At 42.5% G+C, this 57,671-nt stretch carries 57 protein-coding genes and 1 tRNA gene (2 of these 58 running past the window's edge); 18 read left to right on the top strand and 40 right to left on the bottom strand.

Annotated elements, in window-relative coordinates; all coding sequences use genetic code 11:
- The 6 genes from serC to AC1DRQ_RS01420 all read right to left on the bottom strand — a co-directional run.
- Positions 1-50: the start of a 3-phosphoserine/phosphohydroxythreonine transaminase gene (serC, locus tag AC1DRQ_RS01445; RefSeq protein ID WP_477421867.1), read on the bottom strand. 1,018 nt of this gene lie to the left of the window's left edge; the window shows 50 of its 1,068 coding nt (coding positions 1-50); the start codon lies at positions 48-50; its stop codon lies off the left edge, out of view.
- 184 nt (positions 51-234) lie between these two features.
- Positions 235-903 carry a ribulose-phosphate 3-epimerase gene (gene rpe / locus AC1DRQ_RS01440; protein WP_477421866.1) on the bottom strand — a complete coding sequence of 223 codons (669 nt, stop codon included), beginning with the start codon at positions 901-903 and terminating at the stop codon, positions 235-237.
- 105 nt (positions 904-1,008) lie between these two features.
- On the bottom strand, positions 1,009-1,281 hold the full coding sequence (locus AC1DRQ_RS01435; RefSeq protein WP_429391909.1) for a hypothetical protein: 273 nt from the start codon (positions 1,279-1,281) through the stop codon (positions 1,009-1,011).
- Between the two features lie 169 nt (positions 1,282-1,450).
- Positions 1,451-3,586, bottom strand: coding sequence for a polyribonucleotide nucleotidyltransferase (gene pnp / locus AC1DRQ_RS01430; protein ID WP_477421865.1), 2,136 nt, complete (start codon positions 3,584-3,586; stop codon positions 1,451-1,453).
- Positions 3,587-3,711: 125 nt separating this feature from the next.
- Positions 3,712-3,990, bottom strand: coding sequence for a 30S ribosomal protein S15 (gene rpsO, locus AC1DRQ_RS01425; protein ID WP_112571906.1), 279 nt, complete (start codon positions 3,988-3,990; stop codon positions 3,712-3,714).
- Between the two features lie 108 nt (positions 3,991-4,098).
- Entirely contained in the window at positions 4,099-5,901 is a 1,803-nt protein-coding gene (locus tag AC1DRQ_RS01420; protein WP_477421864.1) for a M61 family metallopeptidase, read from the bottom strand.
- A gap of 133 nt (positions 5,902-6,034) precedes the next feature.
- Here AC1DRQ_RS01420 and AC1DRQ_RS01415 point away from each other — a divergent pair, with 133 nt between their 5' ends.
- Positions 6,035-6,454, top strand: coding sequence for an acyl-CoA thioesterase (locus tag AC1DRQ_RS01415; protein WP_477421863.1), 420 nt, complete (start codon positions 6,035-6,037; stop codon positions 6,452-6,454).
- Between the two features lie 47 nt (positions 6,455-6,501).
- Here the strand turns inward: AC1DRQ_RS01415 and AC1DRQ_RS01410 are convergent, their stop codons facing one another.
- The 4 genes from AC1DRQ_RS01410 to AC1DRQ_RS01395 all read right to left on the bottom strand — a co-directional run bounded on the left by AC1DRQ_RS01410 (position 6,502) and on the right by AC1DRQ_RS01395 (position 10,544).
- Positions 6,502-7,401: a DUF2971 domain-containing protein gene (locus tag AC1DRQ_RS01410; RefSeq protein ID WP_477421862.1), complete on the bottom strand. Its 900-nt coding sequence runs from the start codon at positions 7,399-7,401 to the stop codon at positions 6,502-6,504.
- Between the two features lie 61 nt (positions 7,402-7,462).
- The gene (locus tag AC1DRQ_RS01405) at positions 7,463-8,575 is read right to left on the bottom strand and encodes a hypothetical protein (protein WP_477421861.1); all 1,113 of its coding nucleotides are present in this window, start codon (positions 8,573-8,575) and stop codon (positions 7,463-7,465) included.
- Positions 8,575-9,210 (bottom strand): ABC transporter ATP-binding protein, encoded by a 636-nt coding sequence (locus AC1DRQ_RS01400; protein WP_477421860.1) that lies wholly within the window; start codon positions 9,208-9,210, stop codon positions 8,575-8,577. The genes AC1DRQ_RS01405 and AC1DRQ_RS01400 overlap by 1 nt, the downstream gene beginning before the upstream one ends.
- Before the next feature lie 353 nt (positions 9,211-9,563).
- Entirely contained in the window at positions 9,564-10,544 is a 981-nt protein-coding gene (locus tag AC1DRQ_RS01395) for a D-alanine--D-alanine ligase (RefSeq protein WP_477421859.1), read from the bottom strand.
- 251 nt (positions 10,545-10,795) lie between these two features.
- Here AC1DRQ_RS01395 and AC1DRQ_RS01390 point away from each other — a divergent pair, with 251 nt between their 5' ends.
- The 8 genes from AC1DRQ_RS01390 (at position 10,796) to AC1DRQ_RS01355 (ending at position 16,785) form a co-directional block, all read left to right on the top strand.
- Positions 10,796-11,587: a PASTA domain-containing protein gene (locus AC1DRQ_RS01390; RefSeq protein WP_477421858.1), complete on the top strand. Its 792-nt coding sequence runs from the start codon at positions 10,796-10,798 to the stop codon at positions 11,585-11,587.
- On the top strand, positions 11,571-11,873 hold the full coding sequence (locus AC1DRQ_RS01385) for a rhodanese-like domain-containing protein (protein ID WP_477421857.1): 303 nt from the start codon (positions 11,571-11,573) through the stop codon (positions 11,871-11,873). The genes AC1DRQ_RS01390 and AC1DRQ_RS01385 overlap by 17 nt, the downstream gene beginning before the upstream one ends.
- A 21-nt stretch (positions 11,874-11,894) precedes the next feature.
- Complete coding sequence (mltG, locus tag AC1DRQ_RS01380; RefSeq protein WP_477421856.1) at positions 11,895-12,950, top strand: endolytic transglycosylase MltG; 1,056 nt, start codon at positions 11,895-11,897, stop codon at positions 12,948-12,950.
- Complete coding sequence (locus tag AC1DRQ_RS01375) at positions 12,950-13,357, top strand: acyl-CoA thioesterase (RefSeq protein WP_477421855.1); 408 nt, start codon at positions 12,950-12,952, stop codon at positions 13,355-13,357. Before mltG ends, AC1DRQ_RS01375 begins: the two co-directional genes overlap by 1 nt.
- Positions 13,358-13,367: 10 nt before the next feature.
- Positions 13,368-14,360 (top strand): YihY/virulence factor BrkB family protein, encoded by a 993-nt coding sequence (locus tag AC1DRQ_RS01370; protein ID WP_477421854.1) that lies wholly within the window; start codon positions 13,368-13,370, stop codon positions 14,358-14,360.
- A 98-nt stretch (positions 14,361-14,458) separates the two neighbouring features.
- Positions 14,459-14,545 (top strand) — tRNA-Ser (locus AC1DRQ_RS01365).
- 250 nt (positions 14,546-14,795) lie between these two features.
- On the top strand, positions 14,796-16,100 hold the full coding sequence (locus AC1DRQ_RS01360) for a site-specific integrase (RefSeq protein WP_477421853.1): 1,305 nt from the start codon (positions 14,796-14,798) through the stop codon (positions 16,098-16,100).
- A 139-nt stretch (positions 16,101-16,239) separates the two neighbouring features.
- The gene (locus AC1DRQ_RS01355) at positions 16,240-16,785 is read left to right on the top strand and encodes an ORF6N domain-containing protein (RefSeq protein ID WP_477421852.1); all 546 of its coding nucleotides are present in this window, start codon (positions 16,240-16,242) and stop codon (positions 16,783-16,785) included.
- Between the two features lie 173 nt (positions 16,786-16,958).
- On the opposite strand, the gene AC1DRQ_RS01350 is transcribed toward AC1DRQ_RS01355, so the two are convergent.
- The 5 genes from AC1DRQ_RS01350 to AC1DRQ_RS01330 all read right to left on the bottom strand — a co-directional run bounded on the left by AC1DRQ_RS01350 (position 16,959) and on the right by AC1DRQ_RS01330 (position 20,655).
- Complete coding sequence (locus AC1DRQ_RS01350; RefSeq protein WP_429401483.1) at positions 16,959-17,345, bottom strand: oxidoreductase; 387 nt, start codon at positions 17,343-17,345, stop codon at positions 16,959-16,961.
- A gap of 36 nt (positions 17,346-17,381) precedes the next feature.
- Positions 17,382-18,275 carry an NmrA family NAD(P)-binding protein gene (locus AC1DRQ_RS01345; RefSeq protein WP_477421851.1) on the bottom strand — a complete coding sequence of 298 codons (894 nt, stop codon included), beginning with the start codon at positions 18,273-18,275 and terminating at the stop codon, positions 17,382-17,384.
- 285 nt (positions 18,276-18,560) lie between these two features.
- The gene (locus AC1DRQ_RS01340; RefSeq protein WP_477421850.1) at positions 18,561-18,878 is read right to left on the bottom strand and encodes an SRPBCC family protein; all 318 of its coding nucleotides are present in this window, start codon (positions 18,876-18,878) and stop codon (positions 18,561-18,563) included.
- A gap of 81 nt (positions 18,879-18,959) precedes the next feature.
- The gene (locus tag AC1DRQ_RS01335; RefSeq protein ID WP_477421849.1) at positions 18,960-19,709 is read right to left on the bottom strand and encodes a pirin family protein; all 750 of its coding nucleotides are present in this window, start codon (positions 19,707-19,709) and stop codon (positions 18,960-18,962) included.
- A 1-nt stretch (position 19,710) separates the two neighbouring features.
- Entirely contained in the window at positions 19,711-20,655 is a 945-nt protein-coding gene (locus AC1DRQ_RS01330) for an NADP-dependent oxidoreductase (RefSeq protein WP_477421848.1), read from the bottom strand.
- A gap of 146 nt (positions 20,656-20,801) precedes the next feature.
- Here AC1DRQ_RS01330 and AC1DRQ_RS01325 point away from each other — a divergent pair, with 146 nt between their 5' ends.
- Entirely contained in the window at positions 20,802-21,161 is a 360-nt protein-coding gene (locus AC1DRQ_RS01325) for a hypothetical protein (protein WP_429401493.1), read from the top strand.
- Between the two features lie 33 nt (positions 21,162-21,194).
- Here the strand turns inward: AC1DRQ_RS01325 and AC1DRQ_RS01320 are convergent, their stop codons facing one another.
- From AC1DRQ_RS01320 to AC1DRQ_RS01300, 5 genes are all read right to left on the bottom strand, one after another.
- The gene (locus tag AC1DRQ_RS01320; protein ID WP_429401495.1) at positions 21,195-21,917 is read right to left on the bottom strand and encodes a helix-turn-helix domain-containing protein; all 723 of its coding nucleotides are present in this window, start codon (positions 21,915-21,917) and stop codon (positions 21,195-21,197) included.
- A gap of 348 nt (positions 21,918-22,265) precedes the next feature.
- Positions 22,266-24,248, bottom strand: a complete 1,983-nt coding sequence (gene mobC / locus AC1DRQ_RS01315) for a conjugal transfer protein MobC (RefSeq protein WP_477421847.1) — start codon at positions 24,246-24,248, stop codon at positions 22,266-22,268.
- Between the two features lie 188 nt (positions 24,249-24,436).
- A complete protein-coding gene (locus tag AC1DRQ_RS01310) occupies positions 24,437-25,735 on the bottom strand; it encodes a relaxase/mobilization nuclease domain-containing protein (RefSeq protein WP_477421846.1) in 1,299 nt (432 codons plus the stop codon).
- On the bottom strand, positions 25,723-26,130 hold the full coding sequence (locus AC1DRQ_RS01305; protein WP_477421845.1) for a plasmid mobilization protein: 408 nt from the start codon (positions 26,128-26,130) through the stop codon (positions 25,723-25,725). The genes AC1DRQ_RS01310 and AC1DRQ_RS01305 overlap by 13 nt, the downstream gene beginning before the upstream one ends.
- A gap of 197 nt (positions 26,131-26,327) precedes the next feature.
- A complete protein-coding gene (locus tag AC1DRQ_RS01300; protein ID WP_477421844.1) occupies positions 26,328-27,260 on the bottom strand; it encodes a toprim domain-containing protein in 933 nt (310 codons plus the stop codon).
- A gap of 140 nt (positions 27,261-27,400) precedes the next feature.
- Here AC1DRQ_RS01300 and AC1DRQ_RS01295 point away from each other — a divergent pair, with 140 nt between their 5' ends.
- Positions 27,401-27,688 carry a hypothetical protein gene (locus AC1DRQ_RS01295; protein WP_477421843.1) on the top strand — a complete coding sequence of 96 codons (288 nt, stop codon included), beginning with the start codon at positions 27,401-27,403 and terminating at the stop codon, positions 27,686-27,688.
- Positions 27,689-28,119: 431 nt separating this feature from the next.
- Here AC1DRQ_RS01295 and AC1DRQ_RS01290 read toward each other — a convergent pair whose 3' ends face one another.
- Positions 28,120-28,524 carry a GlcG/HbpS family heme-binding protein gene (locus tag AC1DRQ_RS01290; protein WP_477421842.1) on the bottom strand — a complete coding sequence of 135 codons (405 nt, stop codon included), beginning with the start codon at positions 28,522-28,524 and terminating at the stop codon, positions 28,120-28,122.
- A gap of 649 nt (positions 28,525-29,173) precedes the next feature.
- Between AC1DRQ_RS01290 and AC1DRQ_RS01285 the strand changes: the two genes are divergently transcribed.
- The 7 genes from AC1DRQ_RS01285 (at position 29,174) to AC1DRQ_RS01255 (ending at position 38,070) form a co-directional block, all read left to right on the top strand.
- Positions 29,174-29,719, top strand: a complete 546-nt coding sequence (locus tag AC1DRQ_RS01285) for an aldo/keto reductase (RefSeq protein ID WP_477421841.1) — start codon at positions 29,174-29,176, stop codon at positions 29,717-29,719.
- 230 nt (positions 29,720-29,949) lie between these two features.
- Positions 29,950-30,744 (top strand): SDR family NAD(P)-dependent oxidoreductase, encoded by a 795-nt coding sequence (locus tag AC1DRQ_RS01280; RefSeq protein WP_477421840.1) that lies wholly within the window; start codon positions 29,950-29,952, stop codon positions 30,742-30,744.
- A 227-nt stretch (positions 30,745-30,971) separates the two neighbouring features.
- Positions 30,972-31,655 (top strand): putative quinol monooxygenase, encoded by a 684-nt coding sequence (locus AC1DRQ_RS01275; protein ID WP_477421839.1) that lies wholly within the window; start codon positions 30,972-30,974, stop codon positions 31,653-31,655.
- 56 nt (positions 31,656-31,711) lie between these two features.
- Positions 31,712-32,521, top strand: coding sequence for a DJ-1/PfpI/YhbO family deglycase/protease (locus AC1DRQ_RS01270; RefSeq protein WP_477421838.1), 810 nt, complete (start codon positions 31,712-31,714; stop codon positions 32,519-32,521).
- 229 nt (positions 32,522-32,750) lie between these two features.
- Positions 32,751-34,646, top strand: a complete 1,896-nt coding sequence (locus AC1DRQ_RS01265) for a tetratricopeptide repeat-containing sensor histidine kinase (RefSeq protein ID WP_477421837.1) — start codon at positions 32,751-32,753, stop codon at positions 34,644-34,646.
- Between the two features lie 22 nt (positions 34,647-34,668).
- Entirely contained in the window at positions 34,669-36,642 is a 1,974-nt protein-coding gene (locus AC1DRQ_RS01260) for a sigma 54-interacting transcriptional regulator (protein WP_477421836.1), read from the top strand.
- A gap of 507 nt (positions 36,643-37,149) precedes the next feature.
- Complete coding sequence (locus tag AC1DRQ_RS01255) at positions 37,150-38,070, top strand: LysR family transcriptional regulator (RefSeq protein WP_477421835.1); 921 nt, start codon at positions 37,150-37,152, stop codon at positions 38,068-38,070.
- A 446-nt stretch (positions 38,071-38,516) separates the two neighbouring features.
- On the opposite strand, the gene AC1DRQ_RS01250 is transcribed toward AC1DRQ_RS01255, so the two are convergent.
- The 19 genes from AC1DRQ_RS01250 to tssR all read right to left on the bottom strand — a co-directional run.
- Positions 38,517-38,816, bottom strand: a complete 300-nt coding sequence (locus tag AC1DRQ_RS01250) for a putative quinol monooxygenase (RefSeq protein ID WP_477421834.1) — start codon at positions 38,814-38,816, stop codon at positions 38,517-38,519.
- A gap of 57 nt (positions 38,817-38,873) precedes the next feature.
- Positions 38,874-39,554 (bottom strand): type 1 glutamine amidotransferase domain-containing protein, encoded by a 681-nt coding sequence (locus AC1DRQ_RS01245; protein ID WP_477421833.1) that lies wholly within the window; start codon positions 39,552-39,554, stop codon positions 38,874-38,876.
- A 238-nt stretch (positions 39,555-39,792) separates the two neighbouring features.
- The gene (locus AC1DRQ_RS01240) at positions 39,793-40,806 is read right to left on the bottom strand and encodes a proline iminopeptidase-family hydrolase (RefSeq protein WP_477421832.1); all 1,014 of its coding nucleotides are present in this window, start codon (positions 40,804-40,806) and stop codon (positions 39,793-39,795) included.
- Between the two features lie 79 nt (positions 40,807-40,885).
- Positions 40,886-41,404, bottom strand: coding sequence for a hypothetical protein (locus AC1DRQ_RS01235; RefSeq protein WP_477421831.1), 519 nt, complete (start codon positions 41,402-41,404; stop codon positions 40,886-40,888).
- 11 nt (positions 41,405-41,415) lie between these two features.
- Positions 41,416-41,712: a hypothetical protein gene (locus tag AC1DRQ_RS01230; protein ID WP_477421830.1), complete on the bottom strand. Its 297-nt coding sequence runs from the start codon at positions 41,710-41,712 to the stop codon at positions 41,416-41,418.
- A 319-nt stretch (positions 41,713-42,031) separates the two neighbouring features.
- A complete protein-coding gene (locus tag AC1DRQ_RS01225) occupies positions 42,032-42,556 on the bottom strand; it encodes a hypothetical protein (RefSeq protein WP_477421829.1) in 525 nt (174 codons plus the stop codon).
- A 30-nt stretch (positions 42,557-42,586) separates the two neighbouring features.
- Positions 42,587-43,768 carry a Hint domain-containing protein gene (locus AC1DRQ_RS01220; RefSeq protein ID WP_477421828.1) on the bottom strand — a complete coding sequence of 394 codons (1,182 nt, stop codon included), beginning with the start codon at positions 43,766-43,768 and terminating at the stop codon, positions 42,587-42,589.
- A gap of 5 nt (positions 43,769-43,773) precedes the next feature.
- The gene (locus AC1DRQ_RS01215) at positions 43,774-44,577 is read right to left on the bottom strand and encodes a hypothetical protein (RefSeq protein ID WP_477421827.1); all 804 of its coding nucleotides are present in this window, start codon (positions 44,575-44,577) and stop codon (positions 43,774-43,776) included.
- 4 nt (positions 44,578-44,581) lie between these two features.
- Positions 44,582-46,381: a type VI secretion system Vgr family protein gene (locus AC1DRQ_RS01210; RefSeq protein WP_477421826.1), complete on the bottom strand. Its 1,800-nt coding sequence runs from the start codon at positions 46,379-46,381 to the stop codon at positions 44,582-44,584.
- Between the two features lie 780 nt (positions 46,382-47,161).
- Positions 47,162-48,313, bottom strand: coding sequence for a hypothetical protein (locus AC1DRQ_RS01205; protein WP_477421825.1), 1,152 nt, complete (start codon positions 48,311-48,313; stop codon positions 47,162-47,164).
- A 20-nt stretch (positions 48,314-48,333) separates the two neighbouring features.
- Positions 48,334-49,227, bottom strand: coding sequence for a TssN family type VI secretion system protein (locus AC1DRQ_RS01200; protein WP_477421824.1), 894 nt, complete (start codon positions 49,225-49,227; stop codon positions 48,334-48,336).
- A 51-nt stretch (positions 49,228-49,278) separates the two neighbouring features.
- Complete coding sequence (locus AC1DRQ_RS01195; RefSeq protein ID WP_477421823.1) at positions 49,279-50,217, bottom strand: type VI secretion system baseplate subunit TssG; 939 nt, start codon at positions 50,215-50,217, stop codon at positions 49,279-49,281.
- Between the two features lie 13 nt (positions 50,218-50,230).
- Complete coding sequence (locus AC1DRQ_RS01190) at positions 50,231-52,090, bottom strand: type VI secretion system baseplate subunit TssF (protein ID WP_477421822.1); 1,860 nt, start codon at positions 52,088-52,090, stop codon at positions 50,231-50,233.
- A gap of 52 nt (positions 52,091-52,142) precedes the next feature.
- Complete coding sequence (locus AC1DRQ_RS01185; protein WP_477421821.1) at positions 52,143-52,568, bottom strand: GPW/gp25 family protein; 426 nt, start codon at positions 52,566-52,568, stop codon at positions 52,143-52,145.
- Positions 52,569-52,660: 92 nt separating this feature from the next.
- On the bottom strand, positions 52,661-53,053 hold the full coding sequence (tssD, locus tag AC1DRQ_RS01180; RefSeq protein WP_477421820.1) for a type VI secretion system tube protein TssD: 393 nt from the start codon (positions 53,051-53,053) through the stop codon (positions 52,661-52,663).
- A gap of 123 nt (positions 53,054-53,176) precedes the next feature.
- Positions 53,177-54,568: a DUF5458 family protein gene (locus tag AC1DRQ_RS01175; protein ID WP_477421819.1), complete on the bottom strand. Its 1,392-nt coding sequence runs from the start codon at positions 54,566-54,568 to the stop codon at positions 53,177-53,179.
- A gap of 38 nt (positions 54,569-54,606) precedes the next feature.
- Complete coding sequence (locus AC1DRQ_RS01170) at positions 54,607-55,053, bottom strand: hypothetical protein (protein ID WP_477421818.1); 447 nt, start codon at positions 55,051-55,053, stop codon at positions 54,607-54,609.
- Between the two features lie 29 nt (positions 55,054-55,082).
- Complete coding sequence (locus AC1DRQ_RS01165) at positions 55,083-57,545, bottom strand: ATP-dependent Clp protease ATP-binding subunit (protein ID WP_477421817.1); 2,463 nt, start codon at positions 57,543-57,545, stop codon at positions 55,083-55,085.
- A gap of 12 nt (positions 57,546-57,557) precedes the next feature.
- Positions 57,558-57,671, bottom strand: partial view of a type VI secretion system protein TssR domain-containing protein gene (gene tssR / locus AC1DRQ_RS01160; RefSeq protein WP_477421815.1) — the 3' end only. It continues 2,223 nt past the right edge of the window; only the last 114 of its 2,337 coding nucleotides appear in the window; its start codon lies off the right edge, out of view — the gene reads right to left on this strand; the stop codon is at positions 57,558-57,560.

The following is a 57,671-nucleotide window of genomic DNA, read 5'->3' as shown; positions in this document are numbered from 1 at the left end:
AAAACTTCGTGAGGTAAAATGCCTGGTCCGGCACCAAAATTATGTTTCATATAGTTAACAAATTGTAGGTTCTGAATACACGATTAGGAACTTCGTATTTAGTTGGGCCGAAGTTAATTAATTTGACAAAATATATAGAGTTTATTTACATTTTTTGAAAAAATATACAATTAATCAACAAAAGGCCCTTTGATTGCAAATTTGTAATTAATCCTATTAGGTTAATAGAATTTATTACGATTGTAATAACTTTTCGGGGTATTTAAGATTGGATATGGCACCCAGTTGGTTGGCCGACGAAAACACCGAATTACCCGCGACCAGCACATTTGCACCGGCTTCAACTAATTTTTCAATATTACTCTGGTCAACTCCACCATCAACTTCAATCAGCAGGCCAGGATTTTTTTGCTGGCTTAACGCTTTAAGATCTTTCAGTTTTTTGTAGGTGTTGGGAATAAATTTCTGTCCGCCAAATCCAGGATTTACCGACATGATTAAAACCATATCCAGGTCGGCAATAATATCTTCGAGCAATGCAACAGGTGTATGCGGGTTAAGGGCCACTCCTGCCCTGCAGCCCAGCTCCTTAATGGCTTGTATTGTACGGTGTAAATGCGGGCAGGCCTCATAATGTACGGTGATACTATCGGCTCCAGCGTCTTTAAAAGCTTTTAAATAACGGTCGGGGTCAACAATCATTAAATGTACATCAAGCGGCTTGGTTGCGTGTTTTTTAGTGGCATTTACAACCGGGAAACCAAAGGATATATTAGGTACAAACATACCATCCATAATATCAACATGCACCCAATCCGCATCACTTATATTGATCATTTCCAGATCGCGTTGCAGGTTGGCAAAATCGGCAGCTAAAATTGATGGTGCTATTAAATGATTCATATGCAAATATATAAAACCCCCGGGCCAACTGGAGGAGGAGTTATTAATTTAGTGTAAACTTTTTTGGGATGAAGCAAAGTCCCACCGCGCGTCATTACGTGGTACTTAATCGCAATTAAGCAAAAGGTCATAATACTTTTTCATGAGTATGGTATCATAATTTACCAAAGAGCTATAGGCCTCTGATACCAGTTCATTTAAAATTGATGATCCAAGTTGTCCGCCTCCATTGGGAATGGAGTCATAATATACTATTAGTTCTTTAACCCTAATAATCTCATATAATAACAGCTGGACCAAATCGGTTCGTGCCCCCGACTGTATTCCATGCGGATTATTGCTGAGAAAATCTAAAGGATCATTAGTAGCAGAAGTCATGTTTTTTTCAAGCAGGATCGGACTTTACGGTTTTATTGACTATCTATTAACTATTATAAAGTTTAAACAAGTAAGTTTTGTTTTGATTTTTCAAAAAAAAACTCAGAACAAAACAGGCTAAATAGCAAAACCCTCTTATCGAGGGTTTTGCAAATAAAAATTCAATAAATTAATTTTCAGCTTTTGGTGACTCCGGCCTTGGCAATAATGCTTTGCGGGAAAGTTTAAGCTTTCCTTGTTTATCAACATCAAGCAGTTTTACTCTTACCTCATCGCCTACTTCAAATATACCGTCCATTTTTTCAATTCTGCGGTGATCAATTTCAGATATGTGCAGTAAGCCATCTTTACCAGGCATGATCTCAACAAATGCACCAAACGGCATAATTGATTTCACTTTACCTTYGTAAATTTCGCCAACTTCAGGTTTTGAAGCGATAGCGCGGATACGTGACAAGGCCTGATCAATAGATGCTTTGTTATCAGCAAATATTTGAACAATACCCTGGTTGTCTTTTTCTTCGATAGAAATGGTTGCACCTGTTTCGCGTTGCATTTCCTGGATAATTTTACCGCCGGGTCCGATAACTGCACCAATAAATTCTTTATCAATTTTGATGGTAACAATACGCGGAGCATGTGGTTTGTAATCAACACGCGGAGCAGTAAGTGTTTTAGCCATTTCACCAAGAATGTGTAAACGACCATCTTTAGCCTGGTTTAAAGCGTTGGTTAACACTTCGTACGAAAGACCATTGATCTTTAAATCCATCTGTACGGCAACTATACCATTGGCAGTACCTGTAACTTTAAAGTCCATATCACCCAGGTGATCTTCATCGCCCAGGATGTCAGAAAGGATAGCATATTTAGTACCCATTTCGTTGGTGATCAATCCCATCGCGATACCTGATACCGGCGATTTGATCTTAATACCTGCATCCATCAGCGCCAATGTACCAGCACAAACTGTAGCCATTGATGACGAACCGTTTGATTCAAGGATATCAGAAACTATACGGATAGTGTATGGGTTTTCATCCTCAGATGGTAATACTTGTTTTAATGAACGCATGGCCAGGTTACCGTGACCAATTTCGCGGCGACCAGCACCCCTGTTTGGACGAACCTCGCCGGTTGAGAAACCTGGGAAGTTATAGTGCAACAGGAATTTTTGATAACCATTAATGAACGCGCCATCAATCATTTGCTCATCATCCTTAGCACCTAAAGTAACGGTGGTTAATGATTGTGTTTCGCCACGGGTAAATACAGCCGAACCGTGAGCAGATGGTAAATAACCAACTTCGCTCCATATTGGACGGATCTGTGTAGTTGTACGACCGTCTAAACGTTTACCTTCGTCTAATACCAGGTTACGGATAGCATCGTACTCCACATCGTGGTAGTATTTTTTAGCAAGGAATTTAGTAACGTCATCAATCTCGCCTAAGGTTTCGATATAAGCGTCACGAACTTCTTTAAATTTAACCGAACGCTCGTCTTTTGCTGATGCAGAAGAAGCGATAGCGTAAACCTGATCATAAGTTGCAGCGTAGATAGCTTTTTTCAGCTCTTCGTTACTGTTTTCATGGCTGTAAACGCGTTTTTGGGTTTTGCCAACTTCAACGGTTAGTTCTTTTTGAGCTAAACACTGTAGTTTAATAGCGGTGTGTGCAAATTTAATAGCTTCAACAAGCTCAGCTTCCTGAATTTCTTTTGATTCGCCTTCAACCATGTTAATGTCATGCTCGCTACCGGCAACAATAAACTCTAAAGTAGCTTTTTCTAACTGGCTTAAAGTTGGGTTGATAACTAACTGACCATCAACTTTAGCTACACGAACTTCAGAAATAGGACCGTTAAAAGGGATATCAGAAACAGACAAAGCCGCTGATGCTGCCAAACCGGCAAGGCAATCAGGCATAATATCTTTATCTGCAGATATTAAGGAAATCATCACCTGGGTATCAGCATGATAATCTTCAGGGAACATTGGGCGTAAAGCACGGTCAACCAAACGCGAAATTAAAACCTCATAGTCTGATAAACGTGCTTCGCGGCGTAAAAAACCACCCGGGATACGACCGGTGGCAGCGTATTTTTCCTGATAATCAACAGAAAGGGGTAAAAAATCAACTCCCTCTTTCGCCTCGGGCGATGATACTACAGTAGCCAGTAACATGGTATCACCCATTTTAATTACTACAGAGCCATCAGCTTGTTTGGCCAGTTTACCGGTTTCGATCTCAATGGTGCGGCCGTCACCTAAATCAATAACCTTTTTAATTACGTTTAAACTCATCTTTTTTTGTTTGTGATGCACTTTTCATCTTTCGGAGCGCATCGGTTTTATGTGTGTGAATATTGTTTCAAAGTAAAAAAGCCATCCTCTTAATCAGGATGGCTTTTAAATAAAAAAGGAGAGAATTACTTAATGATATCCCTTAGCTGTAGCGCTTTGATGATAGCACGGTATCTTTCAATGTCTTTTTTGTATAAGTAAGCCAATAATGCACGGCGTTTACCTACTAATTTTTGAAGTGATAACTGGGTCGAAAAATCATGTTTGTTTTTTTTCAGGTGACCAGTTAAATGTGCAATACGGGTTGTAAATAAAGCTACCTGTCCTTCTGCAGAACCTGTGTCTGTAGCTGATTTACCGTGTTTTGCAAAGATCTCTGCCTTTGCTTCTTTACCTAAATACATTACTTGAATAATATTAAAGCGTGAATGATTAATTATTTGAGGTGCAAAGATACAGTTAGTGTTTCATATTTGCAAGGGATTTAGCAAGTTGAATTAGCGGATATTTACTTAATTACCTACCCAGCTTTTATAAATAGCCGCCTGCAAAGAGTCGGGCTTGGGCAGCGGACTTATCTTAAAGGTTTTCTCTTTTTTAGTACCTAATACAATAGCAACATCTTGCTTTACCAATCCTTTTTGCACTGTAAGCTTCAGGGTATCGCCGTTATTTTTTGATTCAAATGAGTGATAAAGTAGCTGTTGTGTTGCAGGACTACCGTCTATAGTCAATATGATAGTCCCTCCTCTTATATTTTTGTTCCAGGCCGGCGAATTGGGTTCAACCGTAACTATTTTCAATGTATCTCGCTGCTGCCTTACGTTAATACCAATCCAGGAGTTAAGGGTCCTGGTTGCATTGGTATCTATGGACAGGCCGCCGTAAGCAAAGTATTTTGGATAATCGGGTGGTTTAACGGTCGAAGCATATTCAAACAATTCAGGAAGTGGTATGCCGGCCATCTTTTCGCACCCGTTCCTAAACTCCTGCTCTGTAAAACCACGTTTTAACTGTTTATAGTATTTAAAATAAAGCAGGCGCATTACATCATCAAGCGTTTTTTTATTTTTGGTAGCATGACGTATGCTAAAATCAAGCATTAATCCAAGTATCGGCCCCTTATCATAATAAGAGATGGTTTTATTAATATCTTCATTTACAAGCCCGTTTGGCCCATCGTTCCAGGTATTGTAGCTGGCCTGCGTGGCCGACTGGAAAAAATGTCCGGGCTTATTTTCATAGTTTTGAATATTGTTGCTGAAATCTCCCAGCATATCTTCATTACTCATTAAACCGGCACGCCTAACTATCAGGTATTCATAATAAACTGTAAATCCTTCAGATACCCAAAGCATATTAGTATGGTTTTCTTTTGAATAATCAAAAGGGCCCAGTTCAATTGGTCTTATGCGCTTTACGTTATAATGGTGAAAATACTCATGCGCAATAAAATTGTACAGCTTTTTCCTGGCCTCCGGCGAATTAAAACCTTCGCCGCCGCTAAAGCTCAATGAGGTAGAATTTAAATGTTCAATTCCGCCGCCGCCTGCTCCTATTGATAAAAATGTGTAATGGGTATAAGGTATTTCGCCAATAATGTTGCTGCCTGTTTCCACAATCTTTTTCAGATCATCCATGAACGCCTGCCGGTCAAAAGCCGGAAGCTGATAGCCAATAAAATTATGCGGCTTATTTTTCACGGTAAACGGAGGCAGTACCTCCAAATTACCCATCAGAAAGGGGCTATCATATAATATATCAAAATCATCGGCTTTGTACACATGGTATTTGCCTGGGATGGTATCAAGCCCGGTTGCTACCCTATCGGTCCATTTGCTGTATGGCTTCATTGCAATAGTAACCGGGTGCTGCAGTTCCTGATCAAGGTACATGAACAAACCTCCGGGTGTGATGTATCCCCTTGTTTCATCAAGGTACACATTACCCACAAAGGCAATTGTAGCCTTAACATCGTATGAAACTTTTACTATACCTGTGTTATTGCGGTAAACACGCCAAACGTTTTTAGATGGTTTTTCCCACTTTAGCCCGGTACCTTTAGCATCAGTAACATTGAAATTTTGAACAGCACCTGCAAAATCAAGCAGTTGGTAATAACCAGGTGTCCAGGCGCACATTTTAAAGTCGAGTGTTTTCCCCGGGGCCTTGCTTGTTAGCTCCACATGGTAAAAATGGTCAGCCGCTTTTTCCATAGAAACGGCATATTGCATATTTACCTGTTTCTGCTGTGCCTGTACAGCAAAATGTAATGATAAAAAAGCAAGCGGCAATAGTTTACGCAGTATTTTCATTGTAGTGATGAAAGTTTGTTCCGAAGATAAAAAAACCGAATAGATAAATAGAGATTGGTAAAGCAGATTATAAAAAAATAGCTACTCATTGATCAACCACACACTTAATAAACCAACTCGCTATCTTTGCCACATGAATACTCCTGTATATTCCACCTTCGAAACCGAATTTCGTGTACGCCCTGATGATATTGATATGTTTCAGCATGTGCATAACAGTAAATATTTTGATTATGTACTGGCAGCCCGGTATGATCAGATGGAACGCTGCTATGGGATGGCCATGGAAAAATTCATGGAGCGTGGCTTTGGATGGGTAGTAAGCACGGCTCATGTCCATTACAAACGCGCCTTAACTATGGGCGACTATTTCATCGTAAAAACAGGTATCGAAACCATTGACAGCAAAGGCTGCCGGGTAAAATTCAGCATCACTAACAAGGCCACCAATAAAATTTGCTGCGATGGCTGGTTTGATTACACCATGATAGATATGGCTACAGGTCGCGGAGCTAAGATCCCGCAGGATGTGATTGACCAGTATTTGATATAGTGGTGGAAGTTTGTAATTACTTTGTTATTTMTATAAAATTTGGTATTTTAATAATTAATTCCTTCAAATTCCAATTCAAATTTTAAGTAAGCTTTTTTTGCTTGGAATAGTTTTATCCTGCCATTGCTTTGTTCGCATATATTGACTATGAGTTTTTTATTCTCAGAAGATGCATTCATACCTAAATAAATAACTTCAAGCGAATCTTGAAAATACTGTCGTCTCTCTTCAATTGGATGTAAAAAAATCCTATACTCAAGTTCATAATACCAAAATGGTGCTTTTGTTAGAAATATTGGCCTGAAAGATTTATTAATTTCTGATAAATCGTGGTTAAAAGGTGGATATACTAATGGAAATTCCGAATATTTAACTTCTCCAAGTGCGGGTGTATCCAATAACTCGAGAAAACTATTGGTATTAAATTGCAAGCATACACCTTTGTGTTGGTCTGCATAATGAGACCAAAGTAAAATATTTTCATTAACCATACAGGTACTAAGAATGCCAAATTCTTTAATTGCCTCTGCCTGTTTTTGAATACCAAATTCGTTGTGTAAACCTTCAAAATAATTCTTATCGTTTTTTTTTGATAACATAAATTTGACGTTATCATTCACAAATTGCACTCTTTGATCTTCAGAAAAATTAGGAAATTTATAGATAGAAAAGTCGTGATAATATTTCTTACAAAAATCTTCGTCTTCAGATAGTAGATCATATGCGAAAGGGGTAGTACAATCAAAAGGATCATTAAATGTGGAAGGGTCACTAAACCAAAGATAACCACCTAACAAGCTATTTATATTGTGGGCTTTTGATAAATCGAGATATTTGAAGATTTTTTTAGGTATGGCTCCAAATTTATCTGTATTATAAGCAGGAATTATTTGCTTGCCAGATATTGTGTCCCTCTCAATATAATAATGTTCCGATAAAATTGTCATTCAGGGCTTATTTTATTCAAATATAATTAACTAGCATTAATTAAAATCCGCAACTCACAACTTAACTCTCCTTACTCACCATTCCCTGGTACCTGTAATAGTTATTATAAAAAAATAAATAAGCAACAACCAAATTCAGCGGTATCAGCAGCCATAATAAGTGGAACATAATAACCCAGAACAACACCATAAACAGGCCGAGGATCCATTGCAGGTATTTATCCATATCCAAACCAAACCAATAAAGCAAACAATGAAACAGCAGGGCGGTGCTCAAACCAGCCAGCAATAACTCCGCAGCCATCAGCGGGTGGAACCTGCTGAAAAGCCACACGCCCTCGGGCAGCAGCAAAAAGAAATAAACACCAATAAAATTCAGGAATAGCCTGTACCTGCTATAAGGCAAATTCCTCGAAAAGCTTAGCAAAGTTTCCTCAAAACGGCGTTCCTCAAATATTAAAACAACATGCGCAGTTATTACCGCCAATATAGCTATGCCCGCCACCCGCAGGTCGGTTTTAACATCAGCAAACAAATAAAACACCCCACTTATAATTAACCACGACAACCCTTTGGTGATCAAATAAGGCACTTTTTTACTGTCGAAAATATGATAAATATACAGGCTGAAATAGGGTTTACGCCATTTACCGCTTAGTTTCAACAATAAGGATTGGTTACTGCCATCAACCAAACGGTTAACCATGCGCACATATAACAAAGCGCTGCACCAGATCATGGCTGTTAAAAACACCAGGATCACCAGAGGCAGTATATAATAATGGTGTGATAAACCCACCAACACCGCCAGTAAAGCATAAATAATAACGGGGGCCAAAATAACAGCCTGCACATAATACCAGCTTTTACGCTGGGCCGACCGGCTTAATGATGTACTGCTATAAAATAAAAATTGCTTATCAGGCGCATAAAACTGCCCAATAATATAGTGCCAGCTTTTTAAAATATATAACAGCCATACACCAATTACCAAAAGCAGCATCATGGGGCTGCTTGTCATGGCCAGCATTAATGATGTGTGATAGGTTATCAGCATATTGCCGGGCACCGTGCCCACCATTACAAAAAACACGAAAAACAATATACCGGCATGTACCTGGTAAAAGCCACTGGCAAATACTTTAATCAATACTTTGGTGAGGGGCTGTTGCATCAGGCAATAAATTTCAGAGTTTGCTCCTCAACCAACAGCTCATGGGCTACGGGCAGTTCGGTATGTTCCAAAGCCTGGTGCGATGATAGCAGGAAACTTGTGCCCTCCTGCTGGTAACGTTCGGCAATCCAGCTGTTGAGTATTTTCAGGGATGCAGTATCAATAGTGATCAAAGGTTCATCCAACAGGATCAACTTTGGTTTACCCATAAATGCCAATACCAGCGACAGTTTTTTTAGCATCCCGCTGGAGTAGGTACCTACAGGTCGCTCCACATAAGCCTGCATCTGCATGGTTTCTATATAATGCTGCTCCTGCCCTGCCGGCGCGTCTTTGGCCTGTGCAAACAGCGCTATCAGTTCCTTACCCGTTAAAAATTCGGGAAATATGGGCTCAGCTTCCGCAAAGTTCACCAGTCTGCGGTAGGCCACTGGTTGCTTTTTTATGCTGATGCTGTTGCTCAGCAAAATATCGCCTTCAAAGGACAATATACCGGCAATAGATTTAAGCAAGGTACTTTTACCCGAACCGTTTACCCCTTTTATCCAGTATATCCCGGGATCAATGGATAGTTCATCAACTTTTAACGCCAGGAAACCACCATATAATTTTTTGAATTTTATAAATTGAAGCATTGGTGATTTGATGCTGAAAGGATTACCATGTTACATTTTTATTTATTTATAAGACAACGAATAGACTCACCCCGTCTGCGCTTTGCTGGATGATCCTCTCCTCGCCTGCGGCGGAGGGTTGAGGAGAAAAATAATTTTGTCATGCTGAACAGCGTGAAGCATCTATTCAACACCATGTTAATTCGCGAATAGATCCTTCGCTATCGCTCAGGATGACAAAACCCTCCCCTCTTTCCGCCGCAGGTGAAGAGAGGGAGACCAAGCGTAGCGATGGTCGGGTGAGTCTATTTTACACCATGCAGTTCACACCTAATAAATCCGAATTCGAACATCCGAAATTCCCAAATCCGAAATCAGATCGCCCCTTCTATCAGCGCCCCATAAAATTCGCCCAGATCCATGCCTRCTGCCCTTACCTGCTGCGGTATCAGGCTATTGGCCGATTGTCCCGGTGTGGTATTTACTTCGATAAAATAAAAATCATTGGTACCCTCCAGCAAGATAAAATCAACCCGTACCATACCTTTGCAATTAAGGCGCATGTATACTTCGGTCACAATATCAGCTATCCGCTCATTTTGCTCTGCCGACAGATCTGCCGGGGTTACTTCTTTGGTTACGCCCGATGTATATTTGGCCTCATAATCAAAAAAATCTTTGGACGTGATGATCTCTGTAGCCGGTAAAACGGTTATTTTACCATGCAGCCGGGCTATACCAATGCTAAATTCGCGGCCTTTTATAAATTCCTCTACCAATATCTGCTCATCTTCATGAAATGCTTTTTTAAGCGCGTCGGGCAACCCGGCAACATTATAAACTTTGCTCATGCCCACGCTGCTCCCTCCGTTATTGGGTTTAATAAACAGCGGAAATTTTAAGGTAGCGGCAACAATGGCTACATCGTGCATATCCTGTTCAAACAGGCGCATAGAATGGGCAGTATGCAAGCCGTGAATCCCATTTACGATGGTTTTGGTATAAGCCTTATTCATGGTAATACCCGATGTGGTAGCATCGCATGTATTATAAGGTATACCCAGCATATCAAAATAGCCCTGTAGTTTACCGTCTTCGCCTGGGGTGCCGTGTATGGTGATAAAAGCAAAGTCGAACTTTATTTTTTCGCCATGAATGCTGATCGTGAAATCATTTTTATCTACATCTACAGGGCCATTATCTGATTCATAAAACCACCTGTCGCGATTGATGAATATGGTATAAACCTTATACTTATCGGCCGATAAATTATTAGCAATATTTTTGGCGCTATTTACAGATACTTCATACTCGCCGGTAAAACCACCGGCCAAAAGGGCTATGTTCTTCTTCATATTTCGGATTTCAGATGTTCGATTTGGGATTTGTTTTTTCAAATGCCTTATTCGATTTCGAAATTAGAATAATAGTCTTAAATATTCTTATTCGAAATCATAAATTCAATTTTTTTAAATCCGAAACGGCAAAGCCATCCCGAACACCTTGGGGATCAACGATCGTGAAAAATCGAACATCTGAAATCCGAAATCCAAAATAATCACTATGTTTGATACTTATTTGACTATAATTATCCTTACATATACTGATGAGCAAATTTGGGGCTTACTTAAAAACAAAATCATTTCGGACTAACATTATCCTGGCTATTATTACGGTAATAGTTGTGGTTTTAATAGCTTTTTATAGTCTTGGATATTATACCAATCACGGATCGGGCATACCTGTACCAAAACTGAAGGGACAATCTGTTGACCGTGCTGTGGCACTGCTAAAAGAACAAGGTTTTGGCTATAAAATCGACTCGGTGTATGTACAGGATGTTGCTCCCGGAACCATTGTTGAACAAGATCCTGACGCCGGTACCAATGTAAAGGAAGGCCGGGTAATTTACCTGACTATGGTAACCCTGCTGGCCCCCAACATTTCACTGCCCGATCTGGAACAAAGCAGTTACAGAGAGGCTACTGCAACCTTACAAAATTATGGTTTAAAGGTTGGGGATACTACCTACCGCTCAGACATTGCCCGCGACCGTATATTGGAAGTGCGCTTTGGCGGCCAGGTAATTAAAGCCGGTACCAAAATACCAAAAGGATCACGTATTGACCTGGTTTTAGGTGATGGCGAAGGTGCCAGCGAAGTGGAGATACCTGAATTGGTAAACCTTGATCTGGATGCTGCACGTTTTGCCATCAAAGGATCGGGCTTAACTATAGGCACAATCACGTACCAGGGCACTATTACCGACTCGACCAATGTGGTTGTAACTGCACAATATCCCATGCGTACAGACTCGTTAAGCAAAACCAGTATTGGCACACGTATAAACATTACGGTTACACAAGGTACAAAAACAACAGATGCCCCAACAAATTAATGCAGCCGACTTGCTTACCCGCCTAAACAACGGCGAGCAATTAAACTTGATTGATGTAAGGGAAATCATGGAATACCACACCTATAATATAGGTGGACAAAACATTCCATTGTCAAAGCTGGAGCAAGGCATAAATGAGCTGGGTTACAACAAAACCGACGAGATAATCGTTATTTGCAAGGTTGGTTTAAGGAGCGAAACTGCCCAAACTATATTGCAGCAAAATGGTTATCAAGATGTTAAAAACTTAACCGGTGGATTAATCGCGCTCCAAAAACTAAAATAATCATTAAACACTCTATTTATTATGACTGAACAAAAGGCGCCGTCAAAGGGAATATTCAAAAAATTCATCATAGCCCTGGTGCTTGTTATTATTGTTTTACTGGGTTTTACAGCGGTAAACTATTATTTTAAATATTTTGGCCCCAACGTAACCAACAAACAGGAATATTTATACATACATACCGGTGCCACTTATGATGAGGTGCTAAAAACCATACAACAACAGGATATAGTTAAGGATACCGTTTCATTTAACTGGGCGGCAACCAATATGAACTATGTAAAAAGGGTAAAACCTGGTAAATACCGCCTGCACGCGGGTATGGGCAACCGCAAACTGATCAACATGCTGGCATCAGGCACACAGGAACCTGTACAGCTTGAATTTCATGGCTTAAGGCAAAAAGAACAGTTTGCCGGCTTTGTATCTAAAAAGATCGAGCCCGATTCAACTTCAATTATCAATCTGCTTGATTCTGCAAGTTATGTTGCCCAATATGGTTTTACTACCGATAATGTGTATACCATGTTTATGCCCAACTCCTACCAACTGTACTGGAATACATCGCCCGATAAATTCTTTAAAAGGATGTATGCCAACTACGAAAAATTCTGGACCCCGGAGCGCAAACAACAGGCTGCGGTTATTAACCTGTCGCCACCAGATGTATCTGTTTTAGCCTCTATAGTTGATGCCGAAGCCTTACATGATGATGAAATGCCCGCCGTGGCTGGTTTGTACCTAAACAGGCTTAAAAAGGGCATGAAACTGGAAGCCGACCCTACTGTTATCTTCGCCCTGAACGATTTTACCATTAAAAGGGTTTTAAATCGGTATCTGTCATACAATTCACCTTATAATACCTACCTGCATAAAGGTTTGCCCCCCGGCCCTATCATGATGCCATCGGTTAGCGCGGTAAAGGCCGTACTTAACTATCAAAAAAGCGATTATATTTATATGTGCGCCAAGGCAGATTTTTCTGGCTATCATGCTTTTGCTACCAATGTTGCAGACCATTTGGTGAATGCGCATAAATTTCAGGAGGCACTTAACCAAAGAAACATCAAGCGGTAATGTTTGAGAATACCACCAAAATAAGGGTGCGGTACGGCGAAACCGACCAGATGGGCTACATGTATTATGGCAACTATGCCGAGTTTTATGAGGTTGGCCGGGTTGAAATGCTCAGGAGTCTGGGGTTGACCTATAGCGGCATGGAACAATCGGGTATTATGATGCCAGTATTGGAGCTAAAATGCAAGTATTTAAAGCCCGCCCTGTATGATGAGGAGATTAGCGTTAAAGTGATCATGGATAAAATGCCGGGCATACGCATCCATTTCAGGTATGAGCTTTATAATGAAAAAGCCGAACTGATAAACCAGGGTGAAACCCTGCTGGTGTTTATTAATATGACAACCAACCGCCCCTGCCTCCCACCGCAGGATTTTATAGATAAATTAATACCATTTTTTGAGTAATTTGGCTTAAATGAAATGGCTACATCATTTTTTGCTCCGGTTTGCTTTTTACCGATACCTTATTGACTGGACAAAATTCATCATACTTCCAGGGTTTCGCCCGCTCCCATTGTATACAGTTATTGATTTTTTTATTAAAGAGGTAAGCAATAGCTCATTAGTTAACAGGGCTTCGTCATTAGCTTATAACTTTATGCTGGCCATTTTTCCAGCCACTATATTTTTATGTACGCTCATCCCTTATATACCCATAGATGACTTTCAAAGGGAATTATTGCAAATATTGGCAAGTATTATGCCTACTAACGCTTATTTGACGTTCAGAGAAACCATCATTGATATCATCAAGAATCAAAACGGGAAACTGCTGTCGTTTGGTTTTTTGACAACGCTGTATTTTGCTACCAACGGCGTAACTAACCTGATGAAAGCCTTTAATAAATCATCGCTCATTACAGACAGGCGCAGCTGGTTAAAAAAACGAGGCGTAGCGCTTGCGCTTACCGTAGCCATCAGTTTCGCGCTTGTGGTAGCAATAGGTATCCTGGTAGCCGGCCAGGGCTTTATAAGCTTTATAAAGCACCATTTTGCAAGCAGAAACTTATTCTGGTATTATTGTATATTATTATTTCGCTGGATTGTTAGCTGGCTTGTTATTATCATTATATTTTTTGCCACTATATCTGTTTTATACCGTTACGGACCGGCGCACAAAAAAAGGTGGAAATTTATAAATCCGGGATCAATTTTGGCAACAGGGCTGGCAATATTAACCTCATTAGGGTTCTCTTATTACATTAACAACTTCTCATCATACAATAAGGTATACGGCTCCATAGGAACATTGATCGTAGTGATGATCTGGATGTATTTAAACTCGCTGATTTTGCTCATCGGGTTCGAGTTAAACGCAAGTATTGAGCTTTCCAAACGCAATCTCAGGATCGTAAAACCCCGTTTTAACAGCTTTAGGAGCAAAAAAAATGATATTTCAAAAAATTAAACAACTGGCTCTCAAACGGTTATTAGCTAATATTAATTAAATGAAAAAAAACGGTAAACAGATTTGTCAATTCGGTTCAGATTTGTACTTTTGTCGCCGGAGAGCTGGCAGAGTGGTCGATTGCGGCAGTCTTGAAAACTGTTGAACTGTGAAAGGTTCCTGGGGTTCGAATCCCTAGCTCTCCGCTCCTTACATCATCAAAAATGAACAAAACCCTGTAAACCAATAGTTTACAGGGTTTTTTATTCGAATCAACTGCCCAAAAAACACCAAAAATGCTCAAAAGTTCGTGGCAAAATCGTGGCAATTTATATTTTGAGAAAAATTGCCACGAATAGTCACTTAACTTATTGACTATCAAGTTGTTCACAAGGTGAACATCTTGATTCCCAACCGCTGTATTTCGACATTTATTCACTCTTAATTGTAGCAATTATGTTGGAAAAAAGCTTTGGCTTACTGTTCTTCCTGAAACAGTCAGGAAACGAGCCTAAAAAGTACATTTATTTACGCATTACCGTAGATGGACACCCGGTGGAACGATCCACCAAAATGCAGTGGTGGGAAAACCGCTGGGATCAGGAAAAAGGCCGGGCCACCGGCGTCAAGCAGGATGCCCAGGACTTAAATTTCTACCTAGATACCCTGGCAAACAAAGTATTTCAGGCACGGAAACAACTTATAGAGGATGAGGAAATCATCACCGCAGAGTTGCTTCGCGACATGCTGATCGGTAAGTATCAGCGAAAAAAGATCATGGAGGTGTTTGCAGAACATAACAAGCAAATGGAGGCGCTTATTGGTAAGGACTTCGCTAAAGGTACTTTAGAACGCTATGAAACCTCTTTTGATCATACCAGGGCCTTTATGCAATGGCAGTACCAGTTGGAAGACCTAAGTATTCGCAAACTCGATTATTTCTTTATCGAACAATATGCATTCTGGCTGAAAACCGTTCGTAAATGCAATCACAACACTACGGTTAAATACCTGGCTAACTTCAAAAAAATCGTACTGATCTGTGTGAAGAATAAATGGTTGCCCGGGGATCCATTTGCGAATTTTAAACTGACAAAAAAACCAGTCTTCCGTGACCCGCTTACCGAATGGGAACTAGAAACAATTATTAGAAACGACTTTGAAAATGAACGACTGAATAATGTTAAGGACATTTTTTTATTCGCTTGTTACACCGGATTAGCCTACGCAGATGTGAAAAAACTGAAGCGGTCGGAGATTATGAAAGGCGTTGACGGCGAACAGTGGATATTCACTCCACGTCAGAAAACCGAAACACCCTGTCCCATTCCATTATTACCCGTAGCATTGCAAATACTGGATAAATATGCCAGTCATCCAAAATGCGTTAATCAGGACCGGGCCTTACCAACACTTTCTAATCAAAAAATGAACGCCTACCTGAAGGAGATCGGTGATATCTGCGGTATCCGGATGGCGCTTACTTTTCACCGGGCACGCCACACCTTTGCAACGACCATCACCTTAAGCAATGGTGTGCCGATAGAAACCGTAGCCAAAATGCTTGGACATACCACACTGGCGCAGACTCAACACTATGCCAAAGTCATGCATGCTAAGATCGCCATGGATATGGCAGCATTGCGCGAAAAATATGCGGTGACCGCACCTGATGCAGAATTGGAAGGTGTGACAGTGATATTGGAACCGGTTAAACAGCTTAAAACGTTGCTAAAATACAATTATGTGTTGGTCGCGTAATAGGCGATAAATCTATAAGGTCACATTTTGTGACCTTATAGACGAAACTTAAAGCTTTCATGCGAATAGGTCTTAAGGTCGCATTTTGCGACCTTAAGATTGCAGCTGATAACTATTAACCAGTTAAATGAATATAACGATGAAAGATCAAATTTTGCCTGATGAGGCTATCACTACTAAAATTTACTTAATACGAGGACAAAAGGTTATGCTGGACAGTGATTTAGCCGAACTCTATAACGTTGAAACTAAACGTCTGAAAGAACAGGTAAAACGGAATATTGAGCGGTTTCCTGCCGAAACTTATATGTTTGAGTTAACACAAGACGAGTTTCAGTTTTTGAGGTCGCATTTTGCGACCTCAAACGATGGTCGCGGTGGCTCCCGGTATTTACCTATGGCATTTACTGAGCACGGCATACTTCAACTTTCAAATGTGCTTAAAAGTCAAAGAGCTATTGCTGTAAGCTTTTTAATCATTGATGTATTTGTCAAACTAAGGAAAACGCTGTCTGACCAAACTGAAATATGGTTAGCTATCGAAAAAATCAAAGGAAAACTGGATAGTCAGGATAAAAGCATGGACATCATCTTTAGGTATCTCGATGAAATATCTGATCGGATACCACAGATACCTGAACATGGGCAAAGAAAAAGAATAGGTTATAAACCAGGAGCGGATTGATAAATTGGAGGTCACAAATGGCGACCTCCAATTTACATTGTCCTAACAAATCAGAACATGTATCTGAATGTCGTCACTCAGGCTTTTCGTTAAATCTTTTACTGTTCGTTTCTCCACCTGGTATAATCATATTGTTACAATTGTTAAGGGCGATGTTTTATAACTTGTACCAGTTAATCCATCCCTATATGCCATTTATGATCAAGGTATTTTGCAGGCAATTTGCCATTCCGGTCAATAGAATGACCTGCACGACCGGTATGCCAAAGCTGGGCAACGATCAGGCCACCATGGGCATGAACGGCTTGGGTAACTTTCTTCCAGGCAGCGATCTGTTCGGGGGTATAGATCCCCGGAGTCAGCGGACTGCCGGTCGCTTCTTCACTGATCCGGATAGCCTCGGTAAACATCAGCCCGGCACCGGCTCTTTGGGTATAGTATTGAACGGTCATATCGCCTACCACACCGTTTAAGTCAGCCCGGCTCCTGGTCATAGCCGACATCACCATGCTGTTCTTTAAGGTTAGTTTTCCTAAAGTTGCTTTTCCCAATAATTTCATGATCTTAATTTTTTATGTTACTGATTATGTATTGTTTTATAAATTGTAGGCAGGCAGATAAACCTGGTTGATAAAATCCTCGGCTGTTGTAGAAGTGGTTGTCGAATCATCTCTTTTTTGATAATTCATAAAGCCGGTTTTGATCGCCGTTCCCATTTCAAGCAGGTTATCTACAAAGTCTTCTGCAAAGCCGTTGCTTAAAAATGTTTGCTTGATCTGCCCGACAGGTACCTGCACATAAGGCAGTTCAGGCTGGCCAATAGCTTTGCCTATCAAGGTCGTAAACTCCCTGTAGGTATACTCTCTTGGCCCCATCACCGCGTGAACACTTTTACCACTAAAGTCGAGGCTGGCTAAATGTCCGGCTGCTATCTTTGCCACGTCCTGAGTAGCCACCATTGGTATGGCATGATCACCAACTGCCGCGGTACCATTGATGCCTTTGTTCTTCACTAAAGCTATTGTCCTTAAGAAGTTCTCCATAAAATAAGCAGAACGGATATGTAATACATTTACATCGTTCAACTGATTTAACCTGACTTCCTGTTCGCCGGTACCCGCCATGATGCCGTTGCCTTCGTGCATATGAGAACCAAGACTGCTCATGTTGACAATGTGTTTGATGCCGGAGTCCTCGATGGCTTTAATCAGCGTGCCGGTAACCATTCGCTGGTAGGCTCTGGTTTTCTCTGCCTTCACATTGTCAGGTAACAGAATGAATGCGCTATCTGCGTTTTTAAAGGCGTTGGTAAGCGTTTCTATATCAGTAATATCACCTGCAATAATTTCAGCACCCAAAGCGCGATGCTTTTCTAATTTCTCGATGTGCCTGGCGATCAGGGTTACCCGATACCCTTCGTTTAAAAGGATCCCGGATATTTTACTACCTACTGTTCCGGTAGCTCCGAGTATGACTATGTTCTTTTTCATGGTAGAATTATTTAATTGTTGTTGTTTAATTACTATGCAAAGATGTTGTGTTTGACAGCCTTAAACTTGTATCAAATCACTGTTCTTATTTTACTTCCAGGTGGTTCCGTTTTCCAGTTGGCCGCTCTCCAGATCATTTTTAATGATTGCCAGGGCATCCGTCAGCATAGTTCGAACCGTTTTCATCAGCACTAATTCCACCATCAGTCTGGCTAAAAAGTTGGCAGGGACCGCCCGGTAAGTCCACTCGATCCTGGTTTGGTTGCTGCCCAGATCGGTGAACAGCTATTCGCCTTCCAGTCGTTTCAGGAGAGCCGAAAGAACCTTCGAAGTGAAATGCTCGTTCTTGTAAGAAAATGATGTTGGGGCGTTTACAGTGAGCAGGCTTTCCTGCGAGGTTGAGCCATCTGCAAAATAAACGGTTCTCTGCAGCCCGGCTTTATTCCAGCCTTCTTTGACACTGGTATCAACGATCGCCGGAATCATCGCATTCCCGCGAAAGATGTGCATTAGGTTGATCGGGGCGATATAATTAAAAGCTTGATCAATGGGAGAATCGATGGTCACAACCACCGTTATTTCTGGATTTTCAGGAGTTGTCATTTGATGTTGTTTTATTTGATTACGATACAAAGATGCGCTGATCATCTGCGGCACACCTGTATCAAATCACTATTCTGATCGTCAGTGCAGATTGCCGCTGTACATGCCGCCGTCAAAACGAACCGCATCGGTTTGAGTAATGAATAAGATGATGTCACTGGTTTCCGCTGCACGGATTTTTGGACTTTCGATTTCGATCAAAACACTTTCCCCGGTAGTAAGCACCGTCGTTTCGTTGGCGGTTATTTCCCCGTCAAAAACATAAAACAGGAAGGTGCAATTTTCAGCTGGCGCTTCAGGCAAAATGATTGCTGCACCCTTTTCCAATCGCAAGTCCATGAGCCAGGTATTGCTTCTGATCTGCCACGGGTAATCGTCGCCTTTGCCCGCTATTTTGCGCCAGTTATTATCGCTGTAAATTTCCGGCAAATCGTAAAATTGAACCTGGGGTGGTAGACCTGCAGTCTCCGGCCGGATGAATATTTGCAGCCCGGTTAAAACACCGCCTTCCTCCAGCACCCGCTCTTCGTGAGAAAAGCTGGCACCCGCATTCATCAACATCAAATTTTGATTGGAGATGATACAGGTATGGCCTTCCGAGTCCAAATGGCTAACCTGGCCGCTTCTCAAATAGGTAAGGATCTCGTCATCCCCGTGAGGGTGCATGGGGATTAGTGTGCCTGGTGTTATCCGGGCATGGTCTATTCTACCTATGGTGGAAAAGCCTATATCGTGTAATTCTGGCTGGATAAGCCCTGGATACAAAATCTGGATGCCAAAGCCGTCATGCTGCTTACCATACTTGATGGTATGATCGATCTTGGTCAGCATCTTAGTCAATCGCTATAACTACTTTACCCATATAACCGCCACGCTCCGCATATTCATAAGCTTCTTTGTATTGCGCGAATGGAAATACTTTGTTGACTTCGATCTCCAGCCCGTTATTCAAGGCTCTTAGCAGAACATCGGTATTTTTGGCAGATGGGTTGGAAAGGATGACCACATGCTTTTTACTTCTAAATAAGTTACCTAACAGCGATAGCGGAATGTCAATTGGCTTTGGCGTAGGATTTAAAAATAGGGCTTTAGACTTCATGATCTGTTTAGCACTTTTGTAACCCATTTTGCCGGATAGGTCGACAACAAAGTCATAAGTGTTTTTCTGAGTAAGCACATTTTCCTTCTTGTAATCTTTCACGGAGTTTGCGCCCCATTTTTTTGCATAGGCTGCTCCCTGGCTGCTGGTCACCGCGGTTATGTTAGCGCCGCGTTGTTTTAATAATTGCAGTAAAAACATACCAAAGCCTCCGGTAGCCCCGTTTACCAAAATGCTCGTTTGCGAACGGATGTTGCCCATTTTTTCTAATGCGGTAACAGCAGCAGTTCCGACTACAGGTATAGCGGCAGCCTGGGTGAAGCTGATGTTAGCGGGCTTTTTCCAGACAAGTGAAGCTGTTACAGCAACGTACTCTGCTGATACGCCTTCTTTCATCATGTTTTTTACCACCCCAAAAACTTCATCGCCTTTTTTTATGCCAATGACGGCAGATCCGGTTTCTTCAACTATACCGGCGAAATCAGTACCGGTCTGCTTTGGGAATTTTGAACCGGACATCAGGGTCATTTCGCCTTTCCGAATTTTCCAATCCATTGGATTGATAAAAAATGCTTTTACTTTGACCAGTACCTGATCTGCTTTGATAGCAGGTTTTTCTTGTTCTACAGTTTGCAACACATCCGCGGGTCCAAACTTTTGATATACTATTGCTTTCATGATATTATTTTTAATTGATTAAAATGATATCACAAAGGTGCGGACAGGCTGATCAGTAAACTTGTATCAAATCACTGTTATAATACCCCCTTATGAAATTTGCGGTATTCGATTATAGAATTATCTTTAGCTGAAAAAATCAGCATATGAAAAACCCGGCCCAACTATTAGAAGATAGTTTACTAATTATCTGGAATAATCGAAATTCAGTGGAAAGACTTCAGGCAATGCAGCAGATTTACCACCAGGACATCCAATTTTTTGAAAGTGATTCAGGCAATGCAATTATTGGCTATGAAGCAATCAATAACCTCATAACGGGTTTGCAATCTGAATGGGCAACGGAATTTTCTTTTCAGTTGAGCAAACCAAGTCAGACCAACCATGATGTTCAAATAGCTTCCTGGACACTTGGCATTTCAGGTGAGCAACCTGTTGCGAGTGGAATGGACGTGGCCATCGTAGAAAATGGAAAAATTAAAGCGCTTCATTTATATCTTGATTAACAGCCGTTAAAAGCTGCAAGGCTGGTTCATAGCCTAATAGATCTCGATCAGGTCACTGTTGAATTTTAAGGCTTTAGGAGGCATGCCGAACATCTCATACATGTACTTATTAAATTGGGGCAAGTCATAAAAGCCTGTGTCGTAGGCGATCTCGGTAAGGCTTCTGTCTTTGTCAGAAAGCGTAAGATAGATTGCCTGGCGCAACCTGGTCCATAATAAATACTTGGATAGGCTACTGCCGGTTTGTTGTTTAAAGAGTGAAGCTAAACGCGAGGGCGAAAGAAAAACGATATCGGCAAATGTTTGCGGTGTGATGTTTTGTTTGCAATAGTTGGATTTGATATAGTCTGCTATTTTGGCAACTCTTTCATCATAGGCTGTAGCCGGTAATTTAGCGAGCAAAGCATCAACTATTTGGCTGATAGCTAAACTGTCTTTGGGCGTCTGAAAAAAAGCATTGGTTTCAGATGGTGAATCAAAGACAACATATTCCTCATTTGCTGCAAATCTGGAGGCCAGCTCTAAACCGATATTCGAATAAGGCTCTATATTTAAAACATTCAGCGTTCCTTTTTCGGCCGCGCAAAAATGCGGCACATGCGGTTTTATTAAGAAACCGTGGATCCGTTCGTACAGCGTTCCGCTGATGGTCGAATTAAAGGGTGTGTCGTTCGATAAGACGATCTGATAGGCCGAATGATGGTGGATCTCTACGGTTAGGTTTTTTGCTTTTAGGGCAAGGAAGAAAGGATTCATAGTTACAGTTAACGTTTCACTGTAAAAATATCAAAATAGGAAACCAGGTCAAGCACTATCGCCTAAATGAATAATCCCACAGAAACATGATTTTAATCGAGAATTAGTTTGCTTATACAAAGGCGATAGATATGCCGTTCGGGATAATGGAGTGGTATTAAGTGTAATGCGGCCGGATAAGCGCCTTAGCTCTATTGTAACCAAAGGACTTTTGGCACACCAAATTCCAGAGATGCATATTTGGAATTTGCGTCAGTTCCGACAAGCAACAATTGCTTAACACTGCCGACATTAATAACTTTTTAAACGAACTTTATAATATTTGAATCATACCTATATTTAATTAAATTAACCTGCTTTTTTTATAATCAAATGAGCAAGTGCCGGATCACTCAACAATCGCTCCATTTCCAGCTCGATAATATCCCGGACGTCCTGTTTGACCTGCAGGTAATTCCGCTCTACAATAGCGCCATTGATCTTCCTTACTTCCGGTAATTGCACATAACCATCAATCTCTTTTTTAAGCGCCGCATGGTCATTGACAATTTCGCAATGAAAAGCTTTTAACTCAATCTTACAGTTCGGATTATCGGCCACCATGCCCACAAACTCACCGGAACTTAATGCCGAGATCCGCGATGGCGGCACCGCCGCCTCCAGTTGTTTTGACCGGCTGATTGAAGTATCGCTGCGGTTAATAGACAAACTTTCCCTGTCCTGCATGATCCGGCCGATCTTTTCGGAAACAGATTTGGCCGTATCGCCTGATACCTGGCCCACCGCCATGTTACCGGTGATATTCATGATGACGTCCGCCTGCTCACGCCCGTAATCCTTGCGCAGCTGGCTGGCATCCTGGATGCCCAAACAAGTCGAAATTAAATTGGATCTGCCAGTGGAAATTGTGGGTATGATGTCCGTTGTCAAGGTGGGAAATTCGTCAAAGACCAGGCTGCATTTCAGCTTATCTTTTTGATTAATGATCTTCAGCAAACGATTAGTAAACAAAGACAATACTGCACCATAGATCTGGATCTTCTGCGGGTTATTACCCATGCAAACGATCTTGGGTTCCTTGGGGTTATTGATGTCCAGCGTAAACTCGTTACCCGACAAGACATAATACAATTGCGGTGAAGCAATCCGCGCCATAGTGATCTTGGCCGAGGCGATCTGCCCTTCCAGCTGCTCCACCGCATCCCGTTTATAAGCGCTGATGAACGGGTTGATGAGCACATCGATCTCCTTCTGCGTACTCAGCAGCGTAAACAGGCTGTCATAGTCCGCCTGCATCAGCTCGATAACATGTGGCAGCGTACAGAACTCACCGCCATTATATTTACGCAAATACCAGATGATCGCCGTCAGGAAGTTGATCGGGGACTCCACGAAAAAATCCCCCTGTTTTTTGATCCATTCCCGGTTCAAACCCAGCAGGATCGTCCGCGCCGATTCCACCGCATCTGTCAGGTCCAGCAAAGCAGAAGGATCTAAGGGATTACAGCGGCTGCTCCGGGACAGGTCATCAAAATTGATCGAAAAGAACTTAGGCCCGACTTTATATCCAGCTTTATATTTCAGCCAGGTGTTATACGCGATCACCGCCAGGTCAGGCATTTTGAAATCGTAAACGAACATCGCAAAGCCCTTGCGGATATGCTGCGTGATCACATGCCGGATAATGAAGTAGCTCTTCCCAGAACCCGGACTGCCCAGCACTAAAAGCGCTCTAAATAAATTGATGAAATTGATCCAGCCATTGCGTTCCTTGCCCTTCAGTATATACTTCACCGGCAGGTTCACGGAGAACTCGTTTTCCAATAACCGTTCCTCCTGCGGAAAAGTCTCCTGGTCACGGTTGAAAATATCCCCGGCCAGCTTATCCCTTATTATCCGGGAGAGCATAGTGCCGCCGCTCATCATCAGCAGGTAGCCTAATGCGGTCACACTCATATACAGGAGCGCTACCCATTCCATTTTTATTGGCAGCAACAGAAAAAAGTAGCTGACGAGGAAAAAAAAGAGACCGGTAATAAGATACAGCAGCGCCGATTTGGATGTCTGCTTTTCATCCTTTTTACCAGGCACCCCGATGAGCGCAATGGCCAGGAAAGCCAGCGCGATCAGCTTCGGTTTTAAAAAGTTGCTGAACAAGCCCGTGCGGACAATATTGGCGAGCAGGCGGTCGGTCAGCGCCGATATCCAATGCCAATGAACGAACGCCCCGTAACATGTTTCATAAAAATGCAGCAGCAATACTGCTATGCTGATCAGCCTGGTCATATCCAGGATCTTGCGCATCGCCTGATCGTTTTCTCCCGTTTGCATAAATCCAGCCCCTCTAAATCTCCCCTGAAGGGGAGACTTTTTTAATCATCCTCACCCGATTCATCACACCCTAACTCACACACTATTAAGCCAGCTCAAACCCAAAATCCGGGCATAGCGATGGCTAACCATCCTCTCTTTACGCAGAGACAACGGGCAAAAAAACCCTCAAAAAATCAACAGGAAACTCAGCCCGGCGACAGCCGCAGCCGTTTTTTCTTCTTCCTTTTCCGCTTCAGCTCCCAATCCATCGCTTGCTGGACGCCATCCGTATCCAGCAGCACCTCTGCCATTCCGGCACCACCGATATGCCCGCTTTCAGTCCCCACAAAGTCCGGTAAAACATCAGGCCCTTTAACCCCGTTTGCATAGCCGCCCTGAGCCATTTTTTTCGCTTCGCCGTTTTGTTTTTTCCCCTCACCTGCCCCCGTTTCCAGACAACGTTCCTTAATGGCGTTGGCACTATAAGCTTTACCTAAATTACTGCCGTTAAATACGCATTTGCTCTGATGGTCAACATAGGTAATCCCGTAAATTAAACCCTGTTCATTTCGTCGTACCACCGTATCCACACCCTGCTTTTTCAAAGCCGCTACCAAACCCTCAACGCTTTTATCACGCCCCAGGAAATACAGGCCTATCGCATTCTTCAACCGCAGCTTTGCCTTCGGGTCATCCTTTGCCAGCTTATTGGCCTCAAACTTTCCCTCTAAAAATTTCAGCGTCGTATCTTTAAAAAATAAACTGGCTTTGATGGGTACGCCCACCTTATCACCCTTTTCATCCAGCACCCGGTAAACCAAACCGCTGTGCCAGAAGATCCGCGAGTTTTCTTCACCCCGGTCGGCAACAATATTATACAGCCGCAATACTGCGTTCAGTTCCGCAAGGGAAGCATATTTGTATAAAGGCAATACCGTTTGCAATACATTGCCAATGGCGCGTTTCGTTTCTGATTTACCATAAAGCACCCGCGCCGCATTGACCGGGTTTAGTTTATAAGCCCGTTGTAATTTGCTTTCTTCAGCCTTAATCAAACCATATTTAATTTCAATTTCCTTACGCGCCGGTTCAGATTTTTGCTTACCCAAATTGTGCAGATGTATCGCCTTGCCGTCCGGCTGAATATTCGTCGTTACAATGTGCACGTGCGGGTGCCCCGCATCTTCGTGCCGGTATACTAAATAAGGCTGCCCGGTAAAGCCAAGCTTGTCTAAATACACCTCTGCAATCTCTTTTAACAATTCGTCCGGCAGCTTTTCAGACGGGTCAAAGTTCAGCGAAATATGCACGCTGTTATACTTCGTCCGCTGGTTCAATTCCGTCAGCATTTCCAGCCGCCGCAGCTTCTGGTGAAAGCTCAGATCAGCCGCATCCACCGGGTAATAACCTGCCTCCAGGCAGACCGCCAAACCCGCCTTTACCTTCTGCTCATTATAGTTCAATATATTGCGCAGGCTCGTCGATTGATGGATCACCGCAACCATGCAGAAGACAATAATTTTAACCGGCTTTGGATACTTTCCACCGCCGCAAAAAAGCGTTCCTTATCCCGTTCAAAACGATCTACCCAAACCTGCATCTGCGGTGAATGATCGAGCATATTCAGTCTGTGCACCGCCTGGTTAAAATTCACCCCGATAGCATTCAGCTCCCGCCGCAATAAAGCCATTTCCGCCAGCAGCTCATCTTTCGACTGATCACGCGTAAACACCGTAAACGACTTACCGAATATTAACCGCCGCACATACTCGCTCAGTTTACGCACTGTCGACCGCTTCCAGTTTTTTTCCAGCTCGCTATATTCATCCGCTGTCAGGCGCAACCCGATGATCCGTTTCCTGCCTGTATCTTTTTCCTCCATCACCAATCCTCCGCACAAAATCCAAACTCACTCCCAAATCAATAGCTCACACCAAACCGAATACATCCAAAACCAGGTTCCTAACCGCCCCCGACTTCGGAGGGGGGCGGCAAGATTTCAATTGTTGTTAAACAATTGTACATCTTGCCGATTGCAAAACGGGCAATCTCCCGGCTTTCTGCCGAAAGCCCAAAAACACCAAAACAGCCTCAACCTTAAACCGCGCTCCGCAAGCCACCATCTAAGCGCAGAACCGGCTTTTTAACCTCGCCCTTATGCCGCAGCCAGTCGTTCAGATCCTTAAACTTTTGATAAAACCCGCTTTCATCCACAAACCGGCTGCCTAAAGACAAGGCATATTTGGTATAGGCCAAGCCCGTTACATCCCGGTCCAGCCAAAGATGGACCCTATCATGCCGCTCCAAAAAAGGCAGCGCCCGGTCGAACAAACCCGCGCCGTTCAGCACCACGAAATCCACCGAACGCGGGTCTTCATAAGGATGCAAAGTCACATAGGAAAGGAAGTCCATAAAGCCCTCGAAAACATGTACCGCACCAGATCCCGAACCCAGGCAGGTAATATCTTTCGGCGCACTGCTTTGCTTGAAATTTTTGTCGCGGATCTCCCAGCCACCAGCATCATTCTGAAAACCGATCCCATAGAAACCTCGGCCATTGATTTCATAGGAAACTTCCTTACAATATCGATCCGCAACAGCAAGAGGTACCGAACGCTCATGTAGGTAATTTTTGAGCGGATAGGCATACAGGGGACGTACATCTTTAACCACCAGTTTGCTATCATTACCGGCACGTCCCTCATGTAATTCCGGCTCATGCCGGTTGAGCTCGTGAGGGGAAAAAGAAACGTTCATCCTGTCCAGCAGTTCCGGTATTGAACAGCCATGATAACGGAGTAAAAAGTCGAGCGGGTTACCGCCGGCCATCAACCCGAAATCGTACCATTCATTGGTTATCCGGTTAACATGAAAACTCGCCGTACGCTCATTTCTCAAGGGCGACACATACCAGTAATCGGTATCATTTTTCTTCCGCGCTGTGGGTTCATGACCCAGCATATCCAGCAAGTAAACGATATCTAATTCCCGTAGCCGGGAAAGCGAAAACACTTCATTTGTAAAATCCATAACACATATCCCTTTCGCTAATCAGAGCAAAAGTAAAGTGCCCGTTTCACATTCACCTATCCTCCCCATATTTTGATGAGGATCGTTTCTGGTTAACAACCGACCTTTGAAGCATTAATTAACTTCTAAATATTTTGCAAATGGCAACGACAAACGTGTTAGGGACTGTTTATGAAACTTTACTATGCAGTCCGGGGATGAGTGAGGTGGTAAAGATCGATGTGAAAATTTCCCGCAAAGCTGTACTGCTTTTAAACAGTGTAATTGAGGCTGGATTGGATAAGGGTAATGAGGCTTTTCTCGAATTGGTTAAGCTTGTTCCTAAAGAGGATATCGATGAATTAAAAACATTCGCGGAAGAAAGCCTGAAAAAAGCAGGCCTAAAAGAACTCAGCGAAAAAATGAGCAGCTTATACCAAAAACAGTAACTAATCGGCCCGCAAAGTTGCGGGCCGATTATCAACCCACCGCATAATTAATTTGACCTAATTAATTTTGGTATTTTATGATGGAAAAAACGAAGTAATGTTTTAGAAAAGACTCAATTGCACCAGCCTATCTGGAAAGCGGATAAACGACATGAGCATTGCTTTATTAACCATTCATTCTGGAATATCCCCAACATGCTAAATGCGCTGTTAAAGATTCTTCCGGAAATGCTATTTATTTACTTGTAGTTATTTACTGCTGCTTGCCCTTCCGAGAATAAACCAATTAGTTTGAATTTATTTTCACCGGAGTAGCTGTAAATTCAGTGCTATATCACTGCCCCCCTGCAATCAGATACGCTATACCCAAATCTTCCTTAAACCGCAGCATTCAAAACTCCCTTGTAATGCAATTGTTGTTGGCTATCTTTTCAGGCTTTGAAGGCTGCTGCTCCGGCAGTAGCCACGGCATTGTCCTCATGTACTTCGCCGCCGGATACGCCAATCGCCCCAGTTATGTTACCTTCCCCGTCCCTTAAAAGTAGTCCACCGGGAAAGGTAACCAACCCCCCGTTAGTCAGTTCGATATTATAAAGCGGCCCCCCTGGCTGCGATAATTTGCCTACCTCTCCTGAATCCATACCACACAGAGATGCGGTCCTGGCTTTCTTTATCGAAATATCAATGGAAGCTAATATTGCGTTGTCCATTCTGACGAACAATTTCGTATTGGCGCCATCATCAATGACGGCAATGTTCATAGGAACACCGATTTCGTCTGCTTTGCGTTTTGCGGCATCAGCAATTTGTTGTGCCTGGATTAAGGTAATGCTCATATCGAAATGATTAAAGTAAGTGTAACCTCTGAACGATTCTTAATTTCATGTTGATCTATATCAAAGATAAATGCCCGAAAAAGAACTTTCATATCAGGCAAGTAATAGGCATTATCATTTTGATGATAATATATTGACCAGCAGAGATGCGTCCCGTAAACATATGCTACATCCCGTTTCGCGCCATATTATCCTGTTTTAACTAACCTGGGTTCATCCAAATCAGGCGGAAAAAAGAATATGCGTTTCTTTCTTTCTTTCTTTCTTTCTTTCTTTCTTTCTTTCTTTCGGTCTTTCGGTCCCATTTCACAGCCTAATCGATTGTTATTTTATTGTTTAAACCATGCTACAATTGAAGGGAACTTTGTTAAACAACGCCTGGTTTTCATAGCAGTTATAAGGTCGGACATTAAATTATTGCTAGCGTTTTGCAGTCCAATCGAACTTTCCCAACCGCAAGCGATCCTGTTCTCTCTCCTTTCCATTTAACCGGTAACGACAAAAATAATGCGGCAGGAAACGCATAACTCATTAAGATTGAAGAACTATAAGATAAGTAATAGCTGGTATCAGTTAAATAATTTCCGTTTGCGGCCAACTAGGTCGAAACTTGCAATACAATTATTTGATTCAAACGAATTATTAAAATTTGTCCGACAAAGTTTGCATACCATTGGTGTCTTACAAAAGGGGCATTCCGTTTCTAAAACCGTTTGATTGGAATTATTTGTATCGGCATAAAATTAAAAGAGAGCAAAAGATTCAGTTAGTTACTGAATTAACAGATATAGATCCGAAGCTACCAAAAGCAACACCATCGGTGGTGAACAGGTGGTGTTCCGTGCCTGGGCAAAGTTTCGAAAAAAATGAAAGGATGGGTATGGACGCAAAAGATCAAAAAAAAGCCAGACGATTTCGCCCAATGACCAGGTTGGGTTTAGCCGGGGTAGCTATAGGAAATGGCTTTAATGTGAACCCGGACGTTCAATGTTACCAAACGATGGAGGCGGCATGGGACTCGGGAATACGCTATTACGATACCTCCCCACTTTACGGTATGGGGATCAGTGAACATCGCATGAGTTTATTCCTGACCAACAGACCACGCGCTGAATCGGCTATCGACAGCAAACCGCGGAATATCCAACTTCTTAGGATACAAACGCCGCACGGGGACACAACCGTGCCGATTTGACGTAGAACCGGGCATCTCACGTAAAGATTATTACCATATCAACCCAAAGATAAAGACTATCGGCCTAACGCAGTGTTGGCGACTTTCTCCGGAATACGATAGCAAACAACAATTTCAGCGCGATGACACCAAGAGTCCGGAGCTGTGATCTGGATCACAGCATTTTAGTGATCTGTGTCCTCACGTATGGACCGCTGAAATGGCAATTTTGAACAGACATTAGAACATATATGAACTTACAACTTAAAAACAAAAAGGTCTTCATATCCGGATCTACCGCCGGTATTGGGTTCGCTATTGCTAAGGGCTTCGCACAGGAGGGGGCTATTGTTTATTTAAACGGCAGGGACGCAATTAAGGTCGAAAAAACAATGTCGGCAATACGACAGGAATTGCAGGACGCACAAGTTTATGGCATCGTGGCCGATCTGGCCACCGCGGAAGGTTATGAAAAGCTGATCGGGGAATTGCCGGATACCGACATCCTGGTCAATAACCTCGGCATCTTTGAACCCGTACCATTTTTCGATATCAAAGACGAAGATTGGATAAAAATGTTCGACGTCAACGTCATGAGCGGAATCCGGCTGAGCCGCTTTTACATGCCGAAAATGCTTGAAAAGAATTGGGGACGCGTTGTTTTCATTTCCAGTGAATCTGCCTTGCAAGTTCCAACCGAAATGATCCACTACGGTTTGTCCAAGACTGCACAGCTTTCACTCACCAATGGCCTTGCTCAATTGACCAAAGGCACAGGCGTTACGGTTAACTCCATATTACCCGGGCCTACCTATTCGGAAGGGGTGGAAAAATTTGTCGGCGATCTTGCGAAGCAGCGGAACCTAACAACCAAAGAAGTCGAACATCAGTTCTTTACGGAAACACGGCCGCTCAGCCTTTTACAGCGATTCATTTCGCCGGATGAAGTGGCATCCGCCGTATTGTATATATCCAGCGAACTGGCTGTAGCCACCAATGGCGGCGCGATCAAGGTGGATGGCGGGATTCTTAAAGGCTTACATTAAGGCGTGATAAGCCCGGTGAAACCCCTTCTTACGGCTACGTCATTTGTCCGGTAAAGGAGAATGCGGTAAATAAAAAGCCTTACGACAACATTAAATAAAATTAGAATTTTTAAGGAAAGATGAAATCAAAAATAAAAATCCCCCCGTTGAAAACATACATAGCTATCGCTATGCTGTTCTTACTGATACACGCTGACGTGAAAGCACGTCACTCCTACCGTACGATTATGGAAGGAACCATTCCGGATCAACTGAAGGGAAAGGCCCCGGTTGCCCGGTTAGCCCGTTATGAAGTTAAACCCGAATACCAGACGGCGTTTCGCAAAGCGGTAAGTGACTACGTCCTGTTCTCGCTGGAGCAGCGGGGCAATATTTTATCCGAAGCATATTATGAAACGGATAATACGTCAGTATGGTGGCTAATCGAAAGATGGAGCAGCAGAGATGAGTTGGAAAAGAACAGCAGGAGTTTACCCTTCGGCACCTTGGCGTCATCAGCGAAAACCGCGCTGGCACAACCAGAAAAAATTATCGAGGTGAAGGACCTGGAACCGCTTTCCAAACAGCAATGGCGCAACAAGGCAAAGGAGAATGACGATCCGCTTACTATTATGCTGTTCGTCGATACAAAACCGGGAACGGATGGAACCTTCAAGGACGTCTACCACACGGCCATGCCGCAGTTCCGAAGTGAGCCCGGTGTTATTACCTATCAGCTTTCACAGCTTGAAGCGGATAACACCCAGTTTGTTACTTATGAAAAATTCAGGGACGAGGATGCTTTTCAGTACCATCTGAAATTTCCACCTATTCAACCGGTGATTGACTATCTGCAAACCAGTATCAAAAAGCAGCCTTTTCAAAGCGGCCTTCATAGGCTGAAAGCTTTTGTGCCCCTGGACCAAAAATAACGACATATCCATCATTAAAATCATCTACATCATCATAACAATAAAAATTAGTAAAAATGAAAACAATTAATCGAATGGTATTAGCTGGTATCGTAAGTGTACTTGCAATATTTGATGCAAATGCGCAGGTGAGCGCAAACCAGTCCAAACCCAATGAGCTGGAAATTGTAAACCGATTAACCTCAACACCCGCGGTCGTTAATATGCCTGTATCGCAACTCCTCAATGCTCCCGGGAACGAAGCGTTAAAGGCGTTCTTCTTTACCCCGGTAAAAGACAAAACCCTATTGAAAGGTAAAAAGATAGCGGTAATTGCGGCAGATGGTTTTGAGGAAATAGAATTGTTGGGGCCAGTATGGTACTTCAGGCAACTGGGTGCTCAGGTCGACATCGTTTCCCCAAAATACAACCCTGCCCCGGCAAGATATGGCCTTAGCGCACCTGAAATGGCCAAAACACATATCATGGCGATACAATACCTGCAACCTGTAGGATGGATAAAGGTGGACCGCACCGCAGACCAGATCAAAACAAGCGATTATGATGCCGTATTCATTCCGGGTGGTGCCTGGAATCCGGACAACCTCCGCTATGATAAGGATGTGATCCGCTTTATTCAGGATTTCAACAAATCGGGAAAGCTGATCGCGGCCATTTGTCATGCGCCGGTGGTGCTGGCATCAGCAGACATCCTGAAAGGGAAAAAGCTCACCGGTTACTGGAACATTCAAACCGATCTTAAAAATGCCGGAGGTAACGTTGTCGATGAACCGGTAGTAGCAGACGGGAACCTGATCACCAGCAGGCATCCGATCGACGTGGCTGATTTTTCAAGAGCAGTAGAAAGCTGGCTGACCAAAAAATAGTCAGGTTAATTTACACGGTACGACTAAACAGATTGATTAGCGAGGGGCACTAAGATTTGCCGCTCGCTATTATTGTAAAGGATACAGCATCAAACCATTTATCACCCTTGTGTTCATTATTTGGCTGATATTCATTAAATTAGTTATCTATCAACGTAATTTTGCTGATCATGGAGCAAGTAGCTGACGGACCTTCAGCTATGATACTTTTGAAATAAGGATTATCATTATGAATTTTAAATTCATCTATCGCCTTTCAAAGCAATTGGCATCAGGATCGGGGATCATCGTCCTGTTCCTGATAGGTATGGCGGGTGCGAATGGACAGACCAATTTAAGCGGAACCAGTAATGAGGAAAAAGAGATAGATGCTTTAAAGAACACTGCTGACAAACATTTGGTGCAAGGCAAGCTTGATCTTGCAGAAACCGAGCTATTGGATGTACTTCGGCGATACAAAGCGATCGGCTATCCCAATCTTCATTATACCTATGATCTGCTTGGGGTTACCTACCGCAATAAAGGAGATTTCAGTAAAGCCATTTATTATGGTTTAAAGACAATTGAAAGCATGGAAGCCACGCATGATTCCGTCGCCGCCATTACCTTTTACAGCCGGCTTGCTAATATGTACCGGGAATTGGGGCAGCATGAGAAAAGCGTGGAATGGTATTGGAAAATGCTACGAATAAGGAAATTTACGGATTGTAGAAACATATATATATTCAGGGACGCAGGTTTTTTGGCAAGAGAACTTATAAACCTAAAAAAACAAAACGAGGCGCTTATCTATATTCTTGATATCAAAGCTAAAAACAAACCGATCGGCGTGCACGCCGAAGCGAGTTTACTTGCTTCGGTGGCCTATTGCTATCATGCCATGAAGAAAGACCGGCAAGCTGAGAGATATTATCTTGAACTCATAAAGTTAGCCGGGCGGCTACAAAAAGATAATGAAGTGACTACCGATGTTCATTACGAGATCGGGCAGTATCTCATGGATAAGCGGCAATATAAAAGGGCGGCAGTGTTTTTGCAGAAAGCACTAAATGCTCCTCAAGGCACTAATTCGACGTCTGTAGATAAGGATATATACCTGATGCTCTACAAGGCAGATTCAGCAAAGGGAGATTATCTTTCTGCTTCACAAAATTTAATGAAAAATAAGATATTAAGCGATTCGATATTCAATGAAACCAAAAGCAGGCAAATTGAAGAATTACAGGTTAAGTACGAAACCGCCAAAAAAGTAAAGGACATTGAATTGCTTAACAACCAGAATCAATTGGAGCGTATTCGGTCGAAGGAGGCCAACAGAACAAAAAATATATCATTGGCAGGCGCAGGTCTGCTGCTAATTATCGCGGCGTTAATATTTAACCGATATCTCATAAAACAAAAAAGCAACCGTAAGCTTGAGGCTCATCAAAAGGAACTGGATCAAAAGAATCTTTTTCTGGAAACCCTGAATTCAGAACAGGATAAACTGCTCAGAGAAAAAGAGTGGCTGATCAGGGAAGTGCATCATCGGGTCAAAAACAATCTTCAAATGGTGACCAGTCTACTCAGTACACAGTCCGCATACCTTGAAGATAACGCCGCCGTTTTGGCTGTTAATGACAGCTTGCGGCGAATGGAGGCAATATCCCTGATCCATCAAAAACTCTATCAGGATGAAAATACTACCACAATCGCAATGGCTGAATATATCAATGATTTGATCAGTCACTTACATGAGGGTTTTGATACCGGCACACAGATAATTTTTGATCAAAATATAGAGCCCTTGAATCTTGATGTATCGCAGGTAATTCCGCTGGGATTAATTATTAATGAAAGCATTGTCAATGCGATTAAGCACGCATTTCCCAATGGGCAGAAAGGACTTGTGAGCATTACTTTACAACATGACGGAGCTGATCATCTATTGCTAAAAATATCGGATAATGGTATTGGCCTACTTGCCGGTCATGATATAATGGCGCATACCTCGCTGGGAATTGATCTGATGCAGTGGCTCACCAAACAATTAAATGGCAGTTTTAATATTGAAAGCAATAAAGGCCTGCATATCTTGATCAGGTTTGTCATATTTAACAAACAATTTTCGGACAAAGTATTGTAAAAAGTTATTAAGCTTAATTTGTATGAGTAACAAAGTGCTTATTGTAGAAGATGAACTTATTGTAGCCAATGATCTTCGGCTGATATTGGAACGTGCCGGATATAAGGTTACTGGTATCGCTGCTTCATTTGAGGAAGCCGAAGAGCTGCTTCAGCAAACTAAACCGGACCTTGTACTTCTGGATATCCGCTTGAAAGGCGAGCTATCAGGCATCGACCTTGCAAGGAAATTAAAAGCTCAAAATATTCCTTTTATTTATTTATCCGCTAATTCCAGCCAGAAAATATTGGAAGAAGCAAAGACAACTGTACCTTATGGGTTTCTTGTCAAGCCATTCAGGAAAAGGGATCTGCTGGTTACGCTGGATATTGCATGGTATCGTCACCAATATAGCCTTGAATCGCGATTGCATCAGGAAGACCTGCTGAAGAAGCAAATAGCAGACATCAGTAACGAAGTTATAGATTCACAAAGTAAATTGCTGAAGTTAGCCAGGATAATACAATATCATATTCCTTTTGATCTTATTGCAATGGGATCGGGACCTCTTTTTGTTGCACAGTTCAACGATGTATCCTATCTAAGGATCGGATTTGATGAATACCAATTTATCGGGGTAAAAGAATTCGTGACAATCACAGGTCTAAAAGGTTCTTCGCTTTCCCAGTTAAATGCGTACAGTCATACAAATGCAGGCGAGGTCACAGATAATGGCAGAATAATAGTTAAAAAAGAGGGCCTTACAGCTCCGCAGGAGATCTTATTTAAATGTTTTAACTTAGAGTCTCATTTAGCATTTTCTGTATCACTGGGTAACGGACAAATGGTTCATTATCTCTTTTACAGCCGCCAGTCTGATGTTTACAGCATGGATCATATTAACTTACTGAACCGGCTGACATCATGTCTGACAAACTTAGCAGAAAAGATGATTTATTATCAGACATCAACTTCAATAAGCCCGTTCCATACAGTCGATAAGAAAAGTTTGGAGGAATGGAGTTGTCCAGGGTTTCTTGGCACTATTGGAAGCCATCATCTTTTACTGGCAGCATTGGATCTGGCGGCCCAGGTAGCGCCTTATACAACTTCAGTTTTAATTCTGGGTGAAAGCGGAACCGGAAAGGGGAATGTGGCAAAGGCCATTCACGCACTGTCCCCGAGGCGAAACGCGCCGTTTATTAAAGTAAATTGTGGCGCTATCCCAACTACTTTAATAGAATCTGAGTTATTTGGCCATGAGAAAGGCGCATATACTGGCGCCGTCGAAAAAAGAATAGGAAGATTTGAACAGGCTGATGGCGGATCAATTTTCTTAGATGAGATTGGAGAATTACCGCTGGAAATACAAGTTAAACTATTGCGGGTTTTACAGGAAAAGGAATTTGAATGTGTGGGTGGCAGTTCACCCAGGAAAGTAGACGTCCGGATTATAGCTGCCACCAACCGGAACCTGGAAAAGGAAGTAGCCGAAGGAAATTTCAGGCTTGATCTGTATTATCGTCTTAGTGTTTTCCCCATTACCTTGCCACCTTTACGGGACCGAAAAAGCGATATCGCAGCATTGTCATTATATTTTGCGAGTAAGTTTTGCGAAGAATTTAACAGGGAATTTAGTGGGATCGCCGCTCCGATGATAGCAGAAATGAATGCCTATAACTGGCCTGGAAATATTCGCGAACTCGAAAATGTTTTGGAACGGTCTGTTATTCTTAACGATGGAAAATCTAAACTTGAATTAAAGGGAAGCCTAACCGCTATAGCGGATGAATTATCCGGCAAGCTAAACCTCAGTACACTCGAGGACGTGAAGCATATTCAAAGGGAAACAGAACGGGAGTGTATTATTTCAGTGCTCAAAAAAGCGGAAGGCCGCATTCGTGGTACCGGTGGCGCTGCGGAATTATTAAATATAAAACCAACGACATTGGAAGCAAAAATGGCTAAGCTCGGGATTAAAAGACAAGACTTTATGGATGCTGCGGGAAATCAATAATTCTTCATGATCGCTATTACGTGATATCATGAGGAAGCCAAGTGTTAGCCAACGGCAGCATCGGCTTTAAAAACCAGTTTTTCGGCTGCTTAGCGGCCATGATGCGTTTTTGATAAAACAACAACCTGCTCCAGTATTTATGGAGCTCAAACCGGTTACCTCCATAAATATTGGATATATAGGCTTCTTATTTATTTTATTCATTCCCATATAAAATAAATAATCATTTGATTTTCAATATATTACAAAATAAACTTTTTCATAACGCTATTTTAAAATTAAATGGCATGTAATTGACTGTTGGGTCTGCCGTGGCGTGGGTAGAAGAAGGAAACCAACTTCCATTAACAGTAAATGACAGCATCGTGTTTATTGATTATTGGTAAACCTAACGTCATTTATTTCGGTTTGAACCGAATACCTTTCATTGTAGCCTGCCTGATCACCAGCTGCAGCTGAGAGGCCAATATCGCAAACAAACACGTACAACTTTTAAATCAACAGGCAATGTTAAATTTGGAATGGTTCAGGACTTTTAAAGTTATTTACGAGACGGGCACCTTATCGGCGGCGGCACAGGCTTTGTGTATTTCTCAGCCCGGAGTTAGTCTTCATTTAAGCTCGCTGGAATCCTACACGGGCTTCCGTCTTTTCGAACGGGATGCGCGTAAAATGACGGCAACGGAAAGAGGCATCATGCTCTACAATTTCATCATTGATCATGTTGGGAAACTCGAAGAAGCTGAACAGGTTTTTCATCGGAAATCCAAAGTGTCCAAGCCGACGATTAGCGTGGGCATGTGTTTCGAGATTTTTCAGTATACTCTTGAGGCTCATGTGTCTGAACTGCCGTTCAACTTAATTACCAGGTTCGGCGCGTATCCGCAAATGCTAATGGAATTGAATAGTGGCGTTTTAGACCTGATCTTAACACCGCAAAAAGGTCTTCAACACGATTTAGATTTTACGCCGTTCACAAAAGAAAGAATTATTTTGATCTGTGGCAGCCAAACGGATACGACGGTGCTCGACCAGCTTCTCGTGAAAGACGACCGGTCAGCTATCAAAGACTGGCTATCTGTTCAGATATGGTATACAACTGCTGCAGACATGGAACATCTGAAAAGATTCTGGTCAACAAATTTCGATTGTTCGCCTGGATTCAGGCCGAATTATGTTCTGCCCTATTTTAATTCCATTTTGCGATGCTTATCTAACGGTGTTGGCTTCGCCGTCATTCCTGATTTTCTCTGTGGAAAAGACATCGAGGATCAAGCCATAAGGCTCGCATGGGAGGGCAACCCTCCTGTTGAAAACACACTCTATTTCGGAAAGCGAAAAAAGACGGCCTATCCTCATGAAATTAAACAGCTGGAAGATATTTTATCTAAGTACTGGGCCCCGCAATCAGATCAGGTTTTTCAATAATGTATGATAGATTGAAAGAATTCGATAACCTTGCTGCCGGATAAAAAATCGGGTGCCATTAACGCGCATGCAACGTCGCTATTCTGCTATTCACGCGTGGTTTAAGTAAGGATTGGCATTTTCTGCCCGAGCCCGAAAGCCCTTTAAAACAAGGCCATCCACGGTTATGCCTGTTAAGGGTAACAACTCGCCGCTATAAACACTATCCGATCCAGAATGCCGCGGCGCTCCAATTGCCGGAGCGTCAAAGAAAAAACGATAACTTTCTGCGAAAATGCAACAAACCGGCCCGCAAACAGGTTGTTGCAAGACCTCAACGGAACCACTCAGCTCATCCGGACATACGTGATCACAGGAGACCCAACCGGCCGCCCGATTTCCAAGTGAACCCGGGTAACAATAAGAGGATACAAAGCGAGCTATGTAGGCTGGCAGTAGCTTAGAATTTATTCCAAAGGATTTGTTAACGTTACTTCCCTTTCCTTCAGAAGCGGAATAACCTGTTCAACTACAATCTTTTTATAATGATCTGAATTTTTATGAAAGTTCAGGCCTGCTTCATCTTTATATCCTTCAAACAATACAATTATATTAGGATCAGTAGTGCTCTGATGTAATGTATAGAAAAGATTCCCTTCTTCTATCTTCGTTTTTTTTGCCAGCTCCTGGAGGAACCCTAGTACGATATCCAGTTTATTTTCCTGTACCACCCATTTGGCGAATACATGAATTGCTTTTTGACTCATCGCTTTAATTTTAAAATCAAAGCCGGGATCAATTCCCGGCTTTTCAGGTTTGCTGCGTTAGGCGCTTTTTGATTCCAGTATATTAACTATTTTTTCACCAACTCCATGGGCCGAAGCAGGATTCTGACCTGTCACCAGATTTCCATCTGCAACGCTGATCGCTGTCCACGGCGCGGCCGTGTGATAAACGGCTCCCTGTTTGGTGAGCGCTGTTTGCAGCAGGAAAGGCACATCGGCTATTGCATAATTTTCTTCTTCTTCATCAGTAAAAGAGGATATGTTTTTGCCGTTGACGATATAAGAGCCATCGCTCAATTTGGCATTTAACAATGAAACCGGACCATGGCAGACCGCTCCAACAACTGCACCACGTTCATATGTTTCCACGATTACTTTTTTAAGAAGTGCATTTTCCGGCATATCAACCATTGGTGCCAGGCCTCCGGGTATAAAAATAGCATCATAATCCTTTACATCCACATCTTCAAGTTTCCCGCCTTTCTGCATTGCTGCCCATCCCTTTCCGGTTAAGAACGCCAGGTTTGCTGGATCATCCGCCAAATTAAGTGCATCTAAATATGGCGTATCTCCGGTTAAACTGACGAAATCTATCTGGTAGTTCGCTTCATTGAATACAGCGTACGGGTGTGCCACTTCAGGAAGAAAGTTACCTGTCCTTCTGTTGTGCGGGCCAATCACATTGGTGTTTGACACGATAAATAATACTTTTTTGCTCATGACAGTTTAATGTTAAAAATTGGTTAAATCAGCGAACCATCGGACTGATATTGTTTGGTTTAATTATTGATACACGGCGGCTCTTTAACAACAAATTTACAGGCATCACGGCGGCAAATCAAATCAGAAGAATGATAGGTAGTATTAATATTATGAGGGGTGGCGATCTTAATGCTGCAGCTATAAACCAGGTCATCAGGCTGTGATTACCCGGTTTATAATTTTTCAGCAGTGCAGCTTACTTAGCATCTGCTTTAAACGTGGCATTATCAACATCCCTAAGAAAGGTCAGCAGGGATGCAAAATAATTGTTCTGGTCGTCATACATGGCCATGTGGCTTCCCCTAGGGCAGAGATAGGTTCGGCTGTTTGGTATCAGCTGCCCCTCTTTACGCAAACTTACCGGGCTCATCTCGTCATGTATTCCTCCCAGCACAAGTGTTGGCACCGTGATCTGCGGCAGCTTATCCCAAAATTCCCAATTCCTGAAATTACCTGTCACATGAAATTCATCAACGCCCTGCATTTGCACGTATACATTGTGATTAGCTTTTTTGAAAGCGCGGAGCAAGGGTTCGGGCCAGTTGCTTAACGGGATCCGGCAGATCACCTTTGAATAAAGTTTATTCATCAACAGGTCATTATACGCGGGCGAATCATATTTTCCAAGCTTGTCGAGAGAATCATAAACCGCAATGTCCCGGGTTGAAAATAACTTTTTCTTTAATTGTGCAGAATAAGAATTATAGTCATTCATTCCGGCCGTCATGTTTGATAGTATGGCGCCTTTAACATGTGATTGGTATTTGTGAAGATACTCCATTGCCAGCATGCTGCCCCAGGAATGTCCAAAAATATAAAAACCATCTAAACCCAATCCTTTTCGTACCTGCTCAACTTCCTCGACATACCTTGATACATTATAAAGTGCGGTGTCCGCAGGTGCATCAGAGTTTCCACACCCTAACTGATCGTAATAATAAAACTCAATGCCCTCTTTGGGAAGAAAGTCTTCGAAACATTCCATATAGTCATGCGAAAATCCCGGTCCCCCGTGTAATAGCAGTACTTTGATTTTTCCATCGCCAACTTTTTTTGTCCAGACATTGTACTTTCCGTCAACGTGAATTAGTTTGTTGCCACCCGTTTTTACCGTGGTGTCTGTGATGGTTGTAATTGAATTGGTTTTTTGTTTCGGCGCATTGCAAGCCAACAATAAAGTTGCCGTTAGCAGAATTAGTAGTTTTTTCATTAAAAAATTKTTTTGAATTGAAGGAGATAGGCATGCCCTTCGTAGGGGCTTGTTCAAGTAAAAGAGTGAGTTGGTGAGATTAATAACTCGCATTGCGAGCAACTGTTTCCACATCCCTTTTGCCGCCAGCATCAACTTTAATGGCTTCAGCTTCTTCACCCTTCGAACGAAGTTGAAGTTTAAGCATTTCTACTTCTTTTTTTAACGCTTCATATTGCCCTACCTGTTCCTGCAAAGCACCGATCAGTAACGGTACTAATTGTCCAAAATCGACCACTTCTCTATTACTTCCCGTCAGATTATTTTTGCCCTTTTCATGCCAAATGGTTTCGGTTCGCATTAATCCAGGCACTGTTGTCTTTATTTTATTGATATCAAGACCGAACTGATGACTCGTTTCATTTGAGCCGTTTTGGGTCTCACCTGCGTTCCTGATCACCGGTCTCAGTTTTTCGATACTCGCCAATGGATCGATGACCACCGTCTGTGACGCAGAAAAACTATTTTTTCTCATCACCTGGGCACTAGCTGTTTTAACCAAAGCCAATAAAAGTATCATACAATATACACTCCCAATTCTCATTTTCTTATTTTTCATTTATGTCAATTTTATTTATATGGTGTTTCTATCCAGTAATTTCTGATGTAATCATTTTCCCCAGGAGCCTGTCTGCTACCTTTAACGTAATGAACGGTTTCCTCATGATCAAAAGTTTCATTCCAATTTTCAATTCGCACAATAAGGTGCAGATCATTTCCAGGCAAAAGTTCCTTTCCAATTAAACCTGCGATTTGTTCGCCAAGCCGTTTTGGAAAAACTACCGGACACGCTTGAGCTGATCCCTCTTTTGGTACTGTTTCAATTGTAATTCTGAATCCGTCGGGTAAAGTGTTATTAATACTCATTATGCAATTTTGAAGTTGCAAAGGAACATAATCTTAAAAACCCGTACAATCCCCAAATATGGGGATGAATTTCAGCAGCAGTGCATCGGAAAACCAATGATACTTGACCCACTGCGTTTCCGCTTAATGGGAAATTACGGGTGATCGGTCCACTATTTTTCTGATTTGAGAAAGAGCCCTTCCAATGTCATAGGCAGTCGGTTACCGAGAGAACACACAAGCCGCCATGATCCGAACCCAAAATTTCACCAGGCTTCCAACCCGACGGAAAACGGATCAGCCACTACATTTTTTTGCATAAGCTTTTTCCTTAATTGTTTTATCTAACGCGAAATCCACCAAAGCTCAACTTAGTTTCAGCAGTATGGTTTACCTTTAAACACGATCCTAACTGCGATTTGATGCTCTCTAACTGAAAGCGGGAGTTGAACAGCGAATCCTGTATGCCAGTCATTTGTGTTACATCATCCACCATTTTTTTGTATAAAAGAAAACTACTGGTAGCCGGTTGCTTCTGTTTAATAAGATCCTTGATCTTAAAGTTGGCTTGCTGAATATCTTCAATCATGGAAGCCTGATTGTCCATTTCTTCGGAATTGATAGAGGTGAACTTAGAAAGCTCACTAAATCTCGACAAAATGATATCAAATTGGATAATTACATCTTTTCTTTGGGAAAGAAGCTTGTCAGCCTGATTGGCATCATCCTGCAGAAGTGAGTATTCATAGTTTTGCGCGGCAAAAAATAGATACAGGCAAAAAATGGAAAATGCCGCGAGGGCAATAAAGTTAAAGGAGAACATCAGGTATGATCTGTTTAATTCGTTAGTATTAATTGGTTTCATGATACTTTTGTTATGCTGTTTTATTATATATTATGAATGTACCGGCTGATTATAAGATGCATTATGAACAAGGATACCCTCATCAGTTACAAAATAGTTTTCATTGTCGTAAACAGAAAAATTATATACCACAGCGTTTCTGGACATCGACTCTATGTGTTTTATTTTTACCGCCTGCCCTACTATATTTTCAAGTTCATCAGCAGGTTTAAGGTCTTTTATTTCACGCCATCTGCCATTCGTTAAAAAACGGTGATCGGGGGTAACTTCAAACAGGATTCCGTTCTGCAGTTCAACAACGATCATGGTAAGTGTTGTTCGGCGATGAATTTCTTTGATGGGTTTAAGCTCACGTTCGCCGATAAGCTCATTAACGGTCCATAAAAGGTCATTGGCAGTTACCTCTTCAATGGGCAGTAAGCCGTTGTTAGTATGAACAATAGTACCTGCCGGGAAACAGGTAAGCGACGAACCTTTGGCTGCAAAAATGGCCAGTGTTAGCTCTATACCGCTGGCTTGTAGCTTATCGCCATTTTGTTTTTCTTCGCTGCCCCAGGCATCGGTCTGCGCCGAAAACATTGCCGAGCCATTTACACTGCGGCTGATCACGCTCATGTTTCCAAATAACGATGCAGGATCAAACATGGCATCGTTTCCGCCCTGCGCAGCGATCATATTACCCAACCCGCGCCCGGCCGAAAAGCTAAAAGCAAAACTGGCAATATGGCCAACGTTATTATGGCTGGTACTTGTCATAGCTTCCCAAAAGGTTTCCTTAGCTTCAATCATCGCCGTTTCTGACGGGCAAAGCAGTTTACTTTGACCAACCACCAATCCCTCATGATGGTTGATGACCAAGTTTGGTGACGAATCTATCCATATTCTTGTCATTGCACTCAGGTTACATTTCACCATGCCCTGACCGCTGGCAAATAATAATAGCTGCGGCGGCACACCTATACGAGGCAAACCAATACCCGGTGCAACCATAAACGCCACGGCCTTTGACTGTAGCGCCGAAACCGGGGCTGCAGCTATAGCCAGGTTACCCATACACATAAACGCATTGCCAATCATAGTATCGGCAGTGGTTGCCGCCAGGTGCCCGCTGAATGAAACATGGCGTTGGCTTGTTACCTTCATTTGTTTAAACATTACGCCCTTGGGGCATACCAGGTAATGTTTTTCGGTTAACCATTGTTGCTCTGCCATAATAATTAAATATGCTCCAGCTGCAGGTACAGATCTGATTTGTAATCGTTATTAAGCTGTTCAAAAACAGTCATCTCAGCCCATGTTAGTTCACCGTTGTGGTTATGCTTAAAACTGCCCCGGGTATAATGCTTAATGTCTAGCTCTTTTTGGCCGGTTACCCTGGTAATTGAATTTTTATCCATCCTACCGCTTGTATCCAAAGTTGCCTCTGTATTAATAATATGTCCATATTCGGTTTTTTCAGTTGTAAATGTTTGAACAACGGGCATGGAAAAACCTATTCCCATACGGTCACGGACAAGCTGTTGCTGCTTACTTTCTGCATCATCAGGTTTAATTGCAAAGGCATATAAAAAAAGATGCATAAAGTGGGTGTTTTCCAGATTTTCAACCACTTCTGCCGGATTATTTAATTCGCGGTCCTTATGCCTGATCACCTCGAAAGCAGCAATTGGGTTTACATGCATCAGTTCTCTTTTGAGTATCTCCCACTTGCCTTTTATCTCCGGCATATTCAGGAGGCCCTTAATTGCACCGGCATTGTTTATGCATACATGCTGCCGGCTGTAAATTTTGGCCAGCTTGTTTACATATTCAATAAGCTGATAAGTATTGGGATCAAAATATTCGGTAAGTTTTACGTCCCTTTCTTCCAGTACATATTCCTGCAATTCGGGTTTAATGGCGTTAGCCCCGTTACTTAACAAGTTATAGGTGCCTACGGTGGCAAAACTATCCATCATGGTTAGCATTTTCACGTTGCCTTTAACGGTTAGCTGATAGTTTTTTTCTGTATGCTTATCCATTTATTTAAGAATTTATTTGTACCGGCGTGCCGTCAATAATGGTTTTGCTGCCAACTATGGTCACTTCCTTCCCATTCAATTTCGCTTCGGACTGGCCAACCATCGACAGTTCCTTTTGAGCGGAGATCTGTAGTTTATCGCCAAATTCCATAATCCCGTTTTTACTTGGGGCGCCATCGCCGGTAAGTTTAAAATCATCTGCAGCACGTATCTCTATATTGCGGGCCTGTATAATGATCTGATCATTCTCCTTATCCATAATGATCATTACTTTGCCGGTTTGCAAGGTGATGTTGTTCTCGGTATTTATGGTTATGGCATTTTTACCGTCAATGGCAATAAAATTGAGGTCGGTTTTATCTTTTACCAGTATGCCACCGCTGTCATCCATACTAATAGTATGGCCGCTTTTGGTGGTTAAGCTCTTTTTATCATTATTACTGCTACCGCCGATGCCGTTTTTACCATGAAACACGCTTCCCATTACAATGGGGCGGGCCACATTGCCATCCTCAAAGCCGATCACTACCTGGTCGCCTTTTTCCGGGATAAAAACAAAGCCCCTGTTTTTACTTATTTTGCTGCTGCTGCCTGCATCGGGAGTAATTACCCGCAGCCATTCAGTAGGGTCGTTCGTTTCGCAGAGCCATTTAAACTTTACTCTCACCCTACCCTGCCCCAGCGGATCGGCATTGTCAAAAACTTCGGCCAGCAGCATATCGGGATATGGGCGTTCGTAGTTTTTAAAGGGGATACGCTCTGTGGTGGATACTATACCTTCAAACATATTAAAGTAACGTCCCTCTTTATCCACGGTATGAACTACCGTGGTGATCAGAAACTTGCCCAGGCTTTTTGTTTCAAAACCCGAGCCTTGTTTAAGACTCATGGATACATCTACAATTTTGCCTATACCCAGTTCAGGGTTGTCGCCCCGGCCGCTTATTTTAAGCAACTGGCTCACGCTGGCCTTTTCCTCATTATCTGCCAGATCTTTAATATCGCCGTTATTTTCAACCCGTATCAGCGATGGTTGATTAAAAACTTTGCTGTATACGTTATCCGATGTGCTGGTAGCATGTGTCAGGTCGGGCCTGCCTGCTGCTGCGCCGGGGCCTTTTGCCTGTATTATTTCGTCTTGCTGGGGGTTGTAGGCAAAACGGTTGTTTTTTATAGGCGCTACCTCAATACCATACTGCAGGCTTTGTACATCCCGGCCATACACTAAAGCAACTTCAGTTTGCTTGGCCGGCTTCCCGAAATTGAGGTTTTCTCCATCGTAGTAAAACCATTCATAATATTCGGCGCTCAGGCGGTTTAAAAAGTTAAAATCGCTTTCCTGGTATTGCATCACATAGTCAACCGGTTTTTTACGGTCGGGATTTGATACCATGCGCAGGTCATTGGTCGGCGTATCATGAGTAGCCACCGTGACAATGGCATCCAGGGTTTTATTATAGTATGAGCCCAGATCGGGCCCTCTGTCAATCAATATAGTAGGGCTGTAACCACTTGCTATGATTACGCCATGATAACCATGGCTTTGCGTAAGCTCTATTTTCGTAACCACCCCGGCAAATTTTTGCTGTTTGCCAGTAACATAGCCAAATGATACCGAAAGGGTTTTACCAACCAGATCGCGGCTATCATCAAGGTTAATGAGTCCGGGAGTGCCCAGCAAATCGTGGTTAAAGCGCAGCTCAAAATAATGGTGGGCGTTAAAACTTTGCTGCAATTCAAATGAAATGATATAAGCAATGTTTTTGCCGCCAATATTAATATCTTTATTTAAGTGGATCTCCATGATGGTTAATAATGTGAGTCTGATTTCTTTTAGGTATTAGCTGGTAAACTAAATCCAACGATTCTGATTGATACTGATCGAGTAAGGCCCGTTAGGCCCGTAATGCTTCCTGGGATTAACCACATCCGGCGGATGGCAAGTTGGACAACGCATGAAACTAGACCCATCGCATCTTCTGCATCTTCTCAAATCCATAAGCTTTTCAATAGGCTCACCATTACTTCTGATTGCGATCCTTTGCGCTATATTTTTTACGCCAAACCCGCCACATAGGTCGCACTCGACCTTGGTAGAACCATCACAGGTTTCACACGCGGGGAGAATAATCTCATAAAAACGGTAAGCATTCCCGCCGGTATGTTCGGCATACGCCCATACGGTTTTTCGGTTAGCTCTGTGTATATGCCTTACGATTCGGTATCTGCCCGGTTCGCGAAGTGCACGCCTGTTCCTATTGTATGCTTCACTTCCAGGAGCACGTCCACTTTCGGAGCCGAATTTGACGGTATCTCCTGCTATCCCATCGGGGTCCTGTTGCAATATTTCCCTTAGTCCATTTGTCCCGTCAACGATAAGTTGAAACAAATACAATCGTGTTAATGCAGGCAGTTCACTTACATTATATTTTCTTCCTTCAAGTGCCATAAATAATTTTTTAATTTTTGATTTAATAAAGTTGCCGGTTGAAACTATCTAGGTTTCAATCAGTCCGGTATAATTTGTATCGCCCTGTTTAATCATAATTAGATCAGCGCGCTTTTATCAATTGACGCACAGGCGTTAATCTAACAGTGTCCAGGTACGCTTGGCTTGTACCTGCTGAACAATTTGCTGCTCGGCCACCACAATATTTTCTTTACGCTGACCAATGTATTCCAGTGTGCTTAGTTTTTTCCAGAGTGCAGCAACCACTTTTAAAAATTCCTCTATCAATGACATGGAAGCGTAAATGTCCTGGTGATCATATATAAGTTCGATAGTACGGGCTAACAGCTCTTCAAAATTGCCGGGGGTAACATCGCGCCATTCATAAAAATATTTAAGCATTTCTTCGCGCTCTTTGGCCGCTATAAGCTTAATGCCGGTGAAAAACACATGGGCCAGCTTTGAAAAGTAACCAGCCAAATGAACAGGCGATTCCTGGTAGCCAAAATTCCTGTAATTGAAAAAGATCTGCGCCAGATAATCAAGCATCTTTCCAGAAATCAAACGGATGTTTTTGCCTAATACCGTGACAGATTCCTTACCCATTGTTTTATCAATAATGGTAAAGGCCGACAGCTGGATGTCATTCAAGAGTGTGCTAAACAACTCGTAATACCTAATTAAACCGGGATGACTAACCACACTACTGCTTGGCGGTATAAAATTATTATTAATGGTAACCTTGCCATTGGCCAAAATCAACTGCCCAATGGTCAGGCAATAATTATCTGCTGCCTTAGTGGGCATTTCAGATACCGGCAGCAGATAAATGTTGTACCCTCTTGAAATATCCGGATACCGGGGTGGGTTATCCTGCGGGTCAAGATTACCAGATGGTACCCTCTCAAACGGATTAACTGATAAAAGGATATTGTACGTTAAGCTTCTTGTTTCGGTATTTTCGGCAAAGTAATGGCTGTAGGTAAGCTGGTTATCATAACTGGCAGCGCTGTCAATATCAATCCTGCAACCTTCGGCGGTTATGGCGTTAAAAAGCCGTACTTTGATCTCTACATGATTGGTTGCTTTTTCTGTTACCTCAATGTCTGATGAGGAGCGTTGCCCCGAAAAAGGCGGCAGCAAGCCGTAGTTGTAGTTAGTTAAGGCCAGAGACCTGGCATCCCTTACAAAATCCTGGTTATACTGATCAGTAGCAATGAAATGGGCGCTTGACAGCTTCATGCCATCTACCCAGTTTACCGGTTTATATTTTAGTGGCGAAATCATATAGGTAATGTATTAGTATGTTAAATAAAAATGGAATCATCGCCTGTTACTATTGGTTTGGCGATATTTTCAGAAACTCTTTTGGCGTATATGGTAACCTTTTCTGAAATACCGTTTTCCCGGATGTTCAGATCAGGATCAATAAAAATATTCCTTTTAAAAATGGATGTTTTGATAAAAAATATCCACTTATATACCTCGTTATCGTCGGCATTATATTTTACAGGGCTTTTAGGGAATTTGATATTGTAGTCTTCAATAAATTTGTAAAACCAATTACCAAACATCATATTTTCAGGCGCTTTTACTTTTACCTTGATGGGCTCGGGATCATTGGTATGTTTATATACTTCCAGCTCAAGCACCAGCATGCGGTTAAAATCAAGATGCTCCATATCCAGATTAATGGGCGCGGCCGGATATTTCCATACCTTATAAATTTCGGCAGGGATACTTAACAGGGCCACATAGCTCCACCAAAATAACAGCGGGATAACGAAATTAAAAGTGCTTGTAGCCGCCCATATACCTGTTTTAATATCACTTAAAGCGTTAAAGATGATTTGATACAGGTAAAACCCAAGTAAGCAGGCTATCAGTAAGGCAATGCTGATAAATAGCTTGCTGCCCAATAATTCATCGGGGTAATATCTAGTCATTAAGTACACAAAAACACTTCCCAGGGTAATGTGATATAGCTGACTGATGATATACCCCCAGGGCATATAACTCAGCCCCAAAAGGCCTAAAGAGCCGGGTATAGCCAGGGCAATACTCAAAAGCAGCACACTAATGATCAATTTTTTATTATTGATGAATTTGTTTTTTTTATTCGCAACAGCCATCACTGTCGCGGCTACCACCGCAATGAGCGGAAGCAGCAGGTATCTGAGAAAAAATTGTTGAACGTCCATTAAAGTATATATGATGATGTATTAACTATCTGATTAATAAAGCCTTTAACCCTATAGGAAAACCGTAAAACCAAGGAAAGAATTGGAACTGTCTGCACCTAATGAACCTACCCTATTTTCCTGTTTGCTCACCAGTTCTACCTTTATCGCGGTTTCTACCGGCAGCAGGTAGGATACTATGATACTGATCAGGTGAGCGCTCGGGGTTCCGGGTAAAAAGCTTATCAGCCTAGTGCCCTCAGCCGGCCCGATGTGGATATAGACCTCTTCGCGGTCTGATAAAAAGTTAGCACCTATAACCGTATCAGTACCCAGCGCACCGCGCCCCATTTTAAATTGCATACTTTCATCAATTGGAATTATAGTAATTCCCGAAGGGTTTAAAACAACATGAACCGGGATATTAAATAGCACCGAAAGCAATTCGCTTAAAAAGCGCGTGTCGTTCCGCTTTTGCTGTATAACGGGTAAAAGATGCATCCATATAATGCGTTGGTCGTTATCCAGGTGTTCAAACTCACTCCACTCTGTGCCAAATATCATCGACAGATCGTTGTAGCTTGTTTTCTTATCTAACCGGTTCTCATACCATTCCAACAGCGTGCGCATATAATTCAGCTCGGCTTCAAAAGGCATAAAAAATCTCCGCGCGTCCTTTTCCTCATTCCGTCTGAGCTGCACATCTGCCATCATTTCCAGATCAGACAAACCCGAGCTTCTCATTGGGGTAACATGAAAAAGCCCTTCGGGCAGCATGTCATATAATCCCTCCCGGTTAACCTCCACAATGAAGCAATCCTTCAGCATGCTTTCAGAAAAATAGGACGAAAACCCATTGATGTCCTTCGCATAGGCACTTTGCTTAGCCCCTACAGGCAAAATCACAACCTGATCGCTCTCAAAATCACCGTTCTCAAATAATTCGGCAACTTTTACCGTTGCTTTAAAATCAGTATCAAGATCATTCAATAAATCCAATGCCTTCTTCATATATCTTGTTGAATTAATTTTCAGAGGCCAGTAAAAACCGGTAATTCAAATTCATGGTGCTCCGGGTTTCAAGTTTGGAGCAGGTTAGTTCCAGTATAGGTTCCCATTCCTCCGGCTTTAATTCACTTTGCTGTGCCGGAGTAATTATAATATCTATCGTTTTAATGAATCCTTCTTTTGGGTTGGATGAGTTCATTAACCCTTTGCGAATATTTACTTCAGCTATATTGCTGCCTAATTCCCAAAAGCAAAAATTGACAATATCAGCCTGGGTAACTACCCTGTCGCCCGTGGTAAGTCCGTATTTGTAGGCTCGCACCCGGTTAGTAGTACTTAATCTTGATTTGCCCCCCTGCGTACTGGTCAGCATAAATAAGCTTTCGGCAATTATTTTTGTACTTTCAAAAGCCTGCAAACGGCTGCCTGTTCTGATGTTGTTAGCCAGCTCGGCATTAGTTGTCCAAAACTCCAGGAACATAATATCGGCATGGTTAAGCGGTTTAAGAATAATGTAGTTAAACAATTCTTTTATACTGCCCAACTGCCCCATTGTTTTTTGCGATATCATGGAAATATTTTGCTCCAGCTCCTTTAATGATGATGCCAAAAAATCTGAATTATATGCGGCAAAAGCGGCCTTTTCATCTCTTAAAAGCTCAAAAAGATAATCTAGTATCTCTTTCGCGTTCCGGTTATCAAAACGCTCAGAACCACCGTAGCGAACAGAAAAAAGCCCTGAGCTCCGTTCCTGGTCATAACCCTGCGGAATTTCGGTATAGTGGTTGCCCAAATTATCTCTCAGTGAATCAACATTTAAAAACTGGTCATGGGCCGAAAGTTTTAACGGGATGATATCATTCATCATTTTTAAACGATGCTTAAGATCATGCCTTTTTTTATTGACTACCGGAAACGCGTTTATAGAAACCGATAGCTCATTTAATATAGTTTGGTTAACCGTAACCGGCACTACAACCTTGATCCAGAGCATGGGTTTGTTAAAGCCCGACAGGCTATTTGCCTGAAAAACCTGCTCAAATTGTTTAGGGTATAATTCCAGTATTGGCGGCTGTTGTATGCCGTTATCATTTATGGTTAAAAATCTGTTCCGGTAAAAGGCATGTACATCACGGGTAATTAGATTAATGATATTATGATCATCAAACGGCGACCGGAATTGCTGCCCAGGCTCCTGATAAAATTTATCATGTGATACCTGTACGGGTATATCATTCACAAACCATTGAGAGAACGTGAGCAGATCATAAGTTTGTTTTTCAACCTTATGATTGCGCCAGTCGAAATAAAAACTAAGCCCATCTAAAGAATTTAATCCCGGCTGAACATCAACGCCTATATAAATGATATTTTTTTCAAGATGTCGTCCCGGCATGCACTGGGCAAGCAGTGTTTTGTTTTGCTGACCATCAATCTGAAACACACTGCTGCCCGTAGCCATATAAGTTACAGCGGCTTTGAATATTTTTATAGGCTTTAGCGGACTAAAGAAAATATCTATCGTGGTTTCTTTATAGTTCTCATCCTTATCAGCCAGTCTTTTACCATAAAAAAACTGTGTCCTTTCATCAATGATCTCGGTGTCTTCGACGGGGCTTGCATGCACAATAGCATGGGCCGGAATAGCCGAGACCAATGTATCAGAAGCCAGTATGCCCGATATTTTATCAACCATCCGGTTTTCGAGGTTGTTTACCTGGCTGGATATATTGAAAAGCTCCGTGCTCAGTACTTCTACTAGTAACTTTACCATAGGGTCAAAATCGACAGCGTTTTTTATACCCCAGTAATCGCGGGCGTTTTTTAATACGCGGTTCCTGATCTCGTCTTTTGATGAATAAAATATATCGCTCATATCAATAGCTGATGTTTAAATAATAAAGTCCCCCCTGAACAAACGCCGTTGCCTAATTGCATAGCGGGCTTAAAAAAAGTGACGTGTTAAAAAAGTAGTTTTCGCCGGTGGTATTTATCCTGCCGTTAACAGAAATCTCTACCTTCTTTTTAATCTCGGTTACATTTTTGCCAAAAAAGAGTTTCTCTACCTCGCTCATTTTTATCTCCACTTCAACTTGGTACAAACGATGCTCATAATCGATTACCGACCGCAGTAATGACTGCCTGAATTTTTCTTCCCAGGTACGCTCGCTTACCACCAGTTCAAAATCAAGATCCCATATTTCACAACCAAAATTGGTGTTGTGCCTATGCTCGCCGTACCGGGTAAAAATGATCAACTCAATATTCTGAGAAATAGACCCACCCAGATCTGTTGTTTCCAACTCCTTATCTGACAGGATATTTTTTAATTTAAATGGCTTGTTGTACAGCATATCAGACTTTTTTACAGCTACTAAAACCGTAAAACAAGGCCTGCAAAGTGATTTGCGTTGCAGGCTCTGTTTTATTACACGATAGGTTAATTTTATTTAGGCCAATCGTTTTCATGATCGGCATTACCCATCTTGATCTGGCGGGCCGATATTTGGAAACTAAGCGTCATTGGGCTATCACTGTAAGCGTTCATCCCTTCAGAAAAACTAACGATGTAAGCATCTGTGAAGGTTATCTCCTTCATTTTGGCGTCTTCGTCCTGCTTTTTGATGGTTAAACTGCCGGTAACAGCTTTAAACTGGTTGTTTACCATGGCTTCAATAATGGAAGTATCCTGGTTTGATTCTACTTCTACATCTATTTTACCACCGTATACTCCGGAAGTAGGCCTTCCTTTAGGATCCACATCGCGATACATTGAATAAGAGCATTGTAGTACATCATACTGTTTACCTGAAAACGTTAACGTTGCTTTAAAAGCCATAATTTGTTGATTAAGGGGATTAAATAATTAATTGATTTACAAACATTAATAATGGCTTGAATTGGCGCACATTACTAATTTCTTTAATATGTATTTGGCAGCGGGCTGCCGGTTTGTTTATTACTATTGCTGAGCGTATTCTGAGCTCCAGGTGGTTGCTTCATCCTCACCTTTTTGACCGTCGAGCTTTACCACAAAGCTTTTTGCCGGAAAATATGGTGTGATATGAATATCCAGGTGGATCATGTCTTTCTGCATTTCATCTCGCTCAAAACGCATGATCTTAAAATGCTCAATTAAGCGGTCGGGACCCTGAATTTTATCAAGAAACTTTACAATCTGTCCACGGAGGTCTTTCTCGGTTTTGGAGGTCCAGTTTTCAAAAGCACGCCGGTTTAAAAAGTCAAACAGCACCTTGGTGATGTAGTCAAAAACACGCACTACTGAATAGGTTTGCAAACCTACGTTATCGCCATTGAACAATGTTTTTGCCGAGAAGGCCATCACCTTGCCGTATTCGTTCACCATAGGCACCAGCCCAATACGCTCCAGATGAGAGATCTCACTTTTTTTCAAATCAAACTTAACGCCGTCAACATCATTCATGGAGCCATGTTTTTTACCAGCAGTAACCTGCGACATTAACGTGTGGTACATTTTACCAGCCAGCGCTGCCGATCCCGGAACCGTAAGGCCATCTACCTCGCCTACTTCCTGTACCTTGCCGCGGCCTACCAACCAGTTACAGGTCATGATCACGTTTGAACGGTAAGCATCCCCACCGGTTAAATTAGCTTCGGTAAAAAGATCAATCACATCATCGGGCTGATCCAGATCAGCAAAATCAGTAACCAGCATAGCCTTGTTTTTATAAGCTATCGCGGCCCATTTTTCAACCACTTTATTGGAGCCCATATAACCAGGGATAACCAGTAGGGAGTAATTTTCGCGCAGGTCGAGCCTGTCGTATTTTTGGCTCAGTTCATTGCTTACATAATCAATAAAGCGCGGGTTATCCAGATCCTTGATCTGATCGGGCGATGCATTGAGCAGCACTACGTTCTTCAGCTTATCGGCTTCGGTGTTCTGATAAAATAAATTAACCGAGCGGTAAGCCTGTTCCAGTTCCCTGGTGGTTTTTAGAGCAGCGGCTATATTTCTGTTAATGTTTTCTTCAGATGCCTTAAGCTTTTCGGTACTGAGCTCAACCATGGCGGCTACCGAATCGGAATTTTCAAGGATATCTATCCATAGCTGAAGTTTCTTTTTCAGTTCTTCGCGTTCTTTGCGCTTTTCGTCGCCGGTCAAAAATATCTGCTTGCGGGCTTTTCTTTCGGGGTTCAGGTTCTGCAGGCCATCTATCGTTGATTCCAGCAGGTCAATGCCGCCTACCCTGGCCAGTTTATTTAAACTATCCGCAAGGGGAAGTTTTTCGCGTGTTTCCTTTTCAGCTGGTTTAAAACCTGCCGAAGCGGGTGTTTGTTCTTCTATTTTTTGTTCTTCAGGAGTTGCCATATCTATATTTTTAAAATCATTAAGCAGGTGCGTACCTATTATTTATTTTCTTCCAGTTCGCTTACAAAGCTTTTCAACGCGCTGATAAACGCGCTTTTTGTTTCCTCGTTATCAAGGGTGGTTTTTAGGGTTTTATTTGATTTGAGCTGCTTGACCACGCTCAACGACATATCCTTTTCAATGCTCACATTGTTAAGATGCTGACTTTGCCCTATGATACTTTTTACCGAAAAATCGCCCAGGTTACCAAACCGCAGTGTTTCGGTTAATAAGGAGCCGTCGTATTTTTCAAACTCCACACTAACGTTGGGTTTGTAATGGTTAAAAACTTCCTGAACCGTTTTTAAACCTTCTACCTTCTCGGGCTTAACAGGGTCGTTATCGGTTAGCTTCTGAACAAAGAGGGTCTTGTTGTGGGCAATGTCTGCGAAAGCTTCCGAGGTATCAATTTTTCTTTCGTTGCCACCTATTTCGTATTCAAACATGGTATTGATATTTAGTTGTTTATGTATTTTTAAATGATATTCCATTCCAGTTGCGGATCAAGCTCATGCTTTTTGATCTCGATCACCTGGCCTTTTTTTAACTCGCCCGAGATAATGAATTTGGAGATGGGCCTGCGCAATTGATTCCTGATAACACCTGATAATTGCCTTGCACCATATTTGGGGTTAAAGCCGCTCTGGGCCAGCATGCGTATTGCTTCCTCATTTATGGTAAAGCCTATACCTTGTTTGGCAAGCGCGTCAATAAGGCTTTGAAGCTGGATTTCAAATATTCGGGTCACATTTTGCTCGGTTATTGGTCCAAAGGGAACGATCTCCGACAGGCGGGCCAAAAACTCGGACCTGAAATGGCCCGACATAATTTCCATCAGCTGTTGTGAGGTTGGGATCTCGCCTTTGTTACCCTGGACTGCAATCTGTTCGCTGCCTATGTTGGAGGTAAACAGTATCAGCGAGTTTGAGAAATCGCCCTCTTTGCCCAACCTGTCATGCATGTGGCCTTCGTCAAGTATCTGCAAAAAAGTATCGAATACCGATGGGTGCGCTTTCTCTATCTCATCAAACAGCAGCACCGAGTAAGGCTGCTGCCTAATCTTGTTGACCAGCAGGCCTCCTTCCTGGTAACCGACGTACCCCGGCGGCGCGCCGTAAAGTAATGCGGCAGAATGCTCTTCCTTAAACTCCGACATGTCAAAACGGATCATCGCCTTTTCGTCGTTGAATAAAAACTCAGCGATGGATTTGGCCAGCTCTGTTTTTCCGGTTCCGGTTGGGCCCAGTAAAAAGAACGATCCCATGGGCTGTCCTTTTTTATTGAGCCCGCTCCTTGATTCTAATATGGCGTCAGATACCGCCTTTAAAGCGTGATCCTGGCCTACTACCCTTTTCTTCAGGAACTGCTCCATATTCAGTAGCTTTTCCTTTTCCTGTGCCTGGATCTTACCTAAGGGGATACCTGTTTTGTAAGAAACAATGGCAGCAATATCCTGCCTGCTTACTGCATCCGTTTTTTGTGAGGCGAGGATGTGCAGGGCATCCAGCGTTTTTGACAGGTATTGCTGATATTCTTCAACAGTTTCAAATGCACTTACCTGCGTTTCGTCCTGTAACTGCCCTAACAGTACTGGGCTCACCTTATCCTGCAATTGACTATGCAACCATTTATAATCATCCAATTTTGTTTCGGATTGCAATTCGCGAAAAGCAATGTTTAGTTCGTGCAGTACCTGTTCTGAAGTATCGTTCATGAGCTTAATGGCAGCCAGCGTGCGGTCAAGCAGATCAAAAGCCGAATCGGGCAGACGGCGATCTTTCATATACCGTTTGGCCAGGCGCACACATTCCGGAATGGCATTGGGTTGAATTTTCAGGTGATGGTGCTCTTCATATCGAATAACCAGCCTTCCAAGCATTTTTATAGCTAAGGTTTCATTGGGCTCATTTACCTGCAATACTTCAAACCTGCGGCTAAAGGCTTGCTCCGGCTCTATCAATTTGCGGTACTCATCAATGGTAGTAGCACCAATAACAGTTATCTCGCCACGGGCCAGCTCCGGCTTAAGCAGGTTACCCACACCGCCGCCAATGGGGCCTTTACTATCAATAAGTGTATGAATTTCATCAATAAACAGTACGGCCTTATCAAACTGTTTAATCTCTTTTAAAATATTCTTGAGGCGATCCTCAATTTCGCCTTTATATGACGCCCCTGCGATCAGCGCACCTAAATCAAGCTCAAACAATTGTGTGTTTTTGAGCAATTCGGGCACATTACCGGCTATAATATCCAGTGCAAAGCCATCAACCAGCGCTGTTTTACCAACTCCGGCATCGCCGGTGATGATCACATTGGGCTTTGTTCTGCGGCAAAGGATCTCCATGATCATGCGCTCTTCTTTGTCACGACCAATAATGGGGTCGGTTTTGCCGTCACGGGCCAGGGCTATTCTGTCTATACAATATTTATAAAGCGCGGTTGTTACCGTTGTATTTTTTGAACCGGTTGAATTATTGCCTGATGAAACCACCTGTTTGATCTCCTCATCGCTGATGTAAAGGTCAAGCAGTTCCCGCTCTTTGATCGGGAACGATTTTAACTGATTAGCATTAAAGCCTACCATCGGTTTGCAAAGGGCGGTAAGCGCGCATACCGGAGTAATCAGATCAAGCCCAAGCTTGATCCTGACATGGTCGGCCTCTTCAAAAACCTTGGCTATCTCGGGGCTTGCTTTTACCTCATCCTGAGTAACCGTGTTTTTTTCGAGCTCATCAATCCGTACTTCGGCCCACTCGGCAATGTATTCGTCATCTTTACCCATAGAGACTAAAAAGCCCCTCATTCCGGAGTCCTTATGCATAAGCCCTTTTAAAAGGTGGGCTGCGGTAAACTCCGCATTGTGATATTCTTTAGCCAGGGATTGAGCAACCCTGATAGCTAATTTTACTGATTCACTTATATTGGTAATATTCATAACCGTAGTATCTTATTTTTCGGGGTTAGCAGTAAAATTGTCGCGGGTGATGTAGTAGTAGGTTTTGCCGTTTGATATAAACTGCTGACCTACCTGGGTACTTATCTTAATATTATCGCCCAAGTC

It is taken from the genome of Mucilaginibacter sp. P4_E8, from assembly GCF_056401495.1.
Note: the sequence above shows the minus strand (reverse complement) of the source record. Positions and strands in the feature narration are given on the sequence as shown.

What these genes read in the sequence shown, in the direction of transcription:
- rpe (WP_477421866.1), bottom strand. Translation starts at nt 903, where the DNA reads ATGAATCATTTAATAGCACCATCAATTTTAGCTGCCGATTTTGCCAAC.
- AC1DRQ_RS01435 (WP_429391909.1), bottom strand. Translation starts at nt 1,281, where the DNA reads ATGACTTCTGCTACTAATGATCCTTTAGATTTTCTCAGCAATAATCCG.
- rpsO (WP_112571906.1), bottom strand. Translation starts at nt 3,990, where the DNA reads ATGTATTTAGGTAAAGAAGCAAAGGCAGAGATCTTTGCAAAACACGGT.
- AC1DRQ_RS01420 (WP_477421864.1), bottom strand. Translation starts at nt 5,901, where the DNA reads ATGAAAATACTGCGTAAACTATTGCCGCTTGCTTTTTTATCATTACAT.
- AC1DRQ_RS01415 (WP_477421863.1), top strand. Translation starts at nt 6,035, where the DNA reads ATGAATACTCCTGTATATTCCACCTTCGAAACCGAATTTCGTGTACGC.
- AC1DRQ_RS01410 (WP_477421862.1), bottom strand. Translation starts at nt 7,401, where the DNA reads ATGACAATTTTATCGGAACATTATTATATTGAGAGGGACACAATATCT.
- AC1DRQ_RS01405 (WP_477421861.1), bottom strand. Translation starts at nt 8,575, where the DNA reads ATGCAACAGCCCCTCACCAAAGTATTGATTAAAGTATTTGCCAGTGGC.
- AC1DRQ_RS01400 (WP_477421860.1), bottom strand. Translation starts at nt 9,210, where the DNA reads ATGCTTCAATTTATAAAATTCAAAAAATTATATGGTGGTTTCCTGGCG.
- AC1DRQ_RS01390 (WP_477421858.1), top strand. Translation starts at nt 10,796, where the DNA reads ATGAGCAAATTTGGGGCTTACTTAAAAACAAAATCATTTCGGACTAAC.
- AC1DRQ_RS01385 (WP_477421857.1), top strand. Translation starts at nt 11,571, where the DNA reads ATGCCCCAACAAATTAATGCAGCCGACTTGCTTACCCGCCTAAACAAC.
- mltG (WP_477421856.1), top strand. Translation starts at nt 11,895, where the DNA reads ATGACTGAACAAAAGGCGCCGTCAAAGGGAATATTCAAAAAATTCATC.
- AC1DRQ_RS01375 (WP_477421855.1), top strand. Translation starts at nt 12,950, where the DNA reads ATGTTTGAGAATACCACCAAAATAAGGGTGCGGTACGGCGAAACCGAC.
- AC1DRQ_RS01370 (WP_477421854.1), top strand. Translation starts at nt 13,368, where the DNA reads ATGAAATGGCTACATCATTTTTTGCTCCGGTTTGCTTTTTACCGATAC.
- AC1DRQ_RS01360 (WP_477421853.1), top strand. Translation starts at nt 14,796, where the DNA reads ATGTTGGAAAAAAGCTTTGGCTTACTGTTCTTCCTGAAACAGTCAGGA.
- AC1DRQ_RS01355 (WP_477421852.1), top strand. Translation starts at nt 16,240, where the DNA reads ATGAAAGATCAAATTTTGCCTGATGAGGCTATCACTACTAAAATTTAC.
- AC1DRQ_RS01350 (WP_429401483.1), bottom strand. Translation starts at nt 17,345, where the DNA reads ATGAAATTATTGGGAAAAGCAACTTTAGGAAAACTAACCTTAAAGAAC.
- AC1DRQ_RS01345 (WP_477421851.1), bottom strand. Translation starts at nt 18,275, where the DNA reads ATGAAAAAGAACATAGTCATACTCGGAGCTACCGGAACAGTAGGTAGT.
- AC1DRQ_RS01340 (WP_477421850.1), bottom strand. Translation starts at nt 18,878, where the DNA reads ATGACAACTCCTGAAAATCCAGAAATAACGGTGGTTGTGACCATCGAT.
- AC1DRQ_RS01335 (WP_477421849.1), bottom strand. Translation starts at nt 19,709, where the DNA reads ATGCTGACCAAGATCGATCATACCATCAAGTATGGTAAGCAGCATGAC.
- AC1DRQ_RS01330 (WP_477421848.1), bottom strand. Translation starts at nt 20,655, where the DNA reads ATGAAAGCAATAGTATATCAAAAGTTTGGACCCGCGGATGTGTTGCAA.
- AC1DRQ_RS01325 (WP_429401493.1), top strand. Translation starts at nt 20,802, where the DNA reads ATGAAAAACCCGGCCCAACTATTAGAAGATAGTTTACTAATTATCTGG.
- AC1DRQ_RS01320 (WP_429401495.1), bottom strand. Translation starts at nt 21,917, where the DNA reads ATGAATCCTTTCTTCCTTGCCCTAAAAGCAAAAAACCTAACCGTAGAG.
- mobC (WP_477421847.1), bottom strand. Translation starts at nt 24,248, where the DNA reads ATGCAAACGGGAGAAAACGATCAGGCGATGCGCAAGATCCTGGATATG.
- AC1DRQ_RS01310 (WP_477421846.1), bottom strand. Translation starts at nt 25,735, where the DNA reads ATGGTTGCGGTGATCCATCAATCGACGAGCCTGCGCAATATATTGAAC.
- AC1DRQ_RS01300 (WP_477421844.1), bottom strand. Translation starts at nt 27,260, where the DNA reads ATGGATTTTACAAATGAAGTGTTTTCGCTTTCCCGGCTACGGGAATTA.
- AC1DRQ_RS01295 (WP_477421843.1), top strand. Translation starts at nt 27,401, where the DNA reads ATGGCAACGACAAACGTGTTAGGGACTGTTTATGAAACTTTACTATGC.
- AC1DRQ_RS01290 (WP_477421842.1), bottom strand. Translation starts at nt 28,524, where the DNA reads ATGAGCATTACCTTAATCCAGGCACAACAAATTGCTGATGCCGCAAAA.
- AC1DRQ_RS01280 (WP_477421840.1), top strand. Translation starts at nt 29,950, where the DNA reads ATGAACTTACAACTTAAAAACAAAAAGGTCTTCATATCCGGATCTACC.
- AC1DRQ_RS01275 (WP_477421839.1), top strand. Translation starts at nt 30,972, where the DNA reads ATGGAAGGAACCATTCCGGATCAACTGAAGGGAAAGGCCCCGGTTGCC.
- AC1DRQ_RS01270 (WP_477421838.1), top strand. Translation starts at nt 31,712, where the DNA reads ATGAAAACAATTAATCGAATGGTATTAGCTGGTATCGTAAGTGTACTT.
- AC1DRQ_RS01265 (WP_477421837.1), top strand. Translation starts at nt 32,751, where the DNA reads ATGAATTTTAAATTCATCTATCGCCTTTCAAAGCAATTGGCATCAGGA.
- AC1DRQ_RS01260 (WP_477421836.1), top strand. Translation starts at nt 34,669, where the DNA reads ATGAGTAACAAAGTGCTTATTGTAGAAGATGAACTTATTGTAGCCAAT.
- AC1DRQ_RS01255 (WP_477421835.1), top strand. Translation starts at nt 37,150, where the DNA reads ATGTTAAATTTGGAATGGTTCAGGACTTTTAAAGTTATTTACGAGACG.
- AC1DRQ_RS01250 (WP_477421834.1), bottom strand. Translation starts at nt 38,816, where the DNA reads ATGAGTCAAAAAGCAATTCATGTATTCGCCAAATGGGTGGTACAGGAA.
- AC1DRQ_RS01245 (WP_477421833.1), bottom strand. Translation starts at nt 39,554, where the DNA reads ATGAGCAAAAAAGTATTATTTATCGTGTCAAACACCAATGTGATTGGC.
- AC1DRQ_RS01240 (WP_477421832.1), bottom strand. Translation starts at nt 40,806, where the DNA reads ATGAAAAAACTACTAATTCTGCTAACGGCAACTTTATTGTTGGCTTGC.
- AC1DRQ_RS01235 (WP_477421831.1), bottom strand. Translation starts at nt 41,404, where the DNA reads ATGAAAAATAAGAAAATGAGAATTGGGAGTGTATATTGTATGATACTT.
- AC1DRQ_RS01230 (WP_477421830.1), bottom strand. Translation starts at nt 41,712, where the DNA reads ATGAGTATTAATAACACTTTACCCGACGGATTCAGAATTACAATTGAA.
- AC1DRQ_RS01225 (WP_477421829.1), bottom strand. Translation starts at nt 42,556, where the DNA reads ATGAAACCAATTAATACTAACGAATTAAACAGATCATACCTGATGTTC.
- AC1DRQ_RS01220 (WP_477421828.1), bottom strand. Translation starts at nt 43,768, where the DNA reads ATGGCAGAGCAACAATGGTTAACCGAAAAACATTACCTGGTATGCCCC.
- AC1DRQ_RS01215 (WP_477421827.1), bottom strand. Translation starts at nt 44,577, where the DNA reads ATGGATAAGCATACAGAAAAAAACTATCAGCTAACCGTTAAAGGCAAC.
- AC1DRQ_RS01210 (WP_477421826.1), bottom strand. Translation starts at nt 46,381, where the DNA reads ATGGAGATCCACTTAAATAAAGATATTAATATTGGCGGCAAAAACATT.
- AC1DRQ_RS01205 (WP_477421825.1), bottom strand. Translation starts at nt 48,313, where the DNA reads ATGATTTCGCCACTAAAATATAAACCGGTAAACTGGGTAGATGGCATG.
- AC1DRQ_RS01200 (WP_477421824.1), bottom strand. Translation starts at nt 49,227, where the DNA reads ATGGACGTTCAACAATTTTTTCTCAGATACCTGCTGCTTCCGCTCATT.
- AC1DRQ_RS01195 (WP_477421823.1), bottom strand. Translation starts at nt 50,217, where the DNA reads ATGAAGAAGGCATTGGATTTATTGAATGATCTTGATACTGATTTTAAA.
- AC1DRQ_RS01190 (WP_477421822.1), bottom strand. Translation starts at nt 52,090, where the DNA reads ATGAGCGATATATTTTATTCATCAAAAGACGAGATCAGGAACCGCGTA.
- AC1DRQ_RS01185 (WP_477421821.1), bottom strand. Translation starts at nt 52,568, where the DNA reads ATGCTGTACAACAAGCCATTTAAATTAAAAAATATCCTGTCAGATAAG.
- tssD (WP_477421820.1), bottom strand. Translation starts at nt 53,053, where the DNA reads ATGGCTTTTAAAGCAACGTTAACGTTTTCAGGTAAACAGTATGATGTA.
- AC1DRQ_RS01175 (WP_477421819.1), bottom strand. Translation starts at nt 54,568, where the DNA reads ATGGCAACTCCTGAAGAACAAAAAATAGAAGAACAAACACCCGCTTCG.
- AC1DRQ_RS01170 (WP_477421818.1), bottom strand. Translation starts at nt 55,053, where the DNA reads ATGTTTGAATACGAAATAGGTGGCAACGAAAGAAAAATTGATACCTCG.
- AC1DRQ_RS01165 (WP_477421817.1), bottom strand. Translation starts at nt 57,545, where the DNA reads ATGAATATTACCAATATAAGTGAATCAGTAAAATTAGCTATCAGGGTT.